This window comes from Floridaenema aerugineum BLCC-F46 (assembly GCF_041929345.1).
In the GTDB taxonomy this organism is placed as follows: domain Bacteria; phylum Cyanobacteriota; class Cyanobacteriia; order Cyanobacteriales; family Aerosakkonemataceae; genus Floridanema; species Floridanema aerugineum.
In genome coordinates, this window is the sequence record NZ_JBHFNQ010000257.1 from 1 (window position 1) to 57,124 (window position 57,124).

Here is a 57,124-nt window from a genome sequence, read left to right on the forward strand (position 1 = left end):
AATAGTTATCTATCAATGGGGCGGGGGACAATGCCCCACCCCCCCAAAAACAAAAAAAATTTTTGGGGGGGGGAATTACACCCCCAGTTGTTTATTTTTTATTTAAAAAAAAATATTTATAAAAAAAAATAAAAAAAATCCCTGTGGTTTTATCTCCACCCACCCATATTTTTTTTTTTTTTTGTGGGGGGTTTTTTCCCCCCCCCGCCCCATTGATAGATAACTATTTTCACTTTATTTATTTGCACCTACTTACTAGGCAAATTATTGGGATCGATACCCTGCGATCGCAAATAAGCAATCAGCCTTTCTTTTTCCTGGCGTTCCTGTTCGGCCCGTTGGCATTCTTGTTCAGCCCGTTGGCGTTCCTGTTCAATTTTTTCTACCGCCCAAGGTAACAAATTACCATCTTTATCCCACCACCTTAACCAATATCCTGTTCTTCCTTCTTTGGTTCCTTGCCAAGTTCCTAAAAATAACCCCATTGCTTCAACCCAATGACGACCATTTTCATCAGGTTGTTGTAATTCATAACGCCGATTTTCTAACCCATAATATTCTAATAAACCGCCGTCTGGATCAAATATTACGTAAATGGGAATTTGCAATATCTGTTCGTAAAAAAACCATTTTCCCGGAGGATAGGTGCGTTTAAAAGAATATTCGCTACCATCTTTATCTGATAAAAATTCGATAACTATGGCTGGTACTTCGCCTTCTAAATTGGGTGTATAACTTTTGCGTTCTGCTAAAATCTCTTTCACTGATGCTACATATACCCAATCTGGTGCTTTAGCGATAAATTGCTCGTTTATTGTGGCACAAAGAGCAAAGTTAGAGGCGATTAACATCTGTGGTTGAATGAAACCAATGAGTTCCAAACTTTCCCTTAAAGCTCCTGCTAAAAGTGGCTGTCCGGTATTATCCACTGGTTCATCCTCTAACTGAAAATCTTCCGGTAAAGGTTCCCAAGAAATTACTATTCCTGGGGGTGATTTGGTTTCGCCGAGTAGGGTTGCCATAAACGCTACTTTAGGTTAATTTGTTTTGATTTTATCAAAGTTTCTGGGTAAGTGCGTTGGCGAAGCCTGTTGCGAAGCAACGTATCGCAATAGACATCTCCAAAAAACATTGTAGAGACGTTGTATACAACGTCTCTACAATGGTTCTAGGAATATAACTAGCAACTTGCGTTAAGTAAAAAAGATGGCAGGTATCATACAACACTTTATCTTTGACTAACAGCCGCATAATTAGTCCGATAAACTGTTAGTTTTTCTTTGGCTTGAACCGAAACAAAAGTATTATTAGGAATCGCTTCTAACAAACTAATTGCTTCTTGCCATTTGGCTTTTGCTTGCTGCCAAACTTCTGCCGGATGAGGTGGATTTTGGGCAATAACAGCAGCTTCCATCGCCAATTTTTTAGCATTTTCTAGATTAGCTGATGCTTTTTCTTCAGCGATGAGTCTGTTACTGATAGCAGTGTAGTTAGTTCGATAAACATTTAGTTTTTCTTTAGCTTGAACAGAAATAGGCAAATTTTCGGGAATCGCTTCTAATAAATTAACAGCTTCCTGCCATTTAGCTTGGGATTTCTGCCAAATTTCCAGCGGATGAGGTGAGTTTTGAGTCATTACAGCAGCTTCCATTGCTAGTTTTTGGGCTGTTTCTAAATTTGCTGCTGCTTGTTGTTCGGGATTTGGTTTTTGGATAGCTTCCAAGTTTACCGATGTCTCTTGTTCAGAAATTGGTTTCTGGGAAGTTTCCAAATTTGTAGATGTCTGTACTTCAGGATTTTGTGTTTGTACAACTGCTAAGTTTACTGATGTTTGTTGTTCAGTATTAGGCTTTTGAGCAGTTTCTAAATTAGCAGATGTTTGTGGTTGAGAGTTGGGTTTTTGCTCATCTTTATTTTGCGAAAGGTGCAGGTTATTTAATAACTGCTGAATCTGTGGGGTTGCGATTCCACTTGTCCAACCTGCGTAACCTAAAGCGGCGACAGTTGATGCAACTAATAAAGCTTTTATGGGAAGGCGACTACTTTTAACTGGTGATTTTATTTGTTCGTTTTGATTTCTGGTTTTTGCTGTTTTTTTCTGTTTTTGTTCTTCGGCTTGGCGGCGTTTTTCTTCTTCTAGTTGCTTAATATATTCTTCTGCTTGTTTTCTTAAGCTATTGGCTTGTTCAAGTAAAGTATTAGATAATAGTTTGATAAAATCACAATCCTGCTCAAGAATAGATTTGAGTGTTTTTATTTGCCCTGCATACGCTATCAAAAGCTCACCGTCATTGTTATAGCCTACAATTGAAAAAACAGATTCTTCTAATAAATAGATTAGTTTTTTTATAATTTCAACTTCATTATCAGTTTCGGCTAAAGTTTGAGTTGATTTTTCTAAGTTTAACTGGATTTCCCTAATTTGGTCTTGAGATAACTTTATTTGCTGAAGCTGTTGCTTTAAGGCTTGTTCGTTATCAATTTTTAATGTGATTTTTAAACTTTCATCGAGTTGCTTTAGTTGCTCTTTTAGACTTGATTCTCTACCCCACTCTAATTCGATTAAGAAATCGTCATCAGTTAACAACTCTGAAGTTATTTCTTTAAGCCAATTCGCCTCGACAATAAGACTATCAATATCAATTTCATCTTTTAGTAAATCATCATAGTTGTTTTTAATTATCTGCAATTGCTCTTGTGCATTGACGAGCCAGAATTTTTGCCGCACTAGTCCCGGACAAGTATCAATAGTAAGACTTAGATTATCCTGATAGTTTTGTAGTTCTTTAACAAGGTTTTCTAACAATTCCATAACTTACTCCTTTGTAGGATGGGTATTGCCCACCCTACTTTCTTTAATTAATTGTTGAACTGAGAGACTAATAAATCAAAATGTCCATTCATGGTTTGGATCGTCAAGTGCTGCCTGGACAGATGCTAAGTTTGCTAATTCTTTGAAAGGGCTAGATTTCGCTAATTCTGTAATTGAATCTAGGGCTAATCCGAGTTGAGTGTTATTGTTAGTTGCCATTGCCCGATCGACTACATCGAATAGTTTACGAAAATTTTCTGCTCGTTCATCAAATGAGCGATCGAGGTATTCCATAACGAAATCGCGATAAGTATTAATCTTGGCTATGGTTGTTTTTTCCCACGCTTTGATTTCACGCCGCTTAGTCTTTTCTTGTTCGACAATTGTTTTGTATTCTAAGTATTGCGAAATAAGTTGCTGAAAACATTCAGTAGGATCAATAGATTCAGTTAATTTATTGAATCCATAAGCAGATTGTGCTATTTCGTGAATTGACATCTTGAATTCTCCTATACAGTTGAGTACTTAGCTTGAATAGTTGCAGTTGCCGGATTGAGGTTTCCTTCGCTGTCTAAAACAGGTGTTTTCATAATTTCTGCAAGTGCCTTAATCAACAGTCCTACCTGCTGAAACTTGGCAGCATCCCGTTGACGATTGAAAGGTTGGGATTCAAGTTCATTAAGATTTTGATTAGCAAGTTTCTCTAATTTATGCACCAATTTTCCCAACTCTCTAACTCTCTGTTCAACCCGTTGTAAAAAATCTCCAGCTGTTTTTAGTCTGCTGATTTCAACATTAACTTTGGCTTCATATTCGTGTGCTTTGGTTAAAGCCTGTTCCCCTTTACCTGCAAGCACAAAGCCACCTACTGCCAAAGCAGGGCCAACTGTAATACCTCCCAGGACAACTGTACCGAGAGCCATACCACCACCACCAGCTGCAAGCGAACCGCCTCCAAGCCATGCTAAGGTTGCGTTCCAAGCTGCGGCACCGCTCAATCCAGAGATAGCGGCTCCGGTACCTGCAACTCCCACAGAAGTTGCCAGAGAGGTTGCAGCTTGACCTGCTGCTGCACCAGCCAAGGCAGCCGTAGCACCACCTTTGGCAAAATGTTCTGCTTTCATTGCCTCGGCTTCGTACTCTTTAAGCTGCTGCACTGACAAGCCTTCTAGTCCAGCTAAAAACTGCATATCGCTTTGGGAAGCCTTCTGACCAGTGCGCTTGATGAAGTCAACAAATCGCCCAATTGTGAGTTGTCTAACTCGAATTTGGAGTTGCCCATAAACTTCTGCTAACCTGTTGGTCGCTTCCCACTCTACTTGCAATTCACTCTTAGCAAGGTCGTATCTTTCTTGAGCAAGTTCGCCAATTTCCTTGGCTTCATTCATTTTGCCCACGCCTTCAACACCTTTAACTGCACCGTAAGCGGCACTAGCCAAGGCAGCCGCACCCAAAATGATGGGTATTACAAAAATCATGAAATACTCCTAATTGTAATTGGAATTAGGTCAGGTATATTTAATTAAAAAAGTTACTTTGTTAATTGAATTTTTAATGATGAATATAAAAGTATTATAAAAAAAATACATATCACTACCCTCAGTATATGTACTGAAATGCAATGATGAGGTTTTCTTATATACTTAAAAATAGTGAAAAGTAGAGCTTTTTTTAAAAAAAATCTCAATTAACTGCCTAGAAAAGTTGGTTGAATCCCCAGAAGTATTGATCGGGAGTTGAGAAATAGTATTTTAGGTATTGAAAAATTTTTTTAATAGTTGTTAATTAGGCGATCGCTTTTTTGCCAGTGGTGAAAGTGCGATCGCAAAGCCAGCACCAAGGCTTTTTCCATAATATCTTCATCAAAGTACAGACGAATTTGACTCACGCGGGATCTCTTAACTAGAATGTTGTACTGATAAGCGATCGTATTCCCCTTCATCTGCTGTCAGAGGGGTTTTGACTCTATTTATCGTAAACAATAATTTACACTATAAAAAACATTCAAATTAAACGTTCATAAATTTAATCTTGCTAGTGATTGTTATTTGAGGAGAAGATGCGATCGCATTACACACCACGCGATACTTGCTACGCACACGCTACGCGATCGCGCATCCTAGAGACAACATAGCAAAATTGTAATTTTGCATTGTCATTTTATTTCTTCATTGGACAATAATCTGAGCAATTAACTGCTTCTGAAGTCAGAGCAATAGCAGGATTTACAGCGCATCGAAGATAAGGATTATTCGTAAAATAACGACAATTTTTACAAGGAACCTGATCCAGATTTTTCATTATGGAAATCTTATGTTTGGCGAATTTTAACAAATCCGTAGAGAGCATCAGGTACATCAACCAAAAGGTAAAAAAAGTAGTGGGAATTATATATAATGATGCTGCCGAAATATCGGGTAAATTCGGTCTATTTACATAAGGTTCCGAGTTAATTGATTGAATTGGTTTTACCTCAGTTATAGCTGACAGCATCGGTTCTGAATTAGAAAAATTAAGGGAGCTTTCAATTGACATTTTGTTTGCCTCTGTTACTAAAAGTTTACACAAAAATTTCCTTTAAGGATGATCCCAGGAATTATTTTATCCGACTCTTTTTTTGGAGAATGTTTAAACTCAGCACCTAGTAATGCCAAACTTAATCGAGTCTCCCCAAAAAATAATATTATTTTGAAACCATTATCTGTTTAACAAAAATTTTGGCTCTTTTTCACCTGTCTTAAGGATTAAGTAAGAAGTGTAGATTTGTTGTTCTCCGAATGTATTCTAAAAATAATGACTTATTCATACACAGCTATTGGCAGCAATAGTTTAGTCTGCATATAACCAGGTATACCTAATTTTATAGATTTAAAATATTGCATCTATCTTTGGTTAAATTCAGGGCAGGTAATTAGTTTTATTGATAAACTTATCAAATCTGCCCCAGCTTTGCAACTCTTTTGCTTCAGGAATTACTTCGCTCAAGCTATGTCAGTAGATTTTTGGCTGATTTAAACACTTAAATCCATTACCTGCAAGCGATCGCAGTTAATAGTATCTGCCAAAATTGTAGTTACCTTAGCACTGGTATGAACTTCTAGCATACCTTGGAGCGGTGCTTCAAATAACAAAGCTTCTCCGGGAAAAACCACTTTCTCAAAATACCAGTTAGGAACATTCCCTATTCGCAAAATTTGTAACTTGCTAGAGACATTTTTATAATGACATAAAGAAAGTTCTATTGAACTAAAGTTATCTTCTGTGAGACTGGATGAACTAACCATGAAAAAACACCTGAATTTAACAATCGTCTTTTAAAGTATCTAAATAAAAAATTATACTATATAAACATAAGGATTTTATAAAAATTTAATTTTGCTAGATTATTATAATAGCAGCCCGCTCTCTTAAATTTTTGCTTTGAGGGAATCAATGAATATGCAAGAAATTGTCAATAATGCGTTAACTTGGATCGAGCAACTTGGCCCTTGGGGAGCGATCGCATTTATCCTACTATACAATCTCGCCACCGTGCTATTTATCCCCGGTTCTCTTCTCACCTTGGGAGGAGGTGTCATCTTTGGTGTATTTTGGGGTTCCATTTATGTGTTTATTGCCGCAACTCTGGGAGCAACTTTTGCATTTCTCATTGGCAGATATTTAACTCGTGATTGGGTAGCCAAAAAAATTGCCGATAATTCTAAATTTCAAGCTATTGATAATGCCGTTGCCAAAGAAGGTTTCAAAATAGTCTTACTCACTCGACTTTCGCCAGTATTTCCCTTCACTCTTTTAAACTATGCCTTGGGGATTACAAAAGTTTCTTTAACCGACTATATACTAGGCTCAATTGGCATGATACCCGGAACAATTATGTATGTTTATCTTGGTTCCTTAGCAGGTAACATTGCCATGATTGGTGCCGGAAATGTCCCAACAAATCCGCAAGCAGAAACCGCTCAATGGATAATTCGGATAGTTGGTTTTATTGCCACAGTTGCCGTCACAATTTACATTACCCACCTTGCCAAAAAATCACTCCAAGAGAGTGTTCAATAAGGAGAAAATTCCATGTCTCAAACTGAAAAGTTAACTCTTTACCCAATGGATGTATATAATCAAAAATTAGTCTCTCAAGTGCATCCTGAAAATTGGGTAAATCCTCAACCAGCAGAGCGTTATAACTTAGTTGTCATTGGTGCGGGAACAGCGGGATTAGTAGTTGCTGCTGGTGCCGCAGGTTTAGGCGCAAAAGTAGCTTTAATTGAGAAAAATTTAATGGGGGGAGACTGTTTAAATGTGGGTTGTGTACCTTCAAAAACTATAATTCGTTCTTCTCGCGTCGTCGCTGATATTTCTCACTCCCAAAAATTCGGCGTTCATGTTCCTGATGGTACAGAAGTTGATTTTCCCGCAGTCATGGAACGGATGCGAAAAATCAGATCGGATATCAGTCATCATGATTCTGCACAACGATTTCAGAATCAATTAGGGGTTGATGTTTTTTTAGGTGAAGGACATTTTTCTAGTAGCAATACTATTGAAGTTGCTGGGAAAACTTTGCGATTTAAAAAAGCTGTAATTGCTACAGGTGCTAGAGCCGCCAATTTGAATATTCCAGGGTTAGAAGAAGCGGGTTATCTTACTAATGAAACTGTATTTAACCTCACCGAAAAACCGCAACGTTTAGCAGTAATTGGTGGAGGGCCAATTGGTTGTGAATTAGCACAAAGTTTTCAACGTTTGGGTTGTCAAGTAATTTTGTTGCATAACAATGAACATATTCTCGATCGCGAAGACGCAGAGGCAGCAGAAATCGTCCAAAAGGTATTTATCCAAGAAGGCATTAATTTAATTTTGAATTCAAAAGTTAATCGAGTGGAACAGCAGAATGGCGAAAAAGTTATTTACTACGAATATCAAGGTAAACAAAACTCTGTAACAGTAAATCAAATTCTGCTTGGTGTGGGAAGAAAACCAAACGTAGAAGGATTAAATTTAGAAACAGTTGGCGTTGAATATGATGCTAAAAAAGGCGTTTTTGTTAACGATAACTTACAAACAACAAATCCAAACATTTATGCCGCAGGTGATATTTGCATGAAATGGAAATTTACTCATGCTGCTGATGCTGCTGCCAGAATAGTCATTCAAAATGCTCTGTTTTTAGGTAGGAAGAAATTAAGTACACTCACTATGCCTTGGTGTACTTATACAGATCCAGAAATTGCTCATGTGGGAATGTATGAATCGGAAACAAAAGAACAAGGGATTAATGTAGATACATTTTTTATTCCTTTAAGTCAAGTCGATCGCGCAATTGCTGATGGTGAAGAAACCGGATTTGTCAAAATTCACGTCAAAAAAGGTAGCGATAAAATTTTAGGTGCAACCATTGTAGCGCCTCATGCCGGAGACATGATTAGTCAAATTACTTTAGCAATGGTTAACAACATTGGATTAGGAAAAATTGCTTCTGTAATTTATCCTTATCCTACCCAAGCAGAAGCAATTCGCAAAGCCGCAGACGCATATAATCGCACTCGTCTGACACCATTTGTTAAGCAGTTATTTACTACTTGGTTAGCTTGGACAAGATAAAATTCATAACTAATCTTTATAAGTATAGCAGTTCTCATAACGCTGAGGTATACATATTGTAGGGGCGGGTTTAGCTGAAATCCTTGCTGTGTCAAAGATCTATCAATCAAAACCCGCCCCCAAATGTACCGCATCCAAACGAGAAACGCTATAGATGCAACTAAATAAAGTGATAATAGTTATCTTTGGATGAGGCGGGCAGGATGCCCGCTCCACAAGAGTTACAGCTTTCTTGTGGGGCGGGCATCCTGCCTGCTTGGTTTTGACTTTATTTACATCTACCTACTTATAATTGGTAATTGAATAGTAAAAGTTGCGCCTTCACCGGGATTACTGCTAGCAGTAATAGTACCATTGTGTGCTTCGACAATGCGTTTGGCGATCGCTAAACCTAAACCTGTGCCATTACCAGAACGAGAGCGATCGGCTGTATAAAACTGTTCAAAAATATGTGGCATATCGTTGGTGCTAATACCTACTCCTTGGTCACTAATTTTAACTAAAATTTTGTTCTCTTCTATCTGTCCATTAATAGAAACTTCTGAGTTAGGAACTGAATACTTAATCGCATTATCTAAAATGTTTAAAAAAGCTTGTAAAAGTCTTTCTGGATCGCCACTCACTTTTACATCAGGTACATCTAACTTAATGCCCACATTACCAGATTGCAATCGTAGTTCTACGGCTCTGACAGCACGTTCAATTAAAGATTTTAAGCGAAAATCTTTCCTTTCTAATTGAGTTACACCTGCTTCTAATCTGCCTAAATCTAGTAAATCGTGAATTAACCGAGATAAACGTTTCACCTCTTCTTGTGCAGTGCTAATAAAGCGATCGCGTATTTCTGGTTCTTCATCTGCGCCACTTGCTAATGCTTCCAAAGTCACAAAAACATTACTTACCGGAGTTCGCAATTCATGAGAAACATTAGCTAAAAAAGATCGTCTTTCACTATCCAGCGAAGCCAATCTTTCACTCATCCGATTTAATTCAAAAGCTAATTTACCTATCTCATCATCTTGACGAATATTTAATTTATCCCCAAAATTACCACCTCCCATTCGCACCGCAAAATTACACATTGATTGGATCGGTCTAGCCATGCTCCGAGTTAAATATTCACTAATAACCGCACAAAGTAATACTGTAATAATTAATGTTAAGAAAACTGACAAAATTAATCTTTGAAACTGACGCTGGAACTGGTCAATAGTGATTGACATTCGCAACACGCCTAGTAACTGACCATTGCGAACTATAGGTTTAGCAGCATATAAGCGATCGTCATTAGATAAAACACCTCTGGCTCTACCTTGAACAGCTTTATTTTGCAACGCTTCTTTAACTCCAGGAACCTCCAACCAATTAGTTATGTTGTTGTCAATTTTAGGCGCAGAAGTTGTTAATAACCGACCTTTAGGATCAAAAATCCGTAGCGTAATTGAATCTGGCGAACCATAACGTTTTACAATTATGTCTACCCGTTCTACATTATTGTTCTCTAATGAGTCAGCTACGCTTTCACTAAGAGCAGAAGTCCAAGCATCTAAATCTGCTTGTCTAGTTCTCATAAAATAATCATGAAAAGACAACAAAATATAACTTGCTAAAACTGATGTACCTAAAGCAGTAAGTGCTAAATAAGTAGTAAATAACTTGGTGTGAATTGAATTCCATTTAATACGAATTAGCTATGCACCTCCTGGGTTTTGGTGACTAGGAACTGGGAACTGGGAAAGTTTTTAGCTTCGTTTGAGAGAGTTTTAAGTTAATGAGTTTTCCTGCTCCCCTGCTCCCCTGCTCCCCTGCTCCCCTGCCCGACGACGGAGAACAGCTTTAATTCTAGCTAATAGTTCGCGAGTGCTAAATGGTTTAGTGATGTAGTCATCTGCGCCAGCTTCTAAACCCCAAATTTTATCTATATCTTGGTCTTTAGCTGTGAGCATGACGATCGGAATATCAGAAAATGCTCTCAAGCGCCAGCATACTTCCATGCCATCTATTCCAGGCAACATTAAGTCTAATAAAATAATGTCTGGAACTTGTTTATGAAATTGCTTAATTGCGGTCATTCCATCACCCGCAGTCGTCACCATGTAACCTTCTTTTTGTAAGGTGTAAGTCAGACTTTCCCGCAAAGCCTCTTCATCATCAACTAATAAAATGTGTGGCATCCTTTACTATCTTGACTAAATGTACATCAAGCTGCTATGTCAATTAATTTTTTTGAGCAGCATTAAGAAATTTTGAAAAAGGTTAGCTTTTTATTTATTAATTTACAAATCAAACTGGGGCAAAACTTCTATCTAAAGAATGAAATTTATGCTTCAACTAACCCGATCGCTTAATTATTAAAACTTTTTACCTTATAAAAAAAACTGGGTGAATTATGCTACACCCAGCTTTTAATGGTTATGGCAAAGATATTGAAACATGGAGATTAATTTAGAGGCTAGTCAACCAACCGACGATACCATGTCCGGTAACTACTTCCATTATTAACAGAGAAGCAAAGCCAATCATTGCTAAACGACCATTTAATTTTTCTGCATATTCTGTAAAGCCAGTACGGGGAGTGCTGTCAACATAAACTTTTGGTTCAATAGCAAAGTTATTTAATCTGCCGCCTTCTTCTACGGTGTAACTACGTGAAGTCATTTTTTTATCTCCGTCTTTTTATTACCCTATGTTAAGAACTGTAACACATATCGTTAAGAAATGTAAAGTAAATTAAGTCTGTTGTAACGACTTCAATCGTTGCTGAGGTCAGGCAACAAAAAAACTCAGATCGCAGCACCAAGAGGCAGAGCCTCTGTTTCTCGTTCCCAGGTTGAACCTGGGAACGAGATCGAAGGAGGTTCTACCTCCAAAAGTGGAGCAAGATCTGAGAAAAAAACCGGATTTCAAACGAAATCCGGTTGATAAAGGTATTAATTTTGACTCAATAAATTCTAAGCATGGACAGGAGCTTGATCGACAGGTTGAACTTTACCGAGTAACTCGTGTAAATCATTACCTTCAATCACTTCTGTATCCAAAAGTTTCATGGAGATGGTTTCCAACAAGTCGCGATTTTCCTTGAGAATATGTAGAGCTTGCTGGTGGGCAGTTTCTACGATGTCTTTGACTTCTTGATCGATCGCTTGAGCAGTTTCATCAGAAACCATGCGCCGAGGATTCATCATATCAGCATTGCCCAAGAAAGATTGCTGATTTTTGTCGTAAGCCAAAGGCCCTAAAACCTTGCTCATCCCGTAGGATGTGACCATGCGTTCGGCTAAGTCTGTCGCCCGTTGTAAGTCATTGGAAGCGCCAGTGGTGATACTGCCAAAGATGATTTCTTCAGCGGCGCGTCCACCCAACAGGGTAGCGATTTCGCCCCGCAGTTCAGCTTCATCCATTAAGAAACGGTCTTCTGTAGGCAACTTGAGAGTGTAACCCAAAGCTGCCATACCACGAGGGACGATCGAGATTTTCTCCACCTTACCGCTACCGGGCATCAGATAACCGACTAAAGCGTGACCAACTTCGTGATAAGCGACAATTTTCTTTTCTTTATCGTTGAGGACACGGCTTTTCTTTTCTAAACCAGCAACGACCCGTTCGATCGCTTCGTTAAAATCCTCTTGCGCCACAGCATCCCGTTTATTCCGCGCCGCCAATAAAGCCGCTTCATTGACTAAGTTTGCCAAATCTGCGCCAGCAAAACCGGGGGTACGGGTGGCGATCGCCTTCAAGTTAACATCTGAGCCTAATTTTACCTTTTGGGCGTGGATATTAAGGATTTCTTGCCGACCGGACAGATCGGGACGATCGACTAACACTTGACGATCGAAACGTCCCGGACGTAACAAAGCTGGGTCTAAACTTTCTGGGCGGTTAGTTGCAGCTAAAACAATTACCGTTGCGTCACCTGCGGCAAAACCGTCCATTTCCGTAAGCAACTGGTTAAGAGTTTGTTCTCTTTCATCGTTACCGCCGTAGAAACCGCCACTGCTACGAGATTTCCCGATCGCATCCAACTCATCAATAAATACAATACAGGGAGCTTGCTTTTTCGCTTGCTCAAATAAATCTCTCACCCTTGCCGAACCTACGCCGACAAACAGTTCCACGAACTCGGAACCAGAAATGCTAAAGAATGGTACGCCTGCTTCGCCAGCCACAGCCTTAGCTAATAAAGTTTTACCAGTTCCCGGAGGGCCAACTAACAGCACACCTTTGGGAATTCTTGCCCCAATTTGGCGGAAACGACCGGGATTTTTCAGGAAATCGACAATTTCGACTAATTCAGTCTTGGCTTCTTCTACACCAGCGACATCAGCAAAAGTGATTTTAGCTGACTCACCTTCAACATAGACTTTAGCTTTACTTTTCCCGATCGAGAGCGCACCTTGAGGCCCACCGCCACTGCGACTGATGAAAAACTGCCAAATGGCAACAAAAATTAACGGGGGTATCACCCACCCTAACAGACTAGTAAACCAGCCATTTTTTGGTGGAGGGGCAGCAGCAAACTCAATTCCTTTTTCCTCCAAACGTTTCGGCAATTCTAGGTCAAAGATGGGAGTCGTCTGTAAAACCAAAACTTGTCCAGGTTGATCGGGGTCTGGTTTGAGCTGATAGCGAATTTCGTCTTGACCAACAGAAACTCGCGCCACTTTCCCATCTTGCACTTGATCGATAAACAAGCTATAAGGTACTCGTGGCACTGAAGGGCTAAACAAATTCGGTAAGAACAAGTTCACCAGGAGGAATAAGCCGGAAATTAGCAATAAAATATTCCCTATCTGGCGAGAACGAGGAGGTTGAGGCTGGTCTTTAATTGCCATTAATCTTGATACTCCTTTGATGCGAACTGTCGCATAACCTAATGTTTAGCAGCCAGCTACTCAAATTGAGTTAACGTGACTCAACTCTGGGGCTTATGCCCTGCAACTGAGCAAATTTTTCTCTAACTGTTACAAGCTTAACAGTTAGGTATATTTAGGGAAGGGTGTTCATCTTTGCGGAAAACCCCCATAATCATGGGCGGCTTTCTTACCCAATCTTCATTTCCCCTAGTTCTGATAATAGAGGAGTAGGGGAAAATCCTGATCGATGTTGTAACTCAGAGAATTTAGAAGACATATTCCTGTTGGATTGAGATTGAAGGTTGCAGTGGTGGGCTAAATTTGGTTCACTGTATTACTGTTTACTCGTACTAAAAGTTCCCTGATTTTTTTATGTCAAAGTACTGGACGATATTTAGCTGACGATCGTCATTAAAGGAGGCGACTGTTTGAGTTGGTAATCATGAAGACCCGCGATAAAATACTAAACGCTATCATTGAGCATCCCGGTTTGACGACAAGAGAGATTATGGCGATCGCCCAACTCTCCCGGACAAACACCCGCGAGCATCTGCAAAAGCTAGAAAGCATGGGCTTAATTTATTCGGAAGCAGATGACGAAAATGCGAATAAACACCGTTACTTTGCCGTCAAAGATAAGGTGGAGTTTTAAAGTCTCCCAGATCCCCGACTTCTTGAAGAAGTCGGGGATCTGGGAGATTAAGCGGTAACTGGAGTACCTGCTTCCTGTTGCTGTTTAGCAATTTCTAAGAGACGGCGAATCCGTTCTGCGGTAGGGGGATGGGTGCGGAAAAGTGACTGTAAACCTTCTCCTGAGAGAGGATTAATAATTAGAAGTGGAGACATGGCTGGATTACCGTTCATGGGAATCTGTTTGCCGATTTCTTCGAGTTTTTCTAAGGCGTGGGCAAGTGCTTGAGGATTCCCGGTAATTTGTGCCGCACCTAGATCCGCTGCGTATTCACGAGTACGGGAAATCGCCATTTGGATCAGGGCGGCTGACAAAGGAGCTAAGACTATCAAAAATAATATTGCTAAAGGATTTCCGCCTCGACGATCGTCACGAGTGGCAGGATAATACAAAGCGCCAAAAGTGAGAATTCTGCCTAAAAAAGTGATTGCACCTGCGATCGTTCCAGCCACAGCTTGAGTCAAGGTATCCCGATTCCGAACATGAGTCAGTTCGTGAGCAATCACACCTGCTAATTCTTCCTTGGAAAGCAGATCGACAATTCCCTGAGTAACTGCTACGGTTGCGTGTTCGGGATCTCTACCTGTGGCGAAAGCGTTAGGAGATTTAGTTGGCACAAAAAACAGCTTGGGCATGGGAATTTCTGCCTTAGCTGACAAAGAAGCCACCATATCGTAAAGTTCGGGAGCTTGTTCGCGGGCGAGAGGCTGGGCTTGATAAGCCATTAACGCAGCGCGATCGGAATAATACCAAGAACTAAAACTGGTAAATGCTGCAAAAGCTAACCCTAAATAAAGTCCCTGTTCATTACCGACAAGATAATAGCCAGCTAGAACTAATAACCCACTAAGTAATCCCAGCAAAGCTGCTGTTTTAATTTGATTGATTCCCCGCATAATCAAATTTGCTCTAGGTTTTATAATTTTTCTTCCAATTGTTATAAAGTTCTCAGATTTGCTCGGTACAATGTCTCTATCTGATGAATGAAAGCCCTCTATTCCTGCTGACAGATACTCCAAGAAAAAGAGATTTCCTGCTGTAGTATTTGTTTGAACATTGTAAATTTAATGCTATTTATCCCCAACTCCAGTTACCGATCCCCTGCATCTTCTTTCTCTTACCTTCGCGCTCTTTGCGTCTTCGCGGTTCAAAAAAAATAGTTTAGGTTAGCCATTATTTAGTATAATAATAAAAGCCAATAACAATAGATGTTTGAAGTGATAGCTCGCCAGAGGGAGATTAAATATGCCGCAATATACTTTAGCTGAAGATCCAACAGTGATTTTGACTGTTGCTGGTAAAAATGACACTAAGAAAAATCGGGAAGCAGCTATAGAACAATTACTAGAATTAATGGATTCGGGAGAATTAGACATAGACTTAAAAGATGGTTTTGGGCCAGATCAGTTAATTCTAATTAAAGATACCAAAGCTGAAGGAAATGTCAGTTTAAAAGAGAACACAGGTGAAGATTCAGGAGTAGTGCAAGCGGTGCAAGTTTTAACGCAATTTGCCACCTTACGCCAGCGAGTCGAGGAGTTACGTCCAGCGGCTCAAGAAGCGCGATCGCAAATTGATTTATTATTTGCTGGAGAAGTCACCGTCGAACAAATTCAACAAATCAAAGAAGGGTTAAAAGCGCTGAAAAATTTTGCTCAAGTTAACATTCAATTTCGCGAATCAATAGCCGAAGCCGAAGCCGCCAGAAAAACTTTAGATGAAGCACTAACAACCGCAGCATTGGAAAATGCCGCCCTGGAAAAAGCTGCGATCGAAAAAGCCACAGAAAAAGCCACAACAACCGAAAAACTGGACTTACCAACTTAACAAAATCTCATAACTAATTCCCAGTCCCTAATCCCCAGTCCCCAGTCCCCAACTGATCTATGACTAAAATATTTACTAATCTCGAATTACCTCCGCCTTTTCCCGATCGCACTCAATTACCGGAAGAAGATGGGACATTTGTAAAAAATTTTCAAGAACATCCCCAGAGCATTATTCTGACAGATTCATTTAGCGAAAGTCCTCTGTTATATGACTAAATATTTCGGATTCAACAGCTTTCAGTCCATTAAAATGGACTTGAGCTATTAGCCCGGAAATTGATTTCCGGGCTAATAGCTCGCAAGCGCAGGTGCAAGATCTCAGTTTACTCAAGGAAACATTCGGCTAAATGCAGCTAAACTAAGATCGCCATTAATTCGCACGCGATGTAAAGTCAACCAGCCTTGTTTAGCATTAGCATATCCCGGTTTAGTAGTCACTGCAAATTTGTAGCGGGCGGCTCCAGTAGCTTTCACAACTTCATAATTATATCGCCCGATCGGGTAAGCAAAAGCAATTACTGGTTTACCTGTATATTTAGTGATAATTTGTCTGGAGCCAAAGATTTCTCGATACATTTTTTCGCTAGGAACAGTCGTTAAATCGGGGTGAGTTTTGGTATGCGCTCCAATATCAATTAACCCAGAATTCATCATTTCTTTGATTTGTTTTTGGGAAAGATGATTAGCATCGCCGACAAAGTTAGAAATTACAAATATAGTTGCTTTAAATCTATACTTTTTCAAAATGGGATAAGCAATTGTATAATTATCTTTATAACCATCATCAAAGGTTAGCAAAATCGGTTTGGCTGGCAGAGGTTTTCCGAATTTCCAGTGATTTTCTAAGGTTTGAAAACAAATACTTTGATAACCAGCTTTGTGTAAATGTTTAATTTGGGCAGCAAATTTATCAGGTGCTACTAATAAATTGTTTCTCCGCTTTACACCAATTGAGTGATACATGAGAATTGGTACAGGTTGAGAAAATGGGTTGAGTAGAGGTTTTATAATTGGTGTTTTAGCTATAGCTTTTACAGATTTTTTGCCGAGCAGGTTAGATTTCTTTATATACTTTTTGGCAATTGAGGAAGAGATAGAGGGCTTTTTTGGAGGTGTGATATTTTTGGATTGAGGGTGAGATGCTGTTGATTTAATTGAGGAAGGCTGAGTTTTGTAATTTGTGTTGCATCCAACTAAAGACAATATAGTGATGATGATTGAGAGATTAGCGATCGCTTTATACATAAAACTTACCAACCTAAACCAAGACTTTCCCAGAATTTTTTAGAAGTTGGCTGTAGCTGTAGAGACGTTGTATACAACGTCTCTACAGCTACAGCCAACTTAGCTAGATAACAAGATGGTGACTATGGCACAAATATTTTTCCCCATTTAACCTCTACTACCCCATTAGGGAAAAAGACAACTTGTAACTCAGCTACAGGCTGAATTTCCTGATTAGACAGATTAGTTGCCTGCTGTGATAACACATTAGCTAAAGGAGTTGTTTTTAGCAAACTCCTTGAAAGTTCATCCAGACCTTCGGCGGAAATTACAGTTCCATTTTTATTCACCAACACTCGATAAACTAAATTATCAGTCAAACTTACTACTGTTTGATTGGCTTTAGAATTTACTAAGGTTTGCCAATTTTGGGCAGTTTTTTTTTGCAGTTGACCTTGTAATTGATCGAGGGTTTCTTTGTCGGTAATTGCTGGCAACATTAACGCTTTGGTAAAGTCTAAACTAGAGGGAACCTCGGAGAGAATATGCGGAGGTAAATTCTTCAGTAGTCGTGCTGGTTTGAGATTATTATTCTCAAGGTCAAGGGTGCTATCGAGTAACTTCCTAACAGGTTTTTGGTCAGATTGGGTGAATAAGTGATGCGGGAAGGGTTTATAATCATATTCTCTCGGAACCTTGCCTTCAATGACTGCGATCGCGTGCTTGGTTGCTTCATAACCTACATTGCTTGGCGATTGATCGACAATAGATTGTAAGGGTTCTTTAGGATTGAGTAGCTGATTGGCAAAATTGCGAGTTAAGGGAACAATCCCAAAGACGTTAACTTTTTCACTTAAACCCAATTCCTTAACAGCCCTAATAGCCAATGTTGTAGTTGTTTGATTGACTCCCCACAAGACATTAATATTTGGATTATTCCTCAGCATCGCCTTAACTTTTTCTAAATCTTCTGGACTTTTTGCATTGGTTGATGCGGTGTAATTCCAACGAATACCCGTATCTTTTATTCCTGCTAAAAAACCCTGCAAATAAGGAAAGTAGCGAGTCGAATCTGCACCATCCACAAATCCTATATTGACTACTTGCCCTGTCAACTCTTTTTTTGCCCAACTTCCCATATATTTACCAATGTCGTAACCCATCTTGGAAGAATCACTTTCATAACAAGCAAACACCACATTTTGTGCTTCTGGGGGTAAGCAATCACCGACATTAATTGTCACAACACCAGAGATATAAGCTGAAAAGATAGCAGTAGCAGATTTTTGAAGGTCTCGCGGTCTTAATACGATCGCATCAACATCTTGAGCTAGTAATTGCCGAATTCCTTCGGCTTCAGCTTGCGGACTATCTCCTGTTTTCAGGGGTATAACTTCAATATTTTGATGTTCTTTAGCATACTTCTCGATCCCTTGTTGATATAACTTATGACTTGAAGCATCATTAGGAATCAAGAATCCTATTTTATAAGTATCCATCCCTGGATTAGCAATTTTGGCTTCCCAGTTGCTGTCCTTTGTAGCTTTTTCCCAATTGTAGGCTCGTTCTAATTGATCTGCTGACCAAAACTTAGCTCGCTTGAGATCGGCATCTTCCAGTTCTGCACCGATCATTATAGTTCCATTCCGCAAATCCGCATAGCGAAGCAAAGCGCCTTCCAAATTTGCTTTGTAAAGAATAGCTCCTTGCAAATTCGATCGACTCAAGTTGGTGTGTTCCAGATTAACTTGAATCAATTTAGCACCTGCCAAATTTGACCAGAGCAAAACTGCATGAACGATCGAGGCTTTTGTTAAGTTAGCATCTCGAAGATTGATGCGACTCATAAAGCTACCATCGAGATTCGCTGACTCTAAATCTGCTTGCTCTAAGTGAGCAATTCGGAGATTTGCACCTTTGAGGTTTGCGCCCTTTAAATTCGCGCCTTTAAGGTTCACGCCTTCTAAATTTGCGCCTTCTAAGTTCGCGCCTTCTAAATTTGCGCCTTCTAAGTTCGCGCCTTTTAAATTCGCTCCTGCTAGATTGCTCTGGGAAAGATTAAATCCTTCATGCTTGAACAGCTGAGGCGGCCATTGGGCAAAAGTTTCTCGGCTTAATTGAAATTTATAGCACTTATTTAGCTGAATCCCTTGCAGATTTGCCTTAACCAGTTGTCCACCTAAGAGACTTTCGCACATATCATTAAGGCTCTGAATAGCATCAATTCTCGATTGCGAATACTCTACATCATTTTGTTCTCGAATTTCTTCCCTTGCTTCATTAATTGCTTGCTGTTGTCGCTGAGGAGCTTCCAGAAAATATGCTGCCATTGCTGCTAAAAGGGTAAATTGACCGATCACAGTTGCTAAACTGTAGATTGAGAGATTTTCACACCACTTGACTATATCTCCCAACCTGCGATCGAAAAATTTGATAGGTTTGAGCAAAGGAGAATTAAAAGTTCTCGCGGCTTTATTGCTCTGGTACGTTTCAAACATCCGCCGATAGCTTTCTAGAGGAATATCAAGTCTTTTAGCTTCCTTAATTAATTCGTACTCTTGTTCAACTGAATCTTCAAAGGCAGCTACAGTGCGAAAGCTATCCTCTAAAATTATTAAAACATTTTCTATTTCGGTTATGTCGCCTTTTTCATGAAGAAACTCTTTGATTTCTGCTGCAGGTTCGGTTTCTCTTGGTGTTTTATTTCTACCCACGCTTAAGCTCCTACAAAATTGCCAAGAATGGCTCGTTTGTCAATTGCTATCTCAAGAATACTCAATTAAGCAAATTGATGGTCTTTGGGGACGTTCGCGTAGCCTGTCCCTACCCAAAACTCGAGCCGTATTGATTGCCATCTTTATTCGCAGATGACCCGGAAGAATTATATCACTTCTTTGATAAATTTTACATACCCATTATTTCCGAGTACACTAGGGTTTGAGCCTAGTTTGAACGGGACTACTAAAGGGAAGCGATAAACTAAAGAGCATCTAAATTGTATATTTTTGGTGCTAGGCAAAAACTGTCAATCCCTCTCCCATCTCCCCATCCCCCTTCTCTCCATCAACCTAAATATTAAATTTAAATACGTAGCAGTTTATTAAGAGGCTTTGATCGGAATCTCAATAATAAACTCTGCTCCTTTTCCTTTTAGTGACTTACAGGTGAGTTTACCTTGGTGTTTTTCCACTACAACAGCATAGCTAATTGCCAATCCAATGCCTGTACCTTTCCCCACCATTTTAGTAGTAAAAAATGGGTCAAACAAGCGGCTTTGCATTTCTTCAGCAATACCGCAGCCATTATCTTTAATGCGAATACTTACATAATTATGATCGACTACTGCGGTGCGAATTTCGATCGTAGGTGATGAATATTGAGAATCTTCTTTTTTCCAATTTACTAATGAAGGGTTTTCCATTCCCTCTTCTAGTGCGTCAATGGCATTAGCTAAAATATTCATAAATACCTGATTGAGTTGACCAGCATAACACTCTACTTTCGGTAATTTACCATAGGCTTTAATTACCTCAATTCCAGTACGATTAGGATTACATTTTAAGCGATTACTCAAGATTAACAGAGTGCTATCTATTCCGTCATGAATATCAACAAATTTCATTTCACTTTCATCAAGCCGAGAGAAGTTCCGCAGTGCTAACACAATTTCTCGAATGCGTTCTGCTCCCAGTTTCATAGAAGCCAAAAGTTTTGGCAAGTCTTCCACCAAAAAATCTAATTCTACCTGTTCTGCCTTTTCTGTAATTTCCTCTCCAGGTTCAGGGAAATATTTTTGATATAAATTCAACAGGTCTAGCAAGTCTTGTGTATATTCATCAGCATGACTTAAATTACCATAAATAAAGTTAATTGGGTTGTTAATTTCGTGGGCAATACCAGCTACCATTTGCCCCAAAGCTGACATTTTTTCGCTTTGCACTAACTGAGTTTGGGTACGCTGAAGTTCTTTAAGCGCTTGTTCTAATTGAGCGGCTTTTTCTCTTTCTCTGGCTTCCGATTCTTGCAAAGCTGCATTTAATTTAGCCAGTTCATCTGCTTGACGCAGGACAATTTTAATAATGGCATTTCTCAGTTCATGTACGGCTTCTATTTCACATGGTTTCCAAGGTAAGGATTTAAATTTAACGATTTCTTTCCACAATTCAAAGGATTTACGAGGCGAAAGACGTAAGCTGCCATCTTCCATGATTTTAGTGATTTCTGCTGGTTCATAAGGATTACCTGCCCAATTCACTGTTTGCACAACTTCAGGTCGAAAACATAAAACATAATGATTCTGTGTTTGGGACAAGGAAATTCCAATTAAGCCACTAGCTACATCCTTATATTTTTCTGCTTCTGGATAAAGTTTTGCCAAGGAATCTGTATAAAAAACATCTTGTTTAAAGTTATTACCTATCCACTCAATTAAGTTCTTAATTTCGCTTATTGAGGGAGTTTTACCAATGATTCTACATTCTTGATCTAAACAAACTGCGGCTCCTTCTGCGCTGACTAATTCTAATAAATTAGGATAGTGTTTGAGTAATCCGTCTATCACATTTTTTTCCCTGGACATATATTCAATAAATCTAGAAATCAGGGATTTTAGTTTAATTTGATAATCGTAATTTTCGCTATCAGCTTTTGAGGAAAGTTCCACGGACATTACTTGTCCTAAAAATTTGCAAGCTGTGCGAGCTTCATAACTAATATATTTTGGTGAATAATGATGACAGGCGACAAGCCCCCAAAGTTTTTGCTCTTTCATTAAAGATATAGACATTGAAGCACCAACACCCATATTTTGCAGATATTCTATATGTAATGGGGAGACACTTCTTAACCCGGAAAAACTCAAATCTATGGGATTACCAGTGACAGGATTATTAAGAGGTGTAATCGCAACTGGTTGATAGTTAACATCGGCAATTAATCTAATCCAATTTAAGGCATATAGTTTTCTTGCTTGTTTAGGAATATCTGTAGCTGGGTAGTTTAATCCTAAATAACTGGTTAAATCTTCTCGTTTATCTTCAGCAATTACTTCTCCATGACCTTCGGGGCTAAATCTGTATACCATGACTCTATCAAAACCAGAAAGATGCCGCACTTCTGTAGCTATATTTTGGCATAGTTGCTGTAAATTAAGTGATTCCTGAATTTTAGAAGCGGCTGTTCTAATATAATGATAAAAACTAAAAAAAGGCATATATTCTATAGAGGCTGCCACCTCTAATTCTAGGATTAATAATCCATTTATCCGATGGATTATTCCATCGAAACAAACAGACCCTTGGCTAGTTTTTATAGATAATTTAATGGGATTAAACGATTGTATTTCTTCAGAAAATAAACATTCTTTGAGGCGCTGAATCTGTAATTTATCAACTAACAAACTCAAGTTATTACTAATCAAAGCTTCAGCTTTAATTCCCAAAAATTCCAGAGTGTTTTCACTGGATTGTAAGATGGTAAGATCGGGTTCTTGTAATACTAATAGAACCCCATGAGGCTGAATTGAACCAGGAATGTGAATTGGTTCGCTCTCACAGTTAGTTAGACCAGCTTCTTCAGCTGTAATAATTTTGCTCGTCGTCATGTTAGTAATTTTCCTTTTAAATAGAAAAAAACACTGATACTAGGATGAGATTAAGTATAGATCTTTCTTCTTAATGTTGCTGATGATTATGGCGATCGCACCGGAGCGCCGCTGTTATTTCTGAAAAACTACTCCTGTCCTTTAAAGTATTTAACTAACTGATACTAAGATGCCCAGAAAAATTATTGATTATTCAAATTTTGCAGATAATTAATAATTTTTAATAATTTCACTAAAATACTTTTAAGAAATATAACTTATTAACAATTTTAAGCGGATCTACCACTTTCGCCCTGTATTATAGCGGCACCAATTAAATGTGCAAGGCGCAGCGCTTCTGGAACATTACCGCAGTCTGTCAATCTTTGCAGTACCGCACTGATAACTTCTGGTGTTTCGCCACAAACTTGAAAATAAAAAGGTGGAAAGGCATGAATTGTACCTGCACGTTGCAGTATTTTTAAGCGTTTTTCTGGTTGAGGAAGACGGCGCAAAGCAGTTTCCATTGCGCTAAGGTTTGGGAGATGGCGCATGACGGAAACACAAGGAAGTTCTAGTTGCTGGGAAAGTAGCGGCAGGTCTATGATATTGAAGCCACCAAAGGCGATGCCATCCAGTAGCAAAATGTGTAATTGTGGTAAAAATTTGCTGCCAATAAGTAACTTACAAATTGTATCTGTAGCGTTCCAGCCATCTTGTCGGACATACCCCCAAACCATGCCTTCAAAACGGGTATTGGCACAGACAATTCCAGATATGGCGACACGACTTCCCCGGCGACGTTGAAAAGGTGCATCATCAAAACCGATGACACGAATTGTGCGGTTTAATCTCAGTAGAGATGCCAGATTCATGAGTGATTATTTACCATAAGATATGTACTGATTAGAATATTGATAATTTCCGTTTATTCATAGTCGCGATCGCTAATTTACCACTAAATTCTCTCTTTAACTCATTAGTCTAACCACACAAACATATCTTTACGATTGAAATTACTGAACGGCATATTTTCATCAATATCCGGGTGTCTCTTTTCGGTTTTTGGTTGAGTTTTTGGTTGAGTTTTAGGTTGAGCTTTTGGTTGTTGGTAAAAGTTGCTACCGTTTTTCTGAATAGAGGAAGATGGCGGATTTTGCAGGTCAGGATTGGTTGGGGAAGAGAGGGAAACGGAAGTGTAAGTATGTGAACGTAAATGCTGATGAGCTTCGTTGATTTCTTGCAACTTTTTATGAGCTTTTTGTTGCAGTCGTGGATGATTGGGAAAACGGTCTGGATGCCATACCATTGCCAAATCTTTGTACCCCTGGTGAATTTCTTCTAAGGAGGCTCCAGGCTCTAGTTCAAGTACTTTGTAGTATTCTTCTAGTTTACTCATTGATGACTCCCTACGGTCATTCCAAAAATAGCGATCGACCCACGTATTTTTAGTTTGAAGTGAGTTGACAATAAAGTGGTATTTTTGAAGACATAGTTTCAAAAAAATATGTTCGGATATTTTCCTTAACTTAAATTAATCTTTAGTAAAGTAACTACTCTATTTCCATACATTATTAATTTGAGCTAGAAAATCAGTTAAATAAGTTACATTATTACCTACCAATCTCGTCCTTTAATTTCAAAATTTGTTAAGCCTTGAGGTGGTTCGTATTCAATAGCGACGTTTTTCACCTCAGCTGCACGGCTTCCTTGATGACACCAACTAACTATTTGCTCAACCTCTGCTTTTTTCCCTTCAAAAACAGCCTCTACACGACCGTCGGGTAAGTTGCGTACCCAACCTTTAACACCTAACTGCTTTGCTTGATTGTAGGTAGAGTAGCGATAACCTACTCCTTGAACAAGTCCAGTAACAATAACATGAACGCGAATTAAGTCTGTTTGTGATTCTTTTGTCATAATTCTTTAACTTATAACTCTTCGATTCAAAAGTTCGGCTACATGAGTATGAATTACTTCGTTTTCCCAATAATTAGGATAATTATAGTAATTATTACTCATTTCAATGGCAATATCCTCAATTGCTGGATGACCACCAAATAGAGAACTAATGGGAAATGCTGATAGATCGTTTATATCATAAAAAACTTTCCAAATAATTTCTTGGGTTTGTTCGGGAATGCCAATTTCATCAATGGATAAAGTGTCTTGATTTGCCAAGGTATTAACTACCCGTTGGGAACTTAGTAATAAAAGTGGAAGTTGGGATGCCATAGTAACGATCGATCCGATTTCTAAATGTTTTTTCTGAGTAGCGGTACGCCAAAATAAATAGCGTTCTACTGTTTCTCGCTTTTCCTCTGCCAAAATAGGACTGTTAGCAATTGTTGGTTCTTTGTCTAATTCCGGGTTATGGTTGCTCTGGTTTCCAGTTTGGTAAAATAAACCATGTAAGAAATCGTTAACTATATTTGTACCTAAACCGCTGCTAATGGCGTGTAATCTAATTTTGATTGTGGCTTCTTTTTTAGCTAAATTTCTCTCTATTTGATGACGATACTTTTCTAAAAGGTCTAAAATTTGACTGTAAACTGCTAGTTGTAGGGCAATTTTTCCCTCAATTCCGCTATAGTAAATAGCTGCACCGATTCCCTGTGACCAAATTAGGTTTTGTAGGGGGTGAAGTAGCGATCGCCACCAAGGTTGTAAGCTATTATTAGTAATCTTTTGTGATTGAGCTTTTAAATTTAGTTGGTTAGCAATAAACTCTTCTGCTTTATGCAACTTTTCATCTAATCTATCTTCCTCTGTATCTGCCAAATAATGACCCCAATTTACTGAGATAATATCATCAATCCGTTCCGATAGTTTATGCTGTTTCTTAACTGGTTCCCAAAGTAAATCATATAGTTTCGTTTCGGAAAACTTAGAATTTAGGGGAATTACACCATGTACAAATAAGAGGATATTAATAGTTTTAACTTTAACGTCTTTCGGCTCATTTTTAATACTAAGTTCGCTAGGTCGCCTGATAATAAAATCCTTCAATCCCTGTAGTTTTTCATATTCGACTGTCACAGTTTTGACTACTGCATCAGGACTCCCTCGGTAACACCAACGAATGATTGCTTCGACAAGTTCTTTGTTTCCTTCAAACACAGCTTCTACCCGTCCATCGGGTATTTCTTCCACCCAACCCCCGATTCCCCATTGATTTGCTTTGTCCCAAGTAGCTAGGCGATAACCAACTCCATGAACAGTTCCAGTAATGAAAACGTGCGCTCTAACTCTTTCTGACGATGATTGTTTTTCCATAAAATTTATATTAAATAACTACTGTCGATCGATTTTTATTTCTCACTTTACCACTAGGAGATTAGTTTCATGTTTTCTTTAGATTTATTAAATCTTTTTCATAAGCTCGCTTGGCGAATTAATACGGCTTTTTCCACATTCCCAACAATTAAAGCTTGGTTAATTGCGATCGTATTATTACTCATACTAACTCTCTTTTGCTTGCCTATAGGTTTGTGGTGCAATTTCTTGAAAATTGAAAATATGAGAGCGTCAAAGACAATAATTTTTAGTATTATAGCAGGTTCTCTGCTATTTCCGGCTATTTCGGAAGAGCTATTTTTTCGAGTTTTATTACTTCCTCATCCCCAAGAAAATGTGACGACAGCAACAGTCTGGTTTTGGGGAAGTCTGAGTTTAGTACTTTTTATTATTTATCATCCACTGAATGCAGTTACTTTCTTTCCTGCAGGACGTAAAACATTTTTTAATCCGATTTTTTTGTTACTTGCGGCAGTTTTAGGAATAGTTTGTAGTGTAGTTTATTTACAAAGTGGTTCTCTGTGGTTGCCAGTCATCATTCATTGGTTAGTTGTAGTAGTTTGGTTAGTATTTTTGGGAGGATATAAGCAATTGCATGGTGAAGTTTAATCAGCTAAAATCAGAATCATATAATTTCCAGTAAACCAATTAGATTTTCAATGTTATTGCTATGATGACTACTACTTTGAACAAAAGTGCTAACCGAGTTGTGCTAGAGAACATTAGCTGGCAAACATATCAAGATTTGTTGCTAGATTGTGCAGAACAACCAGGAATTCGCTTGACTTACGATCGAGGTAAATTAGAAATTATGACACCGTTAGATCCACATGAAAGTAACTCGGAAGTGATTGGTCGTTTTGTGACAGCAATAACAGAAGAACTGAATATAGAAATTCGGAGTTTAGGTTCAAGAACTTGTCAACGTGAAGATTTGGCACGCGGACTTGAATCTGATAAGTGTTTTTATATTCAAAATGAAGCTATTGTCCGCAGTTTAGAGCAAATCGATCTGAATGAATATCCGCCACCAGATTTAGCCATTGAAATTGATATTACCAGTAGTTCAATGAATAGATTAGGCATTTACTCAGCTTTAGGAGTTCCTGAAATTTGGCGTTATGATAATGGACGGTTGGTGATTTTGCGGTTAGAAGATGGGGAGTATAGGGAGTGCGATCGATCTCCCAGTTTACCTCTGTTAACTCCATCAGAAATAATGCGGTTTTTGGAATTACGAAAAACGATGGGGGAAACGAGTTTAATTCGCTTGTTTCGGGAATGGGTGAGGAGTCAGGTGAAGGCACAAGAGTGAAAAAACCAATTATCAAACACCCGTTAAATTTAAATAGTCGCTGGAAATAGGACTACTTACAAATTCTTTACCAAACCCTAAAACAACTTTTTCAAAAGCTAATTCACCAATGAATACAGATAACCTTTGTAAATACCTCGCTGAACAATACCCAAATGAATTCATCAGTTGGCTATTTCCATCAGAAAGTTCAAATGTTCAGGTACTCAAAACGGAACTCAGCCAAGAACCAATTCGTGCTGATTTTCTCACTTTATTACAATCTCCAAAGTTAATTTTTCACCTAGAATTTCAAACTTTACCAGCATCAGATCCGCCTTTGCCATTTCGGATGTTGGATTACTGGGTGAGACTGTATCGACAATATCGTTGTGAAGTTGAGCAAGTGGTAATTTTTTTGAAAGCTACCACCTCAGAAGCGGCTTTTACTAACGAGTTTAATGCTGCTAATACTTCGCATCGTTATCGAATTATCCGAATGTGGGAGCAAGATCCTGCGCCACTTTTGGCAAATCCTGCTCTTTTACCACTGGCGACGCTAGCACGAACTGATTCACCTCAAAGTTTACTTGCTCAAGTTGCCGATCGAGTAGCTAATATTGAAGAAACCCAGCAACGGCAAAATCTAGCAGCTTGTGTATATGTCCTTGCAGGTTTGCGCTTTGACAAAAGTTTAATTCGTCAACTATTCAGAGAGGAAATTATGCTGGAATCTGTCACTTATCAAGATATCCTAGAACAAGGACAACGACGAGAAGCAATATCAATGATTATGCGGTTGCTTACTCGTCGAATTGGTTTGATCACTCCTGAAATTCAAGCGAGAATTCAAAGTTTATCGATCGCACAATTAGAAGACTTAGGAGAAGCATTATTATATTTCTCTCAACCAACTGATTTAACTACTTGGTTAGATTCTCATCAATCATAAACGAAGCTATAAGTCCGCTAGTGCGGACTTTTTTATCTCAAATTTTACTTGCTCAAGTTGCCGATCGAGTAGCTAATATTGAAGAAACCCAGAAACGGCAAAATCTAGCAGCTTGTGTATATGTCCTTGCAGGTTTGCGCTTTGACAAAAGTTTAATTCGTCAACTATTCAGAGAGGAAATTATGCTGGAATCTGTCACTTATCAAGATATCTTACAACGCGGAGAGATAGCGGTAATTATGCGTCAGCTTAACCGTCGAATTGGGTTGCTTACTCCCGAAATTAAAGCGAGAATTCAAAGTTTATTGATCGCACAATTAGAAGACTTAGGAGAAGCACTATTAGATTTCTCTCAACCAACTGATTTAACCAATTGGTTAGATTCTCATCAATCATAAACAAAAATCTAAGTCCGCGCAGGCGGACTTAGTTTGTGTAGCCGCAGATTTCTAATCTGCGGGAATATTCAGGAGAAGCAACTTATGAATTTAACAGAAAGATTGCAAGAACATCTAACTCAAATTGTACGCGATCGCGATCCCTACCTCTCCTCAGCAGGTCATTTTTTTGTCCAGCAATATATCCGCGAACAATTCCAACAATGGGGAAAACTGGAAACTCATGAATTTGCTGTTAGAGGTCAAACACATCAAAATTTGATTTTAAATTTACCACCTTTAAATAACAAGCAAGAAAAATCTCCACCTATTTTAATTGGCGCACATTATGATGCTGTCCCAAATTGTCCGGGTGCAGATGATAATGCTACTGGTGTGGCTGTATTGCTTGAATTAGCTAAAGCTTTTGCTGCTAAACCTTTAAAATATCCCGTGCGGTTAGTTGCTTTTGATATGGAAGAATATGGTTTACTTGGTAGTCAGGAATATGCGGCTAAATTAAAACAAGAAAATCAACGTTTACGCCTGATGATTTCCTTGGAAATGTTGGGTTATTGTAATGACGCGCCTAACTCTCAACGTTACCCTGCGGGATTAGAAAAGTTTTACCCAAATACAGGTAATTTTCTGGCTTTAATTGGCAATTTAACCACTATTCCTGATTTAATTAAACTGAGTCGAAATATCCGCAAAAGCGGTGTTCCTGCGGAATGGTTGCCAGTGCCAAATCAAGGTAAACTGGTACGACAAACTCGGTTGAGCGATCATGCTCCTTTTTGGGATAATGGTTATCGATCGATGATGATTACAGATACAGCTTTTCTGCGAAATCCTCATTATCATCAAGTTAGCGATCGCATTGAAACTCTCGACCTAAATTTCCTTACCGGAGTTTGTCTTGGTTTAGAAATTGGCTTAAGAAAATTATGATTGATTTGGTTCTGATTTTTTCTCCATCTCCTCCCGATATTTTTCTAGATATAGCCGGATGCGATACAAACTTGTGCCTTTAGCTAACACATTTTTCCAAATGTCTAGAGCTTTTTTATCAGCGTTGCGACCTAACACTTCTTGATACATTTGATTAATCGCTGCTTCGGCTTCCCGACTATAGGCAATGTCCCGGCGAATATCGCAAATAGTCCGATACCGTTCTAATTCTTTTGTCCAAGTTATTATCCCTTGGAAATCAACTTCTCTCCCCAATACTTCAATGTAAATTTCATTAATTTGTTCAATGTCAGAAAGTTTTCCTAAATGACCCTGACGTTGCCGTTCTGGGTTTCCTCTCAATATAGGAGAAAAAATTTCTTGCCAACCACAGTCAAGTGCTTGCACTGGGTTGGCTAAATTAATTATTAACGAAAAAATGGAAGTAGATATTAAGAAATGGCTAAAAGTCTGAGCTTTCATGAATAATTTTGCCTGTTTAATCTCTTCTGTTTCTGGCTTCTGGACTGCGTGCGATCGATCGCTCAACTTCCCGCAAGCTTTTACCTCTAGCTAATTCTGATTGCCAAGTCCTTAAACCATTTCGGTCTACATTTCTCCCTAACACTCGCCGATAAATATCATTAATTCTAGCTTCGGCTTCTCGACTGTAGGCAAGTTCGCGGCGAATATCACTCATTGACCTACCTCTTTGTAACTGTCTTGACCAAGTTCTTATTCCTTCAGAATCGGCATTCCGCCCTAAAACTTGGCGATAAAGTCTGTTAATCTCATCATAGTACTGGGAACGCGACCCCCGATCGTACCAATCCCGATCATATCTATCTCGATCGTACCTGTCCCGATCGTAATCATATCTTTGTTTATTTCTTAACTCTGAATTACTACTCTTGTAGTCATGCAAACTAAGAAAATTTTTTTCTTTCTTAACAATCTCTTGAGCATTAACTGATTCTGCTAAACTAAAATATGTTAGTGCGATCGTAGTTGCTAGTACCGCTTTAGCGACCAACGCTAATCTCATATCCCTATCCTTTTGAAGTAAAAATTATCTAATTTGAGTTTAATTTATTTGTGTAAATCAGAATATTTTCTTTTAAATTCTTATCAGCAACTAACCAATGCGGCTGAAATTGGGTTTTTGCTTGACTTTAGCTTAAATCTATCATATACTTACATTAAGCACGCTAAGTAATTCTTAGGAGGCTAAATGCCTACTCCATCTGTGGAACAGAAGTTATCAAGGGGGTGGCAAGAGGTTTTGGCACCGCACGGTATGGGCTACCGGATTAAATTGCTATCTCAACTGCTAGCACGTAAATTTCAAGAGCGACTTGAGCCTTACGGTTTAACGCCTTTTCACTGGGTTGTGTTGTGTTGCTTATGGCAGGAGGACGGCTTAGCGACTTCTAGCATAGGCGAAAAATTGCAACAGGTGGGAGGGACTTTGACGGGAGTGCTCGATCGCATGGAACAGCGGGGACTAGTGCGCCGAGAACGGGATACCAGAGATCGTCGAGTTTGGCGAATTTGGTTAACCGATGCCGGAAAAGAGTTAAAGTTCGTCTTACCTCCCATTGCTGAGGAGTTACGGGAAGAAGCTTTTCAAGGCATCTCCGACACCCAGCGCCAACAACTTTCGGAAATGCTAGATTTGGCGATCGCCAATCTTTCCTAACTTTCGGAAGATGGGCTGATATCACCCCCGGATGACGCTCTTGTTGTTTAATTTTTCTTCAATAGTACGCATACTAAATAAAATTATTCCTAGCTAAAGCTTATAACGCTAAATATTCAAGATTACTTAACAAATTCCCAAGAGACTGAAGAGACTGAATTATGACAAAGGTTGTACAACGCATTCCTGTCAAGGTAGTTTTTGATTCTGAAAGTATCAAAGGTTATGAGTCGCGCATTTCTCCAGGGATGTCAGCTGTGGTGACTGTGGATGTGAAGTAAGGGGACTGGGAAAGTTTTGAGTTTTGAGTTTTGAGTTTTGAGTTAGGAAGAAAGTTATAAGTTTTAAATTATCCCCCCTGCTCCTCTGCTCCCCTGCCCCTCTGCTTTCTTCTTTCTGCTAGCCTCTAATAAGTAGCGATTTCTAGAACTATGAAATACCATCAATTGGGCAAGAGTTCTTTAAATGTTTCCAGCATCGGATTAGGGTGTATGGGAATGTCGGAATTTTATGTGGGTGGCGATGAACAAGAGTCAATTGCTACCATCCATCGCGCCCTAGATTTAGGTGTGAATTTCCTCGATACTGCTGATATGTATGGTGTAGGAAAAAATGAAGAATTGGTGGGAAGGGCGATTAAAAATCGGCGGGATGAAGTGATTTTGGCTACTAAGTTTGGCAATGTGCGATCGCCTAATGGTGAGTTTTTAGGTGTGAATGGAACACCGGAATATGTCCGCCAAGCTTGTGATGCTAGTCTGCAACGTTTGGGAATAGATGCGATCGATCTTTATTATCAACATCGAGTCGATCCTAATGTGCCAATTGAAGAAACTGTCGGCGCAATGGCAGAGTTAGTGCAAGCGGGAAAGGTACGTTTTTTAGGACTTTCGGAAGCTGCGCCAGGAACAATTCGACGGGCAAATGCAGTTCATCAAATTACAGCTTTACAAACAGAATATTCCCTTTGGACTCGCGATCCTGAAGATGAAATTTTACCAACTTGTCGGGAGTTAGGGATTAGTTTTGTTGCATACAGTCCTTTAGGTAGAGGTTTTTTAACCGGACAATTTAAGAGTATTGATGACTTAGCGCCGGATGATTGGCGACGCTATTCACCTCGCTTTCAAGGAGAGAATTTTTCCAAGAATTTGGATTTAGTAAAAAAGATGGAAGAATTAGCGAAAGAAAAGGGTTGTCAACCTTCGCAATTAGCTTTAGCTTGGCTGTTAGCTCAAGGGGAAGATATTGTGCCAATTCCAGGTACAAAAAGAATCAAATATTTAGAAGAAAATGTGGCAGCATCGGAAGAAATTGCTTTAACTTTAGGTGAATTGGAGATGATCGATCGCATTGCTCCCAAAAATGTTGCGTCAGGAGAACGTTACCCCGAACATTCCATGAAAGCTGTTAACCTCTAACCTAAGATATAACATCATGTCTAGTTGGTTAGACATAATGTAGAGACGTTATATATAACGTCTCTACAATTTTTTGTTCATTCTAACTTAAGTTATAAACTTTCTGAATATCTGCTCCCCGAAATCGCTTTTTAAGTAATAATTGAAGAAATGTTAATTAACTAACAAAGATGGCTATTAGCGCAAAAAAGTTGATTCCTAGTATACCAGCATTTCGCTCGAGAAATTATCGTCTTTTCTTTGCTGGACAAGGATTGTCATTAATCGGCAGTTGGATGACTCAAGTCGCTTCAATTTGGCTAGTTTATAAACTATCCACATCACCTTGGTTATTAGGAATAGTGGGATTTGCTAGCCAAATACCTAGCGTAGTATTTCTTCCAATTGCTGGCGTATTTGTAGAACGCTGGAATCGCCATCGAGTGATTATTGCCACGCAAATATTATCCATGATTCAATCATTAGCTTTAGCTATTTTAACTTTAACGGGAGTGATTGATATTTGGCATTTGATATTACTCAGTTTATTTCAGGGGACAATTAATGCTTTTGATGCACCAGCACGTCAAGCTTTTGTTCCCGAAATTGTGGAAAGAAGAGAAGATTTAGCAAATGCGATCGCCCTCAATTCTGCTATGTTTAATGGAGCCAGATTAATTGGTCCGGCTATTGCCGGAATCGTTCTCGCTACCGTAGGAGCAGGTTATTGTTTTCTCATCGATGGACTTAGTTACATTGCAGTAATTTGTGCTTTATTAGCAATGAAACTTAAGCCTCATGTTTTAGCCTTAAATACTAAAGGAAATTCCTTGCAAAGGTTAAAAGAAGGATTTGTTTATACTTTCAGTTTTCCCCCGATTCGTGCGATTATCTTACTACTAGCATTAGTTAGTTTCATGGGAATGCAATATACAGTTTTAGTTCCAATCTTTGCCACTAAAATTTTAAATGGTGGCGCAGACGCTTTAGGATTTTTAATGGCAGCTTCAGGAGTTGGCGCATTAATAGGTGCAGTGTATCTCAGTATGCGAAAAAGTGTGGTGGGATTAGGTAAAATCATTGCTTATGCTCCAGCAATTATGGGAACTGGTTTAGTTGCTTTTGGCTTATCCCGTGTATTATGGTTTTCCCTACTCATGATGTTTGTAATTGGGTTAGGTTTTATTTTACAATTTGCCTCCAGTAACACCTTATTGCAAACTATTGTTGAAGATGATAAAAGAGCCAGAGTACTCAGTATTTACACATTGGCATTTTTCGGAGTTATCCCCTTTGGTAACTTATTTGCTGGTGGATTAGCGAATTACATTGGTGCGCCCAATACAATCATAATCGGCGGAACATTTTGCATTTTAGGTTCCTTAATTTTCGCCCAACAACTCCCTCGACTCAAGCCATTTATACACCCTATCTATGCCAGAATGGGCATTATTACTGAAAACAAAAATTAAAAAATCTGTGTGAAAATCCATGACAAATTAAAAGCCTGCCTATAATTTTTGAGATAGAACTTTGTTGTCTACTGAGAGCTTGCACAACTAGGAGGTTCCACCTCCTTTGATCCTCGTTCCCAGGTTCAACCTGGGAACGAAAAAAAGAGGCTCTCCCTCTTGGTGCAAGATCTTAATCTACCTCACTTATAGGCAGTTCTATGAAACATAAGCGCGTAGTAATTACTCGTCACGGTGGTTCGCAAGTTTTGCAAGTAATTGAAGAGGAAATTCCCGAACCAAAATCTAACGAAGTGCGTGTAAAAGTTTTAGCCACAAGTGCAGCTTTTACTGATGTTTTAGTCCGGGAAGGCTTATACCCCGGAACACCCCCAGTACCCTTTTCACCAGGCTACGATATTGTTGGTATTGTTGATAAATTAGGCGCAGAAGTCAGCAATTTAGAATTAGGGCAAATGGTAGTCGCCATGACAATTTTTGGCGGCTACACTGAGTTTATTTGTTTACCTGCAACCGAATTAATTCCGGTTCCTTCAGACATTAATCCATTGGAGGCTGTTTGCTTACCATTAACATATATCACCGCCTATCAAATGTTACATCGAATTGCCAAACTTGAGCATGGTGAAAGGATTTTAGTTCATGGTGCTGCTGGTGCTGTGGGAATGGCTTTGCTGCAACTTGGAAAACTGGCAGAATTGCAAATGTATGGTACTGCTTCTTCAGGAAAACATGAATTTGTTTCTAGTTTAGGCGCAATACCAATTGATTATAAAAAAGAGGATTTTGGTAAAAAGATTCGGGAACTGACAGGCGATGGTGTAGATGTAGTTTTCGATGGGATTGGTGGTAATTATTTACAACGTTCTTATCAAATTATCCGCCCAGGTGGACGCTTAATTAATTATGGTTTTTCTTCGGCTTTGACAGCCAAAAAAGGCAGAATGTTTAAACTAGTATCTGGTTTAGTGATATTATCTGTGTTGGGTTGGATTCCCGATCGCAAAAAAGCAACCTTTTATTCTATTTCTGATTATAATAAAAAACATCCTGGCTGGTTTAAAGAAGATTTGGGTAAACTCTTAGAACTACTCAAAGAGAATAAAATTAAACCCAACATTGCTGAAATAATTCCTTTGATAGAAGCGCAACGCGCCCATGAATTGTTAGAAAAGTCAGCAGTTACGGGAAAAATCGTCTTAATCTGCAATCAATTATAAAAAATATGGCTGAAATATCAAATGGAAAAGTGCCGCAAACTGCGCCATCAAACCAAGTACCTTTAAAAGTTTGGATAGGGGTTTTTGGCGCAATGATCGGCGCATTCATGGCAGTTTTAGATATCCAAATTACTAACGCTTCTTTGCGGGAAATTCAAGCAGCTTTAGGCGCAACCTTAGAAGAAGGTTCTTGGATTTCCACTTCTTATTTAGTAGCAGAAATAGTCGTAATTCCTCTGACTGCATGGCTATCACAAGTATTTTCTATTCGTTGGTATTTGTTAGGAAATTCTGCCCTATTTATCTTATTTTCAATGGCTTGTGCTTGGGCTTGGGATTTAAATTCAATGATTTTATTCCGGGCTTTACAAGGCTTTACTGGTGGTGTTTTAATTCCGATGGCCTTTACTACTATTTTAACCTCACTTCCGCCAGCAAAACAGCCAATTGGAATTGCCATGTTTGGTTTAACAGCTACTTTTGCTCCTTCAATTGGGCCAAGTTTAGGCGGGTGGTTAACGGAAAGTTTTGGTTGGCAATATAACTTTTATCTTAATTTAATTCCTGGTCTTTTTATGCTCGGTGCAATTTGGTACGGAATTGCCCCGCAAAAATTAAAATTGGATCTATTAAAAGGTGGTGATTGGTGGGGAATTCTTTCTATGGCAGTTGGCTTAGGTTCTCTACAAGTTGTGTTGGAAGAAGGAACCCGCAAAGATTGGTTCAGTTCTGATTTTATCATTCGTTTTAGCATAATTGCAGCAATATTTTTCCCACTTTTCCTATTTATTGAATTTACCCGGAGACGACCTTTTATTAATCTTAGATTATTGGGAAGGCGTAATTTTGGATTATCAGCGATCGTTAATGTTACTTTAGGTGCAGCAATGTATGGATCGCTGTATCTTTTACCCTTATATTTAGGGCAAATTCAAAACTATAATGCTATGCAAACAGGGGAAGTTTTAATGTGGGCAGGAATTCCCCAATTATTCATTATTCCCCTACTCCCTAAATTGCAGCAAAAAATAGATTTGCGCGTCATGGTAGGAGTAGGAATCAGTGTCTTTGCTATTAGTGCTTTTATGAATTCTAACTTAACCAATTTAACTGGATATGAGCAATTAAGAACATCGCAAATTGTTCGGGCGATGGGACAACCTTTGATTATGCTTCCTTTAACTTCGATCGCTACATCTGGCATTGAAAAAGAACAAGCTGGTTCTGCTTCTGGTTTGTTTAATATGATGCGAAATTTAGGTGGTTCTATAGGAATTGCGGTATTAGGAACTTTACTCACCAGAAGGGAACAATTTCATTCTAATCGCTTGGGAGATGCGGTTTCAATTTATAGCCCAGAAACTCAAGAAAGAATTAATCAATTAACTCAATTTTTTGTCAGTAAAGGTGCAGATTTAGTCACAGCACAAAATCAAGCATTAGCAGCTATTAGTAATGTTGTGCGTCGAGAAGCTTACATCATGGCTTTTAATGATTGTTTCTATTTAGTTGGTTGTGCTTTATTACTAAGTGGTATTGCTGTGTTATTCTTTAAAAAAGTTAAGGGAGGTGGGGGTGTGGCTGCTCACTAAATATGATGCAATAACTGAGTTTCGGAATGCGATCGCACAGCTATAAAACGAAGCGCGATCGCACTTCTCTATCCACATCTAAAATATAATAATTAATATTTGAATGACAAATTTAAGCCATGACTCAAACACCACGAAAAATTCCCCGTCGTCGAGGCAGACTGTTTCCAGAATTCACAATACCCCCAGAAGAACTAGCCAGACGCAAAGCGGAAAAAGATGCACGTTGTCAGCGTTATCGTCAAGTTTTTTCACAAGTCAGCCCTGAATTGATCGGAAATCATTACAACTGGTTTATAGTTATTGAAGCAAACAGTGGTGATTATTTTATCGATCCCGATGAAGAAGTAGCGGTTCAAAAAGCTCGCCAAAAGTATTCTACTGGAATGGTTGGCATTATGCGCCTTAATGAAACAGGAACTTGTGGAATGATATGATTTCAGGCAAGTTCGGTGAGATTGGGGAGCTAATTTTTGAAATTGATTTAATCGCTGCTGATGGAGAAAGGTTTACTATCGATGCGCTTCTAGATACAGGATTTACAATAGGCTGGCTTGCACTTGATACCCAAGATATTCTTAGTCTGGGGTGGGCTATGATTGAAAGTGAACGAGCTATGCAGATTGCACGGGGAGAGGCATTTTTTGACGTATATGAGGGGAGAGTTGTACTGGATGGACAAGAGTACGTAATTCCCGTTTTAGCTGGGGATGGAATTCCCGAATCTTTATTAGGTTTACAATGGTTGAAAATGCTACCGCTAACGGTGAATTTTGCGACTGGATTGTTGACTTTGGGGTAAATAAAAACAACGATCGCACTTTGGGCAAAAAAATGCGATCGCTATCCAATACTATCAATTACCACTAGGAAGTTGATTAATAAATTCCTCCAAACTCCGACTAGTTACAGACTGACGTAATAACTGCTGCAATTGTTCAGTAGTCAAAAAATTTAGTCTTTCGGCTACCTCTGATGGTACAGCACCAAATCTTACTTCCAAAGCATCTAAAATAGATGACTTAATTCCCTGTTGTACTCCCTGTTGTACTCCCTGTTGTAAACCTTCTTGCAAGATATCCTGATAAATTACTGATTCTCGCATTACAGCCTCCCGAAATAATCGTTGAATTAAGCTTTTATTAAACCGTAAACCTGCTAGTAGCTGAGTGCAACCAGAGATTTGCGATCGCTCTGCTGCTGTTTCAATTTTACCTACTTCTTCAGCTACTTGATTTAACAACTGTTCTGGCGCAGCACTACGGCACAAAGCAGCCAAGGGTAAAAGCGCCTTGTTTTGTAAAAATATATCCGGTTCTTGTTCCCACATTCGGATTATTTGATACTTATGCCTTGTATTTTCCAGGCGAAAAGTATCTTTTAATCGATTTGATGTAGATGATTCTTTGAGCAGAATTAACGCTTGAGTAACAGGTACTCTATAACGTCTGTAAAGCCGCACCCAGTAATCTACATTCTCAGGGGTAGTGGTGGCTCTCCCTCCACATCTACCTCAAATTCTAAATGTAAAATCCGCTCTCCAGTACGTAAAAATGTAACATAATCAGCGCGAATTGGTTCGATACTTAATTCAGTTTTCAAAACTTGCACTGATGTGGGAACTTTTCCTAATAGCCAACTAGCAAACTCGGTAGGATAAGTTTCCGATAAATATTTACAAGCATTATCAAATGGCATTTTAAATTAAGCTATATAATTTTTGTGACCGCTTAGTACCCAACTACACCCTTTTTTTCGGGATGATAAGCAGTAATAGCTACTTTTTGATCCGGTGTATAAATAGCTTCCACTTTTGTCCATTTGTAGTGATACCAATCTACCTTGATTCTGGCACCTTCAGCTGGCTGGCTACTGATGCGTCGGTAGCCAGCTTGCTGCATGATCTCTTCAAATTTATGGGTAGGTAAAGTTTTACTAGTAATCTTACCTATGCCGTCAATTTGATGTTTATCGAGGGTCATAGTCTCCCTGATAGGTGCTGTATATCCGGTATCCCGGTAATACTAGCGCCAAACCAGCGAAACTATGTATTGTGCCGGGATAGCTTTTTTCTGCTTTGCTACCACCGATGCGAAAATTCCACGATCCAAACCAAGCATATATCCCTGGAACTAGAGCGTCCATACTGTATGCGATCGCTTTTTTTTTCTCCCCTGAAATTGGTTCTGCTTCTTTAAATGAACGCTTATGATCTTTGTAGTAATATGCGCTATTTAAAGCCAGCATTCTCAGTCCCTCTTTGTTCATTAATAATAATTTCTTAACCTTCGTAGATTTAGAGAACGTAGTTGTCTGTTTCAGTCGTTTACCTTTTCAACATAACACACTGTTACACCCGATTAAATAAATATTTGCAATGATTATGAAAAGTTCCTACTCTTGACATAATTAGCTGTGAAGGTTATGTGAGTTTAGCAAAAAATTCAGGAAATAATCCGATCGTGCATAATCAGAGAAAAATGCACGACCTTAATTTTTCATCTAGTTTAGGAGTCAAAAATGACGAGTGCCATCTGGCATTGTGGCTCCTGTTAAAATAGCCTCTTGCAATTGATTTTCTGTAGCTTGCATGAATGCACCGCGCAAACTAGCACCCCGCAAATCTACTTTACTCATTTGTGCTACACAAAGGTTAGCTCCCCATAAGTAAGCATCCCGCAAACAAGCTTCAGTTAAATCAGCATCGCTCAAATTAGCCATATTTAAATTCGCGCCTGTTAAGTCAGCTTTGCTCAAATTGGATTGACTCAAATCAGCTTTACTTAAATTAACTGCACACAAATCAGCTTTAGTTAAATTGGCGGCAGTTAAATTAGCTGCATGAAGATTTGCTCTAGTTAACATGGAAACACGCAATTGAGTATTACTTAAATTACTAGCTAATAAATTAGCTCCGCTTAAGTTAGCACCACTTAGTTTTGACTGACTTAAATTAACCCCTTCTAAATCTACACTATTGAGATCTACACCATTTAACCAAGCATTACTTAATTTTACTCCGTTGAGTAATGCTCCCCGCATGATTGCGCCACTGAATTTGGCTCCGGTAAGATTAGCCCAACTAAAGTTAACATCTACTAAGTTGGCGGAACGAAAGTTAATTTCTCGTAAATCTGCGCCACAAAAATTTACGCCTTCTAAGTTGGCTAAACGGAAGTTAACTCCGCTGAGGATTGCGCCGCTTAATTTGGCTCCTTTGAGTACAGATTTAACTAAATAAGCTCCTTGAAGGTTGGCTTTTGTTAAGTCAGCATTTGTTAATAATGTTTCATTAATTTTGGCAAAGGTTAAGTTGGCTCTGTGGAGGAAAGCATTAGTTAAATTGCAGCCGTTTAAATGCGAGCGCTTGAAGTTGGCTGCTGCTAAGTATGCCCCAGAAAGGTTGATTCCTGTTAAATTGGCTCCTTCTAAGTTAGCACCAATTAAATTAACTTCTGTAAAATCTCTTTCCCCGGCTGCATAGCGTTTTAGTAATTCGTTGGCTTCCATTATGATTCATCTCCATATATGGCTAAAAATAGTCTCTACTTATAGCTTGCCCAATATATACTAAAAAAAATATTAACTTTTTTGTTGTAAGTCATAATTTTACTTGCTGCAACGTGAAGAATTTTTACTTTTTTTATTAATACTGGCGAAAGTGGAATGGTGCGTTACGTTGGCACTAAGCACCCTACATTAAGACTTTTTGGAGACTTTACCTGACATAGTGAAATGGTGCGTTACGTTGGCACTAACGCACCCTACATTAAGGCAAATTTTATTAGGCTTGCATATATTCAACGTTACCAGCTAGTTGCTCTAATTCTGGTTTAGATAAGGGAGCAATTAGGACATAGAAAAAACGTCGATCTTCCCAAATTAAAATTGCTGGACTATCTTTATGTCCGATGTAAAGACGCTCTCCGTTTAGCTGCGGAACCGACATATTATCTGCTCGTTTGATTTGATAGAGGGACACCATTTGTCCTCCTTTTAGTTTGTAGGTAAAGCGAATTCCTTGAGTTTCGCCAAAGTCGCAAAAACTACCTCCCATTAGCTTGGCTTCGTTGGTGCTGACGTAGGGAACATCAGAGGTAAAAGTTAACTGATTTTGGAAATTTTTCACAATCTTCATGGGATTAGAAGAGGAAAAATCTACAGGGCCTTGTTTTTGCGAAACTGAGCGGAGATGATCCTGAAAAATTTTATCAATGCCCTGCCAATTTTTTCGTAAAAAGGCTTCGGAAGCCATGACAAGTTTTGTCGAATTGGGCGAAGAATCGGTTTCTTGGAGTTTGGCGATTACCTCTTTTTGTTGGGTTAATTGAGTTTGGGCGGTGTTTAATTGTTGGCGTAAATATAGGTTATTTAAACCGAAGGCGATCGCTAACAATGCCGCCATCCCGGTGACTAGATTATTCCGGCGAAGAACCGAAATTTTTAATTGTTTAATTTTAGATTTATCAGCAGTTTGAGCCGCTGCTAAAACTTTAGTTCGTAGATGCGGTGGTGGTGCAACTTCTGGTAGATAAGCCATCATTTCTCGCACTTCCCGAAGGCTATCAACTTCTGTGGCGAGTTCGGGATATTGTGCTAGTAGTTGCTGAAATTCTTGGGCTTCTTCTGAGGAAAGATCGCCTAGAACATATCCGGCTGCTAACTCTTGAATGCGCTCTGAAGGAAAAGATTTAGACATAGTAGGTCTTGATTATTCGATTAATTCTTTAAGGTTTTGTCTGAGGGTGAGTAAGCCTTTTCTTGCCCAAGTTTTGACTGTACCTAATGGGGTATTTAATTGTTGAGCAATTTCTGAATGAGAGTGTCCTTCATAGTAAGCTAATTCTAGAACTTGACGCTGTTTTAGCGGGAGTTTTTCTAATGCTTGGCGGACAAATTCTCGACGTTCGCTTAAAGAAATTTGTTCAAAAGGCGCGTCAGAATCAGTTCCAATGGTCATAGTTTGTTGCGATCGCTGAAGGAATTTTTGTTTGCTGCTACGCGATCGCAGTCGATCAAGGGCACGCGATCGGGTAAGCACTGACAAAAAGCTACTCAAAGACCCCCGATTCGGATTATAGGTATTGTTACGCCAAAGCAACAAAAATATTTCTTGGGTGAGATCTTCGGCTTCTTGAGCATTAGTTAAGATTCTCAAAGATAAACCGTAAACTAGGCTGGAATAGCGATCGTAAAGAACAGCTAATGCAGAAGTTTCTCCCGCCTTTAAAGCGTGAAATAATGCTGCATCCGTTTCTTGTGCTAGATTTTTCGAGAATCCATCTTTGGGATTATAGTCAGTATTTTTCACGAGGTAGTTGCTAACAGAGAGCTTTAACGGTAATTCAGCTTTACATTTCACAGCGTCTTGATTAAAGAATAGCAGAGTGTTATGTATATTACGAAGCAGAAAGCTATTTGGATGTTGGATTAATATATGAATTCTTTCAAGCAATACTGTCTTTGTCTTTTCGATCAAGAGTTAATGCCAACAGCTGTAAAAGTCGCGGCTGTAGTTGGGACAATTTTATTTCTCATAAATCATGGCTCTGCTGTAATTAAAGGAGAAATGAATCGCGATCGCTGGATTTCTGCTGGATTAACTTACATAATTCCTTACTGCGTCAATATTCACGGACAATATGTAAGCCGGACGCGGAGGCGCTAAAAAGATTTGCGCCTCTTAATTTCTCACTAAAAAAACCAGCGTGTTCCTTCAATTAAGTAATAAAGTCCAGCAATTATTAAAGCAATACTACCAACTCGCACAATTAATTCCGAATAATTTAGTAATACCCTGGTTTGTTTTGCTAAACCAGTCAATACACTGGCGAGAAAGATAATCATGGTGTAACCTAAACCATAGCTAATCATTGTAATTGTTGCCAAAATTTGTGAACCAGTTGCGGCACTTGCGGCTAACACAGCAAACAATACGGGACTAGCACAGGGAGAACTTACTAAAGCAAAGGTTACGCCTACTCCTAAAGGGCCTAAATTAGAAGCATTAACATTTATTTGTGGTAGAGGTAAACGAATAATTCCGATTAAGCTCAACCCCATAATTAGGATAATAAATCCGACAATTATGTTGATATAACCGCGATACTCAACCATTACTGCACCAGCAAAAGAAGAAGCTAAACCAAATAAACTGAGAATGCTTACAACTCCTAAAACAAATAAACTTGCTTTGCTCAAAGCGTCGCGGCGAGAAGTAATGTTACGAGTGCCAATGTAGCTGAGATTAATCGGTAAAAGTGCCAAAATACAAGGGGAAATACTAGCAAGTAATCCGCCAACAAATGCTAAAGGAACTAAGACAAATGGATTAGCGGTATTTTGATTTTTTAACCATTGTTGGTAACTGTTTTCTACTACTGCTACTAGCCGATCGATTTGATGGGAAACAGGGCCAGTAATCATCATTGCTATGATGAAACCTAGTAGCGCTAAACCGCCAAAAATTAACCAAGTTTGGGGAATTTTGAAGCTGTTAGTTTTAGGGGGAGTTGATTGGCGATCGAATTTTTCAATTTGTGACATGGTAATCTCTCGAAAATTGACAAAAAAATTCCTGTATAGGCGCAAGTTCTTGATAAACTAGCTCCCTCAATAAGCAGTAATATTTGGTTCGTAGTAAGGACTTTAGTCCTTTTCTTTGGCAAATCAACGACTAAAGTCGTCACTACGAACTGAATAATTTTAGTCTGCTAATTTCTGGCAATGGCAGAATTCAGGACAGAGGTATAAGCAGCTTTATCGGGATTTTTGCTGTGTTGGGCTAAGATGTTTCCTGTAGCTGGATCGATAATGGCAACTGTTGCAGTTTTGGACTTATTAGCAGCAAAAAATTTATCGAGTCCTAGCTGTCTAGCTCTAGTTTCCGATCGCGTAGTTTTAGCTTTATCAGTAACATCAAACACTACAAAATTGGCTTTTCCAGCATATTCTCGGCGCAGCTGAGATAAGGTAGGTTCAAGAGTTTTGCAAGCGGGACACCAAGTAGCATAAATATCTACAACTACGGGTTTTCCTTGCAGTTCTTTAGCTAATGGGCCACCGACATTTTTTAATTTACTAGCGCAAGGATTAGGTTTAGCGGCGCAGGGATTTGCTTGGGCGATCGCACTATCATTTCTAACAGCTGTTCTAGCTGAAGTTGTACTTATTAAAGAAGCACTGAAAACCAAGCTGCTGATACATAGACCGAGTAATAATGCTGAAGATTTACGCATAGTTAACCTCTGAGTTTTAGTAATGTTTTGGAGTGGAAGGACGCTATTAACTCAAGTTGCTAGTTACATAGATTGTCGGTTAGATCCCCCCTTACCCCCCATACATTGGGGGGATTCAAAGTGTCCTTTGTAAGGTGTTGCCATAGGCTTTTTTCTTATTCAAAGTCCCCCAATGTATGGGGGATTTAGGGGGATCGAAAGGTCTAAGCTTATAACTAGCAACTTACGCTATTACAGTCAGCAAGCCTTTTGAATGGCTCAATTCTGTACTAACTACTCTTAATACGAAGCAACTGGGAAATTGGATTTAAATAAATCCAAAATTGGATGAGAAACGTATATAAGGTAGGGGCGAAGCATTCAGATCAGAGTTTCTTACCTAACACCAAGATTGTCTGCCTGAATGCTTCGCCCCTACAAAAGCTCTTTGGGTTGTTAGGACGGGCAAGATCTCCATTTCACAAGATATTTGGGTTTTGTGTAATGGCTATCTTCTCCGCCCATTTGTTGGCTGCAAATCTGTAAACTATCGAGAAAATCAAGATGATGAATCGAGATTGGTTTGTTAGAAATGATGGGCAATTTGAAGCTAGGGAAATTTTAGATGATGCTGTAGATTTTAGTTCTCCCTATCGCCTCTATCGGTTTTTAACGGATGTAGAAGATATAGTGGAAAATATTGCTGATGACTATCAACGACTTCAGGCAATTCATCCTTTGGTGCGTCGTTTGTTGATTAGTTCTTCTTGGTTACAAGGTGAATATTTGGAACCCGATCCAGATACGGGTTGGGCAGTGCAAATGCTTTATGATGAGCCAGATTTTCCTTTAACAATACAAACTGTTACTTGGTTGCCGGGAAAGGTTTCCCCAATTCATAATCATGGAACTTGGGGAGTTGTGGCGCTGATTAGTGGGGAGGAGAAAAATACTTTTTGGCGATGTTCTCATGATGAAAAATTGCCTAATTTTATAAGTAAAACTGGTGAGTGTATTTTGTCAGCAGGAGATATTATTTGTTTAATGCCAGAGGCAATTCATCATGTAGAAGCGATCGCCAATACACCCACAATCAGCTTTAATTTATACGGTGAAACCAATTACCAACAAAGGTTTGAGTACGATCCTTTAAGCTGTTTAGTTAAAAATTTCTAAGCAAATAATCCCTAATTAAAGCTAATTAATCATGCAAACTACCATCTGGCATTGTCGCACCAGTTAAAATTGCCTGTCGCCAGTCTGCACCATACAAATATGCACCTCTGAGACTGGCTCCTCTTAAGTCTGCTCCGCGCAATTCTGCTACATTTAAGTTAGCTCCCCACAGGTAAGCTTTCCGCAAACTGGCATTGGATAAATTAGCTTCACTTAAATTAGCCATGTTTAGTTTTGCTCCGGTTAAATCGGCTTCATTTAAACTAGCAACACTTAAATCGGCTTTGCTCAAATCTGCTTCACATAAATCGGCTTTAGAAAGTACCGCTCCTGTTAAATTTGCTGCGTGCAAATTGGATCTACTTAATAGTGAAACTCGCAATTGGCATTTACTTAAATTAGTAGCAGATAAGTTAGTTGCTGTTAAGTTAGCACCACTTAATTTCGATTCACTAAAGTTAACTCCTTCTAATTCCATGCCACTCAAATCTACACCGTTGAGTAAAGCTTGAGATAACTTTATTCCCGTAAGCGATGCTCCTTGGAGTAATGCACCACTTAATCTAGCTCCGGTGAGATTAGCCCAATTTAAGTTAGCATTGCTAAGATTGGCAGAACGTAAATTAACTCCGCGTAAATCTGCGCCACATAAATTTATGCCCTCTAAGTTAGCTAAACGCAAGTTGACTGCGATTAATCTAGCTCCGCTTAGTTTGGTTCCTTTAAGTATTGATTTAATTAAAGATGCTCCCTGCAAATTAGCCTTTGTTAAGTCGGCATTTGTTAACACTGCTTCGTTAAGTTTAGCAAAGCTTAAGTTCGTCCGATGTAGGAAAGCACCTGCAAAATTTACTCCTGTTAATTGCGCCCGACTTAGGTTAGTTGCTGCCAAATATGCTCCTGAAAAGTTGGCTTTTGCCAGGTTAGCTCTTTCTAAGTTAACACCGATGAGATTGACCCCACTAAAATTTCTTTCTCCGAGTGCGTAACGTTCGATTAATTCATTAGCGTCCATTTCTTTGCTCCCTATTGAAGCCTATATTAATCAGTCTAGATTTATTTTTGCTTAAGAAGCACAGTAAACCTACGTGAAATAAATTTTTCACCAAGTTTCAATATAGTTTCTTTGCAAAATATAAATAATTTTTAACTCTCGATCGAGAAGGGTATGATTGAAATGAAGGTTGCAATTATTACTAGTGTGAATAAAGTTACTTTTGCTGCTACGATAATTTATGGTACTAGATTTTCGCTATTTCTTGTATTGATGAATGCTTCTGCGATCGCTCCTGTTCAATTTCTCCAACGTCAAGCGGCTTCTCTATTGCTGTACCAATCTGTTTTGGATGATGCCCCAGGTGTGGCTTTCCTCAACTTACTCCAAGCTTTGAGGCATCGCGATGCAGATGGACTCAGTTACTTACAAGCTTATGGGCAATGGGTAAAGGCTTTAGCTAGTGAAAATCAAAGTTGGCAAGAACATTTATTAAGCAAAATTCTCCGGGATGAAAATCCTTTTAGCCAACAAGCACAGGATCACAAATTAGCAGATTTACCACCAGCTTTGGTAGCTGCTGCCAGTCAAGATTTACAAGCATTACAAAGTCTTTATGAATGTAGCGGCGCTGATATTAGTTATTGGATTCAAGAAGCGGCTCAATTACCTTTAGCTCCGGTTGTTTGGTATTGGGAATCTGAGCCAAAAATTCCTCGATCGCCTGAAGAAATAAAGTTAATCGCTACTTGGCAAGAATTAGAAGATTGGACAGATATTTTAGAAAATTTAGCGAATTATTATCATGAGTTTGGCACTGGAATATTTGCTGAGTATCAAGCTTTTCGCTGGCAAGGGGGAGAATTAGTTGGGATTTTATATCCCGATCCAATTAATTTAAAAGAGTTAGTTGGTTATGAGTCACAGCGAGAGGCGTTAATTAAAAATACTGAGTTTTTATTAGCGGGTTATCCAGCGCTTCATGTGTTACTTTATGGGAGTCGAGGGACGGGAAAATCTTCTTTAGTTAAGAGTTTGTTGAATGAATATGGCGATCGCAATCTCCGCCTCATAGAAGTCGGCAAAACTGAACTCAAAGATTTACCATCAATTGTCGAAAAGTTGCGAAATTTACCCCAGAAATTTATTATCTTTGTCGATGACCTTTCCTTTGAAGAAGACGACGATGCTTTCAAAGCTTTAAAGGTAGTTTTGGAAGGAAATTTAACCGCTAGACCGCAAAATGTGGTGGTTTATGCTACTTCTAATCGACGGCATTTAATTCGAGAATTTTTTGCCGATCGACCTCGACCAAGTGATAATGAAGAAGTCCATGCTTGGGATACAATGCAGGAAAAACTTTCTTTTAGCGATCGCTTTGGATTAACCTTAACTTTTGAACCAGCAGATCAGAAAACTTATTTAACAATTGTGCAACATTTAGCCAATCAAGCTGCCATAAAATTACCGCCTGAAGAGATAGAACAAAGGGCATTACAATGGGCGACTCGTCATAATGGTCGATCGGGACGTACTGCACGCCAATTTGTAGATTTCTTAAGAGCAGAATTGGCAATTTCCGGTTAATTTTTTTTACAAAATTAGCAAGAGAAGTAATGTAAAAGCAATACTGTAGTAAGCTTTTTTAACAAGGAAACTACAATGGGCTTATTTGATAAAATTAAAGGCAGTCGTAAGCAAAGCGACACCCAATTAGGGCCAGCAGAAGCATTTGCCGCGATCGCATTAATTGCTGTAGCAGCAGATGGTTACATTACAGATTCAGAAGCCCAAGCAATTGGTACTACTCTATCAAGAATGCAGTTATTTAGAAGCTATCCCAGCGACGTAATGAGAAAAATGATCGATCGCCTCTTAAGTATTCTGCAAAGACAAGGAGTAGATGCGTTATTTAATTCAGCAATTGCTAGTCTTCCCCACGAATTAAGAGAAACATCCTTTGCCGTAGCAACTGATATTGTTTTAGCAGATGGAGAAGTTACAGAAGAAGAGGAAAATTTGTTAAACGATCTTTGCCGGATCTTAGAGATTGAAGAAGAAACAGCGGTTAAAATTATTGATGTGATGATGATTAAAAATAAAGGCTAAGTAATTTGACTAATTTTAGATTTTAGATTTTTCGTTCTAGGACTAATGCTAAATGAAAAATCTAAAATCTCTTGCCGAGAACTCCAAAAAGGGCTCTGTCGAAGACATCATTTCCAGTTAACACAGAAAAAATCTCTATCCCAGGTTAGTGTTAAAAACTTGTCAACTCATGTAAATTATTATAGTTTCAACCAGCGTGAGCTAGATTTGCCTTGAGGAAAGGTTCCATTCTAAAAACAAGCTACGAAAAATACCATCGTTACTTTGTGGCTATCGTTACTAATACGATCGTCCTAATTTTGACCTGGTTTTTGAAACCTATACTTACGCCAACGCTTTTTGCCCTATTTTATGCCTCAATTACCCTAGCTTCCCTTTATGGTGGAAGAGGTCCAGGGATACTAGCTACAGTATTAGGAGGAATTACTTACAACTTTTTTTTCGTTTCGCCAATCTACTCTTTAAGTATTTATTCAGCCAAAGAAGTATTTCGGTTAGTTATACTTTTGTCAGTGGCTTTGTTGTTGGTATTTATCAGTGCGGGCTTACGAAATGCAAAGTTACGAGTAGAAAAGAATTTACAACAACTGCGAGAAACTCAGCAGTTGTTTGAAAGTTTTATGAATCATAGCCCGACAACGGCATATATTAAGGACGAAACTGGACGTTATATTTATGTGAATCCGACAGTTGAACGCACATTCGATCGCAAGTTTAAAGATTTTATTGGAAAAACTGACTTTGACTTTTTACCACCTGATTTAGCACAGCAATGGCGTGAAAATGATTTAGCTGCTTTAGCATCAAAACATGGCATAGAATTTATTGAAACTGCCTTACAACCAGATGGAGAACATATTTATACTGCCTTCAAATTTCCCCTTCCCGATGCTCAAGGTAGAAAGTTATTGGCAGGTATATCATTAGATATTACTGAATCCCAACGCATTAAAGAAGCATTACATGAAAGTAACGAACGCTATCGCATTTTAGCCGAAGGGTTGCCTCAATTTGTGTGGATTTCCGCTCCTGATGGTCAACTAGAATACTGCAATCAATGTTGGTACGAATACACAGGTTTAAATAGAGAACAAACTATTAATTCCGGTTGGGCTACAGTTATTTATCCTGATGATGTAGAAGGGTTAATTCAGCGATGGAATGAAGCCGTAATAGCTAAGGAAAGCTACGAAATAGAATACCGAGTTCGCAAAAATAATGGAGAGTATCGCTGGTTTTTAGGCTCTAATGCTCCGATTCATGATTCTCGCGGCAATGTGATTAAATGGGTAGGAAGTGCGATCGATATTCACGATCGCAAACAAGCAGAAGCAGAACGGACGCAACTTTTAGCCGCCGAACAAACAGCACGTCAAGAAGCAGAACAAGCAAGAACACAAGCAGAGATAGAACGTTCCAGACTGCAAGAATTTTTCCGTAAAGCACCAGCATTAATTGCTGTTACTAAAGGACGGGATCATGTTTATGAATTTGTGAATACTGCTCATCAAGAAGTTGTAGGTCGTTCGGAAACTGAATTAATTGGTAAACCAATCAAAGAAGTGTTTCCCGAATTGCAGGGACAGGGTTTTTTTGAAGCCTTGGATGAAGTTTATCAGACTGGAATTCCTTTTGTGGCAGATGAAATGCCTGCTGTTTACGATCGCTATCATAACGGCACATTTTATCAAGCTTTTTTCAATTGTGTTTACCAACCTTTATGGAATACTGCTGGCGAAGTTGAAGGTGTATTGCTTCATGGTATAGAGGTGACAGAACAAGTATTAGCCAGACAAAGAACTGAGGAATTACTGAAACAATTAGAGTCAGAAAGAGGACTTTTAGAAGCAGTTTTACAACAAATGCCGGGAGGAGTAATTATTGCTGAAGCTCCTTCCGGTAAGTTAATTTTAGGTAACAAACAAGTAGAAGAAATTTGGCGAACACCGTTTATTCCTTCTGATAATGTTGAACAATACTGTCAGTATCTCGGCTTTCATCTTGATGGTAAATTATATCAACCAGAAGAATGGCCTCTAGCTCGTTCTCTGACTACAGGTGAAATTGTTACAGGCGAAGAGATTAAGATTTTGCGGGGTGATGATAGTTATGGTTTTATTGAGGTGAGTTCAGCACCAATTTGCGATGGCACTGGCAAAATTGTTGCAGGTGTGGTAACTTTCCACGATATTACCGATCGGAAACTGGCGGAAAAAGAGCGAGAACAACTGTTAGCGCGAGAGCAAGCTGCTAGAGAACAATCAGAAGCCGCTAACCGAACAAAAGATGAGTTTTTAGCAGTACTTTCTCATGAATTGCGATCGCCTTTAAATCCGATTTTAGGCTGGGCAAAATTATTAAGAACGCGGCAATTAGATCAGACGAAAACTGCTCAAGCATTAGAAACAATTGAGCGCAATGCTAAACTACAAGCTCAGTTAGTCGAAGATTTATTAGATGTTTCCCGAATTTTGCGCGGCAAGCTCAGTTTAAATATAAGTCCTGTAAATTTAGCTAATGTAATTGAAGCCGCGATAGAAACAGTTCGTTTAGCAGCAGTTGCTAAATCTATCCAGATTGAAACAATTTTTTCAAATGATGTTGGCTTAGTTACAGGTGATGCTAACCGACTGCAACAAGTAATTTGGAATTTGCTTTCAAATGCAGTCAAATTTACCCAAATTGGCGGCGAAGTAGAAGTAAGATTAGCAAAAGTTAATCATCAAGCGCAAATCCAAGTAATTGATAATGGTAAAGGAATTAAACCTGATTTTCTCCCATTCGTTTTTGATTATTTCCGCCAAGCTGACAGCACTACAACTCGGAAATTTGGCGGTTTAGGTTTGGGATTAGCGATCGTCCGTCAAGTAGTAGAATTACATGGCGGAACTGTATTTGCCGCAAGTGAAGGAGAAGGTAAAGGCGCAACTTTTACTGTTAAATTGCCCCTATTGAATCGGGGAAATAAAATCATAGAAGTGAAAAACGATAGCGATTCATCAATTAATGTTAATGCTTCACCTTTGGCAGGCGTAAAAATTTTATTAGTAGATGATGAAGCAGATGTCAGACAATTAATTAGTTTTGTTTTAGAAGAATATGGCGCAACAATAACAGTAGCATCATCAGCAAAAGAAGCGTTAACAGCATTTAATGAATCGGTTCCCGATATTTTAGTTAGTGATATTGGAATGCCGGAAATGGATGGTTATATGTTAATGGAAAAATTGCGCTCTTTACCAGCAGAAAAAGGTGGAGAAGTTCCCGCGATCGCACTTACCGCCTACGCCGGAGAAGTGAACGAACAAAAAGCACTCTCTAGCGGCTTTCAAAAACACATTGCTAAACCCGTAGAACCCGAAGTATTAATGCAAGCAATTTCCAGTTTGGTTAAACCTACTCATCTGGGCCAACATATCCTTTAAAAAGGTACGTTGTTGCGCTTTAGCGCTACTGGGATAAGAGCGAAGACAGCGCAACAACGTACCTAGAAAATTTACTAAGTATTATTGCTTGTCAGTTATTTTCGGGATTCCTCTGGAAAAATAACGGCTCGAATTGGTGCAAAAGTTGTTCCGAAGTGCTACAATGACAGAAGAGAATTAAATATCGGTTGCAGCATTTGTTTTTAGCATTAACTAGTTTCCAAGTTTTTCCATTGACAGACTTCTCTCCGAAATTTCACTCTCCCCATTCCTTAAATTTTGGAGAAAATCTATGTCAATCTATGTAGGCAATCTGTCATATAACGTTACAGAAGCCGATCTAACATCTGTATTTACAGAATATGGATCAGTAAAGCGAGTTCAGCTACCCACCGATCGCGAAACAGGTCGGGTTCGTGGCTTCGGTTTCGTGGAAATGAGTGCCGATGCTGAAGAAGCCGCTGCCATTGAAGCACTTGATGGCGCAGAGTGGATGGGTCGTGATTTAAAGGTTAATAAAGCAAAACCTCGTGAAGAACGCAGTGGTTCATTTGGTGGTGGACGTAGAAATAATCGCTACTAAATTAGGACTTACGCAAAGCCTCTATAAGTAGGGTGCGAAGCGACACTAGAGATAGACCAGTATAAATTTAAAAGGTTCAGGCATTTCTGTCTGACCCTTTTTTTACTAGCAACTTACAACAACTGTATCAGGACTTACGGAGCGACGCTAAATATGGTGGAATGGTGCGTTACACGCTTAGTTAACGCACCCTACGGAATTAGGCTTTGCGTAAGTCCTGTGTGTAAAAGATGTTGAATTATTTAGTTTAACCGGGAACCATTTGCACAATTAATGACCCTTTATCCAAGGATTGAACTTTACCCGCTTGAGATAGGTCTGTAACTATTCTTTCTAGCAAATCTAGGGCGCGATCGCGATTTTGATGTTCCCGTCCACGTAAACGTATCTGAAATTTGACGGAATCACCTTTTCCCAACCATTCGATCGCTCTAGTAATACGCAAGGTGTAATCCGATTCACCAATATTAGGACGCAACCTAACTTCTTTAACGGTAGTTCTTGCACTAGAATGCTGACGTTTTTTCTGCTGGTATTGATGTTTACCGAAGTTCAAAATCTTTGCTACTGGGATCTCTTTCCCCTCAGAGACTATCACCAGATCAAGATCTACACTTTCAGCAAGTTTTAGGGCTTCACGGGTGTCTGTTAAACCAAGGTTGTTATTCTCATGGTCAATCAGAAGAACCTGAGCGGATTTAATTTGCCGATTAATCAGTTGTTTTGTAGCGATAATAATTTCCTCTAAAATTCGCCTAACAATACTAGGGTAACATTTTTCTGGTGATATGTATTAATTATATGTACAAAAATTTCTTTTAATAAATTCCAATTCCGCTTGCAATGCTGGAATATCTATAAACATTAATGCAAGCAATTACCAGTTTAGTTAAGCTTGTAATATCTCAATAGCTGTTTGTGCAGCTTGGCGAACATCGGGATGAGGATCTTTTACTAAAGGATTTAAGTAATCAATAGCTTCTGTTATCTCCAATTCTCCAAGTTCATCAGCCGCATTTTCGCGCACTATAAAATCGGGATCTTTTAATGCTTCTACAAGTAAATTAAAAGCAATTTCTGGATACCAACGCCGCAGAAAACGCAGCACACTCGCCCTTACATAAGGCGAAGAATGTTCGCGTAAAGCTAATATATAATCTAAAGTATCTTTTGCTCCTAATCTGCTTAAAGCGTCAATAGCTTCCATCACAATTATCGAGCGATGATCTTGAAGATAGGAGAGTAGCAAAGTTTTTAAATCTCCATCTTTTTGTTGAGAGTTACTTAAAGCAAATAAAATACCTTGCAACTGTGAAGTATTTGCCGTTTTGATGGCATTTTTCAGAAAATCTATGGCTTCTTCGCCTCTTTCCTGAATTAATTGCCCTATCTCTTGATAATAAACAGTAGCATATTCTTCTCCTTCCGGTGGAGAAGCGTAGAAGCGTTGCTTTAAGTCTTCGACATTAAGTTGATCGAATTCTGTATAAAAGCTCATACCTTATAATATCATTCTTCATAGGATCTAATTTCATCAAGCGTTAACTCACGAAATTCCCCAGGAAACTCTTCATGCAGACGCGCCGGAAGATTAGTAATCTTAATTAATCCACTATCGCGCAAAAGGTTGAGTTCGGCAATTTTTTGGGATGATAGTCGCAACTCAAATTTATTCGCTAAACGTTCATACTGGGTCAGAATCTTAATAGCTTTTTTCTGCTGTGGTGTCATTTGTACCTCTGGGTGAATTTATCTTATTACCCAGACTGGAAATTGACTTCGTAAGTAGTGATACTTCGCAACAACTCCAAGATAACCACAGCTTTTTCCAACTATATGCTGAAGCTGGTATTCTTGCCACCATATCAACGTACCATTCTCGATGTTTGAAAATGATATGCGAATTGAACTAATAGTTACTTATAGGTAACTGTTAGTATGATATGGAGTTGAGCAGTAACTCTACCTAACTAAATTTCTCAGTCTAGGCAAGTTTTGCTGTATACCACGACTTCAGCACTTCCACAATTTGGCCTCACTTCCTCTCTTCAGCCTGTAATCTTTATGATGTGTGCTTCTTCGTTGTCCTATGCTGTGCGAAGAGAGGCGTGAAGCTATTATAGCGCACTTGTGACGTATTGGGGTAAGTAACAAAAAGGTTAAGAATTTTTACAGGGTATTGTAAGAAGCTTGCTTGGTTAACAATTTTCTAATTCCTTCAGACATTGATTTACCTGTACCACCACGCCGCACTAAAATTAATTCGGCACAAATACTAACAGCTATTTCTTCGGGCGTTAAAGCACCAATTTCTAAACCTATCGGCGCATAAATATTTTTTAGTAACTGGGGAGATATACCCGCTTCCTGCAAGTTTTGATAAACCAGTTTTACTCGCTTTTCACTGCCAATCATACCAATATATTTACAGGGAATAGCACGATTTAAGAGAATTTGCAAAGCTTCCAAATCATAAACATATCCTCGCGTCACCAAAGCGACGTATAATTGAGAAAAAGCAGCAAAATCATCAATAATTAAGCTAATTGGCTGGTTGATAATCTGATTAGCTTGAGGAAATTTTTCTGCATTAGCAAATTCTGTTCTGTCATCTTGAATGGCAATTTCAAAACCAATCAAATGAGCAAACTTTGCTAATTGCTCTCCTACATGACCTGCACCTATAATTAGTAAAGTCGGTGGTGGGTTGATTTGTTCAATAAAGGCATTTTCTAATTGCGGGATTGGTGCATTATTATCTAGGAAATATGGCTGCTGGTGAGGAGTTAAGGGAGTAACTAAAGTGACAGATTGACCAGCTTTAAGTAATTGTAGGATGTTTTGGGAGAGAGCGATCGCACTTTCCCCATCCCAACGTTCCAACCAAACTTGCATCCTCCCCCCACAAACACCTTGAGTTTCCCGTTGCGGCGCACCAGATAAATCAATTTCCACAAACTGTTTTTCGCCAGTTTCTAACACCTGCAACGCCTGACGAATCACCTTAGCTTCTCCCGCACCTCCGCCAATAGTATTAATAATTGAACCATCAGCGCAGACAATCATTTTTGCACCTACTTCTCTAGGAACCGAACCTTTAATATTAGTCACAGTAGCTAAAACTGCTGCACCTTTTGTTAGTAAATGCGCTAATTGCTGATAGAGTTCAAAGCTCATTATCTGAAATTCCCCTTCAGAAAATTACTCCCAAAAAGTCCGTTGTTCCCGCGCTCAGTGGGAATAGCGCCCAAGCGCAACAACGTACTAAAAATTGGACTTCAGAAAAAACTCCAAAGTCCAATTTAAAAATAAGCTTAGAAAAATGTAGTAAATGAATTACATTTGACCAGTCGCTTCTTCCTTAGTCAAGCTACCATCGCTATCTTTATCGAGTTGCTTGAACTTTTTCTGGGCATCTTCCTTGCTGAGTTTGTCAGCAGAAACCGCTTTCTCAGTGTAGAAAGCGACAAACTCTTCAGTAGTAATTTTACCTGCCTTGTTAACATCAATTTCTGTAAAAGTTGCCACAGGAATTAATTCAGATGCACCAGTTGCCGCCGTTGTAGAATCAGCACTTCCAGCCGGAGATTCAGTAGTGCTAGCTGTTGTAGAATCAGCAGTTCCAGCCGGAGAAGCAGCGGTAGTGGTATCTGTGGTAGAAGCAGCAGGAGTTTCAGTGCTAGCAGTTGTAGCATCAGCAGATGGAGTAGAAGCGGAAGCTGCTACAGTAGGTGTGGCGTTGCTAGCAGTGGACTCAGCGGCGGTAGGCGCGGTGTTAACCGAAGAGTCGGCTACGGGAGAAGCAGCGCTGGGAGTTGTAGAACCTGCTACAGGAGATACAGCGCTAGGATTGGGAGAATTTGCTGCAGGAGAAGAGGGGGTTTCGGTTTTCTGACCACAGCTTGATAATAAAGCAGCGGAAGCAACCAAACCAAACAATGCTGTACCGACAAAAGAAACTTTACGCATCATATAATCAGCTTTTTTTCGCCTGGAATATTCTTGTTGAAAAACTTTAAGGCTTGAGAATACCCACAAGCATTTTTTTGCCTCAAAGTCCAATATTGAATTAAAACATAACTTAACATAATTTATCAAATGTATATATTTTCCCGAAGCATTTTTACATTTATATAAATAAATCCTATAGCTTTCCGGGTAATCGGGTAGGGTTGGCAGCGGAAAGCCATCTTTCCCAGATTTTCTCCCTTTATTTAATTGACGTTTTTCTTGCTATATGCTAATTCGCCAGCAATGTAAGTTGCCCGAATCGTTCTATCATCACCAAGTATCATCATAGTGAATGCTTTTTCGGCAATTTCCGCTTTAGTTTTCGCGGGGGGAGTTTGGGAATTTCGTAATGCCATTAAAGGAGTTGCTTGCAAATCCAAAACGATAAAATCAGCCTCTTTTCCTACATCAAAATTGCCGATTTTATCTTCTAAACATAATGATTTAGCACCGCCCAAAGTTGCCAAAAATAAGGCTTTAAATGATGAGAGTTTTTCACCTTGTAACTGTATTATTTTATAAGCCTCATTTGTGGTTTGTAACATCGAAAAACTCGTGCCGCCGCCGACATCTGTACCTAATCCAACTTTCACTGGATTTTCTATAGATTTAGCTTGAAAAAGTTTAAACAGTCCACTACCTAAAAATAGGTTAGAAGTAGGACAAAAAGAAATAGCCGACTTTGCCTCAGATAACCTTTGAAATTCATCATCTCGCAGTTGTAATCCGTGAGCAAAAATTGATTTTTCTTTAACTAACCCCGC

Annotated in this window: 58 protein-coding genes and 2 pseudogenes (1 of these 60 cut by a window edge); 24 read left to right on the forward strand and 36 right to left on the reverse strand. The window is 39.0% G+C overall.

The window, feature by feature from the left end; all coding sequences use genetic code 11:
• Positions 1-248 precede the first annotated feature (248 nt).
• The 6 genes from ACE1CC_RS34905 to ACE1CC_RS34930 all read right to left on the reverse strand — a co-directional run bounded on the left by ACE1CC_RS34905 (position 249) and on the right by ACE1CC_RS34930 (position 6,096).
• Complete coding sequence (locus ACE1CC_RS34905; RefSeq protein ID WP_413275032.1) at positions 249-1,022, reverse strand: Uma2 family endonuclease; 774 nt, start codon at positions 1,020-1,022, stop codon at positions 249-251.
• A gap of 206 nt (positions 1,023-1,228) precedes the next feature.
• Positions 1,229-2,812 carry a hypothetical protein gene (locus ACE1CC_RS34910; protein ID WP_413275033.1) on the reverse strand — a complete coding sequence of 528 codons (1,584 nt, stop codon included), beginning with the start codon at positions 2,810-2,812 and terminating at the stop codon, positions 1,229-1,231.
• 75 nt (positions 2,813-2,887) lie between these two features.
• Positions 2,888-3,310 carry a hypothetical protein gene (locus ACE1CC_RS34915; RefSeq protein WP_413275034.1) on the reverse strand — a complete coding sequence of 141 codons (423 nt, stop codon included), beginning with the start codon at positions 3,308-3,310 and terminating at the stop codon, positions 2,888-2,890.
• Positions 3,311-3,321: 11 nt separating this feature from the next.
• Entirely contained in the window at positions 3,322-4,290 is a 969-nt protein-coding gene (locus ACE1CC_RS34920) for a hypothetical protein (protein ID WP_413275035.1), read from the reverse strand.
• 682 nt (positions 4,291-4,972) lie between these two features.
• Positions 4,973-5,347, reverse strand: a complete 375-nt coding sequence (locus ACE1CC_RS34925; protein WP_413275036.1) for a hypothetical protein — start codon at positions 5,345-5,347, stop codon at positions 4,973-4,975.
• 476 nt (positions 5,348-5,823) lie between these two features.
• Positions 5,824-6,096: a DUF1830 domain-containing protein gene (locus ACE1CC_RS34930; protein ID WP_413275037.1), complete on the reverse strand. Its 273-nt coding sequence runs from the start codon at positions 6,094-6,096 to the stop codon at positions 5,824-5,826.
• A gap of 148 nt (positions 6,097-6,244) precedes the next feature.
• Here ACE1CC_RS34930 and ACE1CC_RS34935 point away from each other — a divergent pair, with 148 nt between their 5' ends.
• Together ACE1CC_RS34935 and ACE1CC_RS34940 are read left to right on the forward strand one after the other, a co-directional pair.
• Positions 6,245-6,871 (forward strand): TVP38/TMEM64 family protein, encoded by a 627-nt coding sequence (locus tag ACE1CC_RS34935; RefSeq protein ID WP_413275038.1) that lies wholly within the window; start codon positions 6,245-6,247, stop codon positions 6,869-6,871.
• A 12-nt stretch (positions 6,872-6,883) separates the two neighbouring features.
• Entirely contained in the window at positions 6,884-8,413 is a 1,530-nt protein-coding gene (locus ACE1CC_RS34940; RefSeq protein ID WP_413275039.1) for a mercuric reductase, read from the forward strand.
• Positions 8,414-8,691: 278 nt separating this feature from the next.
• On the opposite strand, the gene ACE1CC_RS34945 is transcribed toward ACE1CC_RS34940, so the two are convergent.
• The 4 genes from ACE1CC_RS34945 to ftsH4 form a co-directional block, all read right to left on the reverse strand.
• Entirely contained in the window at positions 8,692-9,984 is a 1,293-nt protein-coding gene (locus tag ACE1CC_RS34945) for a sensor histidine kinase (protein ID WP_413275040.1), read from the reverse strand.
• A 192-nt stretch (positions 9,985-10,176) separates the two neighbouring features.
• Positions 10,177-10,587, reverse strand: coding sequence for a response regulator transcription factor (locus ACE1CC_RS34950; protein WP_413275041.1), 411 nt, complete (start codon positions 10,585-10,587; stop codon positions 10,177-10,179).
• Positions 10,588-10,858: 271 nt separating this feature from the next.
• Positions 10,859-11,071, reverse strand: coding sequence for a high light inducible protein (locus ACE1CC_RS34955; protein WP_413275042.1), 213 nt, complete (start codon positions 11,069-11,071; stop codon positions 10,859-10,861).
• Between the two features lie 293 nt (positions 11,072-11,364).
• Positions 11,365-13,245 carry an ATP-dependent zinc metalloprotease FtsH4 gene (gene ftsH4 / locus ACE1CC_RS34960; RefSeq protein ID WP_413275043.1) on the reverse strand — a complete coding sequence of 627 codons (1,881 nt, stop codon included), beginning with the start codon at positions 13,243-13,245 and terminating at the stop codon, positions 11,365-11,367.
• 463 nt (positions 13,246-13,708) lie between these two features.
• On the opposite strand from ftsH4, the gene ACE1CC_RS34965 reads away from it, so the two are divergent.
• Entirely contained in the window at positions 13,709-13,918 is a 210-nt protein-coding gene (locus ACE1CC_RS34965) for a winged helix-turn-helix transcriptional regulator (protein WP_413275044.1), read from the forward strand.
• A 47-nt stretch (positions 13,919-13,965) separates the two neighbouring features.
• Here ACE1CC_RS34965 and ACE1CC_RS34970 read toward each other — a convergent pair whose 3' ends face one another.
• Positions 13,966-14,853, reverse strand: coding sequence for a M48 family metalloprotease (locus tag ACE1CC_RS34970; RefSeq protein WP_413275045.1), 888 nt, complete (start codon positions 14,851-14,853; stop codon positions 13,966-13,968).
• Positions 14,854-15,202: 349 nt separating this feature from the next.
• On the opposite strand from ACE1CC_RS34970, the gene ACE1CC_RS34975 reads away from it, so the two are divergent.
• Together ACE1CC_RS34975 and ACE1CC_RS34980 are read left to right on the forward strand one after the other, a co-directional pair.
• On the forward strand, positions 15,203-15,784 hold the full coding sequence (locus tag ACE1CC_RS34975) for a hypothetical protein (protein ID WP_413275046.1): 582 nt from the start codon (positions 15,203-15,205) through the stop codon (positions 15,782-15,784).
• 59 nt (positions 15,785-15,843) lie between these two features.
• Positions 15,844-15,981 (forward strand): annotated as a pseudogene (locus tag ACE1CC_RS34980) (Uma2 family endonuclease); the annotation flags it as partial.
• A 132-nt stretch (positions 15,982-16,113) separates the two neighbouring features.
• Here ACE1CC_RS34980 and ACE1CC_RS34985 read toward each other — a convergent pair.
• From ACE1CC_RS34985 to ACE1CC_RS35015, 7 genes are all read right to left on the reverse strand, one after another.
• A complete protein-coding gene (locus ACE1CC_RS34985; RefSeq protein WP_413275047.1) occupies positions 16,114-17,031 on the reverse strand; it encodes a polysaccharide deacetylase family protein in 918 nt (305 codons plus the stop codon).
• Positions 17,032-17,153: 122 nt separating this feature from the next.
• Positions 17,154-19,724, reverse strand: coding sequence for a pentapeptide repeat-containing protein (locus ACE1CC_RS34990; protein WP_413275048.1), 2,571 nt, complete (start codon positions 19,722-19,724; stop codon positions 17,154-17,156).
• A gap of 386 nt (positions 19,725-20,110) precedes the next feature.
• A complete protein-coding gene (locus tag ACE1CC_RS34995) occupies positions 20,111-22,612 on the reverse strand; it encodes an ATP-binding protein (RefSeq protein WP_413275049.1) in 2,502 nt (833 codons plus the stop codon).
• Positions 22,613-22,881: 269 nt separating this feature from the next.
• On the reverse strand, positions 22,882-23,466 hold the full coding sequence (locus tag ACE1CC_RS35000) for an endonuclease dU (protein ID WP_413275050.1): 585 nt from the start codon (positions 23,464-23,466) through the stop codon (positions 22,882-22,884).
• Positions 23,467-23,570: 104 nt separating this feature from the next.
• Positions 23,571-23,990 carry a DnaJ domain-containing protein gene (locus tag ACE1CC_RS35005; RefSeq protein WP_413275051.1) on the reverse strand — a complete coding sequence of 140 codons (420 nt, stop codon included), beginning with the start codon at positions 23,988-23,990 and terminating at the stop codon, positions 23,571-23,573.
• A gap of 218 nt (positions 23,991-24,208) precedes the next feature.
• Positions 24,209-24,511, reverse strand: coding sequence for an acylphosphatase (locus tag ACE1CC_RS35010; protein WP_413275052.1), 303 nt, complete (start codon positions 24,509-24,511; stop codon positions 24,209-24,211).
• A 6-nt stretch (positions 24,512-24,517) separates the two neighbouring features.
• Positions 24,518-25,867 (reverse strand): acylphosphatase, encoded by a 1,350-nt coding sequence (locus ACE1CC_RS35015; RefSeq protein WP_413275053.1) that lies wholly within the window; start codon positions 25,865-25,867, stop codon positions 24,518-24,520.
• A gap of 69 nt (positions 25,868-25,936) precedes the next feature.
• On the opposite strand from ACE1CC_RS35015, the gene ACE1CC_RS35020 reads away from it, so the two are divergent.
• The 5 genes from ACE1CC_RS35020 (at position 25,937) to ACE1CC_RS35040 (ending at position 29,462) form a co-directional block, all read left to right on the forward strand.
• Complete coding sequence (locus ACE1CC_RS35020; protein WP_413275054.1) at positions 25,937-26,497, forward strand: CPBP family glutamic-type intramembrane protease; 561 nt, start codon at positions 25,937-25,939, stop codon at positions 26,495-26,497.
• Positions 26,498-26,558: 61 nt separating this feature from the next.
• Positions 26,559-27,203, forward strand: coding sequence for a Uma2 family endonuclease (locus ACE1CC_RS35025; protein WP_413275055.1), 645 nt, complete (start codon positions 26,559-26,561; stop codon positions 27,201-27,203).
• Positions 27,204-27,312: 109 nt separating this feature from the next.
• The gene (locus ACE1CC_RS35030) at positions 27,313-28,134 is read left to right on the forward strand and encodes an Rpn family recombination-promoting nuclease/putative transposase (RefSeq protein ID WP_413275056.1); all 822 of its coding nucleotides are present in this window, start codon (positions 27,313-27,315) and stop codon (positions 28,132-28,134) included.
• Positions 28,135-28,154: 20 nt separating this feature from the next.
• A complete protein-coding gene (locus ACE1CC_RS35035) occupies positions 28,155-28,532 on the forward strand; it encodes a DUF4351 domain-containing protein (RefSeq protein WP_413275057.1) in 378 nt (125 codons plus the stop codon).
• A gap of 84 nt (positions 28,533-28,616) precedes the next feature.
• Positions 28,617-29,462 carry a M20/M25/M40 family metallo-hydrolase gene (locus ACE1CC_RS35040; protein WP_413275058.1) on the forward strand — a complete coding sequence of 282 codons (846 nt, stop codon included), beginning with the start codon at positions 28,617-28,619 and terminating at the stop codon, positions 29,460-29,462.
• On the opposite strand, the gene ACE1CC_RS35045 is transcribed toward ACE1CC_RS35040, so the two are convergent.
• Both ACE1CC_RS35045 and ACE1CC_RS35050 read right to left on the reverse strand, forming a co-directional pair.
• Entirely contained in the window at positions 29,457-29,945 is a 489-nt protein-coding gene (locus ACE1CC_RS35045) for a DUF4214 domain-containing protein (RefSeq protein WP_413275059.1), read from the reverse strand. The two genes, ACE1CC_RS35040 and ACE1CC_RS35045, sit on opposite strands and share 6 nt — an antisense overlap.
• A 16-nt stretch (positions 29,946-29,961) precedes the next feature.
• Positions 29,962-30,507 (reverse strand): DUF4214 domain-containing protein, encoded by a 546-nt coding sequence (locus tag ACE1CC_RS35050; protein WP_413275060.1) that lies wholly within the window; start codon positions 30,505-30,507, stop codon positions 29,962-29,964.
• A 186-nt stretch (positions 30,508-30,693) separates the two neighbouring features.
• Between ACE1CC_RS35050 and ACE1CC_RS35055 the strand changes: the two genes are divergently transcribed.
• From ACE1CC_RS35055 to ACE1CC_RS35085, 7 genes are all read left to right on the forward strand, one after another.
• Entirely contained in the window at positions 30,694-31,161 is a 468-nt protein-coding gene (locus ACE1CC_RS35055; RefSeq protein ID WP_413275061.1) for a MarR family winged helix-turn-helix transcriptional regulator, read from the forward strand.
• Between the two features lie 431 nt (positions 31,162-31,592).
• Positions 31,593-32,582 (forward strand): aldo/keto reductase, encoded by a 990-nt coding sequence (locus ACE1CC_RS35060; protein ID WP_413275062.1) that lies wholly within the window; start codon positions 31,593-31,595, stop codon positions 32,580-32,582.
• Positions 32,583-32,752: 170 nt separating this feature from the next.
• Entirely contained in the window at positions 32,753-34,033 is a 1,281-nt protein-coding gene (locus tag ACE1CC_RS35065) for an MFS transporter (RefSeq protein WP_413275063.1), read from the forward strand.
• A gap of 200 nt (positions 34,034-34,233) precedes the next feature.
• A complete protein-coding gene (locus ACE1CC_RS35070; protein WP_413275064.1) occupies positions 34,234-35,253 on the forward strand; it encodes a medium chain dehydrogenase/reductase family protein in 1,020 nt (339 codons plus the stop codon).
• 5 nt (positions 35,254-35,258) lie between these two features.
• Complete coding sequence (locus ACE1CC_RS35075) at positions 35,259-36,845, forward strand: DHA2 family efflux MFS transporter permease subunit (RefSeq protein ID WP_413275065.1); 1,587 nt, start codon at positions 35,259-35,261, stop codon at positions 36,843-36,845.
• 119 nt (positions 36,846-36,964) lie between these two features.
• A complete protein-coding gene (locus tag ACE1CC_RS35080; protein WP_413275066.1) occupies positions 36,965-37,282 on the forward strand; it encodes a hypothetical protein in 318 nt (105 codons plus the stop codon).
• Positions 37,279-37,647, forward strand: a complete 369-nt coding sequence (locus ACE1CC_RS35085) for an aspartyl protease (RefSeq protein ID WP_413275067.1) — start codon at positions 37,279-37,281, stop codon at positions 37,645-37,647. The genes ACE1CC_RS35080 and ACE1CC_RS35085 overlap by 4 nt, the downstream gene beginning before the upstream one ends.
• A 54-nt stretch (positions 37,648-37,701) precedes the next feature.
• Here ACE1CC_RS35085 and ACE1CC_RS35090 read toward each other — a convergent pair whose 3' ends face one another.
• The 7 genes from ACE1CC_RS35090 to ACE1CC_RS35120 form a co-directional block, all read right to left on the reverse strand.
• Positions 37,702-38,307: an RpnC/YadD family protein gene (locus ACE1CC_RS35090; protein WP_413275068.1), complete on the reverse strand. Its 606-nt coding sequence runs from the start codon at positions 38,305-38,307 to the stop codon at positions 37,702-37,704.
• Positions 38,308-38,315: 8 nt separating this feature from the next.
• Positions 38,316-38,543, reverse strand: a complete 228-nt coding sequence (locus ACE1CC_RS35095; protein WP_413275069.1) for an RpnC/YadD family protein — start codon at positions 38,541-38,543, stop codon at positions 38,316-38,318.
• Between the two features lie 32 nt (positions 38,544-38,575).
• Entirely contained in the window at positions 38,576-38,827 is a 252-nt protein-coding gene (locus tag ACE1CC_RS35100) for a hypothetical protein (RefSeq protein ID WP_413275070.1), read from the reverse strand.
• On the reverse strand, positions 38,814-39,113 hold the full coding sequence (locus ACE1CC_RS35105; protein ID WP_413275071.1) for a hypothetical protein: 300 nt from the start codon (positions 39,111-39,113) through the stop codon (positions 38,814-38,816). Before ACE1CC_RS35105 ends, ACE1CC_RS35100 begins: the two co-directional genes overlap by 14 nt.
• Positions 39,114-39,359: 246 nt before the next feature.
• Positions 39,360-40,355, reverse strand: coding sequence for a pentapeptide repeat-containing protein (locus tag ACE1CC_RS35110; RefSeq protein ID WP_413275072.1), 996 nt, complete (start codon positions 40,353-40,355; stop codon positions 39,360-39,362).
• A gap of 274 nt (positions 40,356-40,629) precedes the next feature.
• The gene (locus ACE1CC_RS35115; protein WP_413275073.1) at positions 40,630-41,544 is read right to left on the reverse strand and encodes a hypothetical protein; all 915 of its coding nucleotides are present in this window, start codon (positions 41,542-41,544) and stop codon (positions 40,630-40,632) included.
• Positions 41,545-41,556: 12 nt separating this feature from the next.
• Positions 41,557-42,156 (reverse strand): sigma-70 family RNA polymerase sigma factor, encoded by a 600-nt coding sequence (locus ACE1CC_RS35120; protein WP_413275074.1) that lies wholly within the window; start codon positions 42,154-42,156, stop codon positions 41,557-41,559.
• 126 nt (positions 42,157-42,282) lie between these two features.
• Here ACE1CC_RS35120 and nrtS point away from each other — a divergent pair, with 126 nt between their 5' ends.
• On the forward strand, positions 42,283-42,513 hold the full coding sequence (gene nrtS, locus ACE1CC_RS35125) for a nitrate/nitrite transporter NrtS (protein WP_413275075.1): 231 nt from the start codon (positions 42,283-42,285) through the stop codon (positions 42,511-42,513).
• Positions 42,514-42,539: 26 nt separating this feature from the next.
• Here nrtS and ACE1CC_RS35130 read toward each other — a convergent pair whose 3' ends face one another.
• Positions 42,540-43,391, reverse strand: coding sequence for a cytochrome c biogenesis protein CcdA (locus ACE1CC_RS35130; RefSeq protein WP_413275076.1), 852 nt, complete (start codon positions 43,389-43,391; stop codon positions 42,540-42,542).
• Between the two features lie 167 nt (positions 43,392-43,558).
• Complete coding sequence (locus tag ACE1CC_RS35135) at positions 43,559-44,083, reverse strand: thioredoxin domain-containing protein (protein ID WP_413275077.1); 525 nt, start codon at positions 44,081-44,083, stop codon at positions 43,559-43,561.
• A gap of 543 nt (positions 44,084-44,626) precedes the next feature.
• On the opposite strand from ACE1CC_RS35135, the gene ACE1CC_RS35140 reads away from it, so the two are divergent.
• A complete protein-coding gene (locus tag ACE1CC_RS35140; protein ID WP_413275078.1) occupies positions 44,627-45,238 on the forward strand; it encodes a cysteine dioxygenase family protein in 612 nt (203 codons plus the stop codon).
• 25 nt (positions 45,239-45,263) lie between these two features.
• On the opposite strand, the gene ACE1CC_RS35145 is transcribed toward ACE1CC_RS35140, so the two are convergent.
• A complete protein-coding gene (locus tag ACE1CC_RS35145; protein WP_413275079.1) occupies positions 45,264-46,253 on the reverse strand; it encodes a pentapeptide repeat-containing protein in 990 nt (329 codons plus the stop codon).
• A gap of 252 nt (positions 46,254-46,505) precedes the next feature.
• Between ACE1CC_RS35145 and ACE1CC_RS35150 the strand changes: the two genes are divergently transcribed.
• The 5 genes and pseudogenes from ACE1CC_RS35150 to ACE1CC_RS35165 all read left to right on the forward strand — a co-directional run bounded on the left by ACE1CC_RS35150 (position 46,506) and on the right by ACE1CC_RS35165 (position 52,349).
• Positions 46,506-47,819: an ATP-binding protein gene (locus tag ACE1CC_RS35150; protein ID WP_413275098.1), complete on the forward strand. Its 1,314-nt coding sequence runs from the start codon at positions 46,506-46,508 to the stop codon at positions 47,817-47,819.
• A gap of 75 nt (positions 47,820-47,894) precedes the next feature.
• Positions 47,895-48,341, forward strand: coding sequence for a tellurite resistance TerB family protein (locus tag ACE1CC_RS35155; RefSeq protein WP_413275080.1), 447 nt, complete (start codon positions 47,895-47,897; stop codon positions 48,339-48,341).
• Between the two features lie 266 nt (positions 48,342-48,607).
• Positions 48,608-49,666 (forward strand): annotated as a pseudogene (locus ACE1CC_RS37055) (PAS domain-containing protein); the annotation flags it as partial.
• A gap of 96 nt (positions 49,667-49,762) precedes the next feature.
• Entirely contained in the window at positions 49,763-51,766 is a 2,004-nt protein-coding gene (locus ACE1CC_RS37060) for a PAS domain-containing hybrid sensor histidine kinase/response regulator (RefSeq protein ID WP_459563957.1), read from the forward strand.
• Between the two features lie 292 nt (positions 51,767-52,058).
• Entirely contained in the window at positions 52,059-52,349 is a 291-nt protein-coding gene (locus ACE1CC_RS35165) for an RNA recognition motif domain-containing protein (protein ID WP_413275082.1), read from the forward strand.
• A 247-nt stretch (positions 52,350-52,596) separates the two neighbouring features.
• Here the strand turns inward: ACE1CC_RS35165 and infC are convergent, their stop codons facing one another.
• From infC to guaD, 6 genes are all read right to left on the reverse strand, one after another.
• On the reverse strand, positions 52,597-53,139 hold the full coding sequence (gene infC, locus ACE1CC_RS35170; RefSeq protein ID WP_413275099.1) for a translation initiation factor IF-3: 543 nt from the start codon (positions 53,137-53,139) through the stop codon (positions 52,597-52,599).
• 99 nt (positions 53,140-53,238) lie between these two features.
• Positions 53,239-53,847, reverse strand: a complete 609-nt coding sequence (locus ACE1CC_RS35175; protein WP_413275083.1) for a HEAT repeat domain-containing protein — start codon at positions 53,845-53,847, stop codon at positions 53,239-53,241.
• 11 nt (positions 53,848-53,858) lie between these two features.
• Complete coding sequence (locus ACE1CC_RS35180) at positions 53,859-54,080, reverse strand: hypothetical protein (protein ID WP_413275084.1); 222 nt, start codon at positions 54,078-54,080, stop codon at positions 53,859-53,861.
• A gap of 438 nt (positions 54,081-54,518) precedes the next feature.
• The gene (locus ACE1CC_RS35185; protein WP_413275085.1) at positions 54,519-55,526 is read right to left on the reverse strand and encodes an XdhC family protein; all 1,008 of its coding nucleotides are present in this window, start codon (positions 55,524-55,526) and stop codon (positions 54,519-54,521) included.
• 159 nt (positions 55,527-55,685) lie between these two features.
• Positions 55,686-56,321 carry an EF-hand domain-containing protein gene (locus ACE1CC_RS35190; protein WP_413275086.1) on the reverse strand — a complete coding sequence of 212 codons (636 nt, stop codon included), beginning with the start codon at positions 56,319-56,321 and terminating at the stop codon, positions 55,686-55,688.
• A 242-nt stretch (positions 56,322-56,563) separates the two neighbouring features.
• On the reverse strand, positions 56,564-57,124 hold the 3' portion of the coding sequence (guaD, locus tag ACE1CC_RS35195) for a guanine deaminase (RefSeq protein ID WP_413275087.1). It continues 810 nt past the right edge of the window; the window shows 561 of its 1,371 coding nt (coding positions 811-1,371); the start codon falls outside the window, past its right edge — the gene reads right to left on this strand; its stop codon occupies positions 56,564-56,566.

Coding starts and splice junctions, on each gene's coding strand:
- ACE1CC_RS34905 (WP_413275032.1), bottom strand. CDS start 1,022: ATGGCAACCCTACTCGGCGAAACCAAATCACCCCCAGGAATAGTAATT.
- ACE1CC_RS34910 (WP_413275033.1), bottom strand. CDS start 2,812: ATGGAATTGTTAGAAAACCTTGTTAAAGAACTACAAAACTATCAGGAT.
- ACE1CC_RS34915 (WP_413275034.1), bottom strand. CDS start 3,310: ATGTCAATTCACGAAATAGCACAATCTGCTTATGGATTCAATAAATTA.
- ACE1CC_RS34920 (WP_413275035.1), bottom strand. CDS start 4,290: ATGATTTTTGTAATACCCATCATTTTGGGTGCGGCTGCCTTGGCTAGT.
- ACE1CC_RS34925 (WP_413275036.1), bottom strand. CDS start 5,347: ATGTCAATTGAAAGCTCCCTTAATTTTTCTAATTCAGAACCGATGCTG.
- ACE1CC_RS34930 (WP_413275037.1), bottom strand. CDS start 6,096: ATGGTTAGTTCATCCAGTCTCACAGAAGATAACTTTAGTTCAATAGAA.
- ACE1CC_RS34935 (WP_413275038.1), top strand. CDS start 6,245: ATGAATATGCAAGAAATTGTCAATAATGCGTTAACTTGGATCGAGCAA.
- ACE1CC_RS34940 (WP_413275039.1), top strand. CDS start 6,884: ATGTCTCAAACTGAAAAGTTAACTCTTTACCCAATGGATGTATATAAT.
- ACE1CC_RS34945 (WP_413275040.1), bottom strand. CDS start 9,984: ATGAGAACTAGACAAGCAGATTTAGATGCTTGGACTTCTGCTCTTAGT.
- ACE1CC_RS34950 (WP_413275041.1), bottom strand. CDS start 10,587: ATGCCACACATTTTATTAGTTGATGATGAAGAGGCTTTGCGGGAAAGT.
- ACE1CC_RS34955 (WP_413275042.1), bottom strand. CDS start 11,071: ATGACTTCACGTAGTTACACCGTAGAAGAAGGCGGCAGATTAAATAAC.
- ftsH4 (WP_413275043.1), bottom strand. CDS start 13,245: ATGGCAATTAAAGACCAGCCTCAACCTCCTCGTTCTCGCCAGATAGGG.
- ACE1CC_RS34965 (WP_413275044.1), top strand. CDS start 13,709: ATGAAGACCCGCGATAAAATACTAAACGCTATCATTGAGCATCCCGGT.
- ACE1CC_RS34970 (WP_413275045.1), bottom strand. CDS start 14,853: ATGCGGGGAATCAATCAAATTAAAACAGCAGCTTTGCTGGGATTACTT.
- ACE1CC_RS34975 (WP_413275046.1), top strand. CDS start 15,203: ATGCCGCAATATACTTTAGCTGAAGATCCAACAGTGATTTTGACTGTT.
- ACE1CC_RS34985 (WP_413275047.1), bottom strand. CDS start 17,031: ATGTATAAAGCGATCGCTAATCTCTCAATCATCATCACTATATTGTCT.
- ACE1CC_RS34995 (WP_413275049.1), bottom strand. CDS start 22,612: ATGACGACGAGCAAAATTATTACAGCTGAAGAAGCTGGTCTAACTAAC.
- ACE1CC_RS35000 (WP_413275050.1), bottom strand. CDS start 23,466: ATGAATCTGGCATCTCTACTGAGATTAAACCGCACAATTCGTGTCATC.
- ACE1CC_RS35005 (WP_413275051.1), bottom strand. CDS start 23,990: ATGAGTAAACTAGAAGAATACTACAAAGTACTTGAACTAGAGCCTGGA.
- ACE1CC_RS35010 (WP_413275052.1), bottom strand. CDS start 24,511: ATGACAAAAGAATCACAAACAGACTTAATTCGCGTTCATGTTATTGTT.
- ACE1CC_RS35015 (WP_413275053.1), bottom strand. CDS start 25,867: ATGGAAAAACAATCATCGTCAGAAAGAGTTAGAGCGCACGTTTTCATT.
- ACE1CC_RS35020 (WP_413275054.1), top strand. CDS start 25,937: ATGTTTTCTTTAGATTTATTAAATCTTTTTCATAAGCTCGCTTGGCGA.
- ACE1CC_RS35025 (WP_413275055.1), top strand. CDS start 26,559: ATGATGACTACTACTTTGAACAAAAGTGCTAACCGAGTTGTGCTAGAG.
- ACE1CC_RS35030 (WP_413275056.1), top strand. CDS start 27,313: ATGAATACAGATAACCTTTGTAAATACCTCGCTGAACAATACCCAAAT.
- ACE1CC_RS35040 (WP_413275058.1), top strand. CDS start 28,617: ATGAATTTAACAGAAAGATTGCAAGAACATCTAACTCAAATTGTACGC.
- ACE1CC_RS35045 (WP_413275059.1), bottom strand. CDS start 29,945: ATGAAAGCTCAGACTTTTAGCCATTTCTTAATATCTACTTCCATTTTT.
- ACE1CC_RS35050 (WP_413275060.1), bottom strand. CDS start 30,507: ATGAGATTAGCGTTGGTCGCTAAAGCGGTACTAGCAACTACGATCGCA.
- ACE1CC_RS35055 (WP_413275061.1), top strand. CDS start 30,694: ATGCCTACTCCATCTGTGGAACAGAAGTTATCAAGGGGGTGGCAAGAG.
- ACE1CC_RS35060 (WP_413275062.1), top strand. CDS start 31,593: ATGAAATACCATCAATTGGGCAAGAGTTCTTTAAATGTTTCCAGCATC.
- ACE1CC_RS35065 (WP_413275063.1), top strand. CDS start 32,753: ATGGCTATTAGCGCAAAAAAGTTGATTCCTAGTATACCAGCATTTCGC.
- ACE1CC_RS35070 (WP_413275064.1), top strand. CDS start 34,234: ATGAAACATAAGCGCGTAGTAATTACTCGTCACGGTGGTTCGCAAGTT.
- ACE1CC_RS35075 (WP_413275065.1), top strand. CDS start 35,259: ATGGCTGAAATATCAAATGGAAAAGTGCCGCAAACTGCGCCATCAAAC.
- ACE1CC_RS35080 (WP_413275066.1), top strand. CDS start 36,965: ATGACTCAAACACCACGAAAAATTCCCCGTCGTCGAGGCAGACTGTTT.
- ACE1CC_RS35085 (WP_413275067.1), top strand. CDS start 37,279: ATGATTTCAGGCAAGTTCGGTGAGATTGGGGAGCTAATTTTTGAAATT.
- ACE1CC_RS35095 (WP_413275069.1), bottom strand. CDS start 38,543: ATGCCATTTGATAATGCTTGTAAATATTTATCGGAAACTTATCCTACC.
- ACE1CC_RS35100 (WP_413275070.1), bottom strand. CDS start 38,827: ATGACCCTCGATAAACATCAAATTGACGGCATAGGTAAGATTACTAGT.
- ACE1CC_RS35105 (WP_413275071.1), bottom strand. CDS start 39,113: ATGAACAAAGAGGGACTGAGAATGCTGGCTTTAAATAGCGCATATTAC.
- ACE1CC_RS35110 (WP_413275072.1), bottom strand. CDS start 40,355: ATGGAAGCCAACGAATTACTAAAACGCTATGCAGCCGGGGAAAGAGAT.
- ACE1CC_RS35115 (WP_413275073.1), bottom strand. CDS start 41,544: ATGTCTAAATCTTTTCCTTCAGAGCGCATTCAAGAGTTAGCAGCCGGA.
- nrtS (WP_413275075.1), top strand. CDS start 42,283: ATGAATTCTTTCAAGCAATACTGTCTTTGTCTTTTCGATCAAGAGTTA.
- ACE1CC_RS35130 (WP_413275076.1), bottom strand. CDS start 43,391: ATGTCACAAATTGAAAAATTCGATCGCCAATCAACTCCCCCTAAAACT.
- ACE1CC_RS35135 (WP_413275077.1), bottom strand. CDS start 44,083: ATGCGTAAATCTTCAGCATTATTACTCGGTCTATGTATCAGCAGCTTG.
- ACE1CC_RS35140 (WP_413275078.1), top strand. CDS start 44,627: ATGATGAATCGAGATTGGTTTGTTAGAAATGATGGGCAATTTGAAGCT.
- ACE1CC_RS35145 (WP_413275079.1), bottom strand. CDS start 46,253: ATGGACGCTAATGAATTAATCGAACGTTACGCACTCGGAGAAAGAAAT.
- ACE1CC_RS35150 (WP_413275098.1), top strand. CDS start 46,506: ATGAATGCTTCTGCGATCGCTCCTGTTCAATTTCTCCAACGTCAAGCG.
- ACE1CC_RS35155 (WP_413275080.1), top strand. CDS start 47,895: ATGGGCTTATTTGATAAAATTAAAGGCAGTCGTAAGCAAAGCGACACC.
- ACE1CC_RS35165 (WP_413275082.1), top strand. CDS start 52,059: ATGTCAATCTATGTAGGCAATCTGTCATATAACGTTACAGAAGCCGAT.
- ACE1CC_RS35175 (WP_413275083.1), bottom strand. CDS start 53,847: ATGAGCTTTTATACAGAATTCGATCAACTTAATGTCGAAGACTTAAAG.
- ACE1CC_RS35180 (WP_413275084.1), bottom strand. CDS start 54,080: ATGACACCACAGCAGAAAAAAGCTATTAAGATTCTGACCCAGTATGAA.
- ACE1CC_RS35185 (WP_413275085.1), bottom strand. CDS start 55,526: ATGAGCTTTGAACTCTATCAGCAATTAGCGCATTTACTAACAAAAGGT.
- ACE1CC_RS35190 (WP_413275086.1), bottom strand. CDS start 56,321: ATGATGCGTAAAGTTTCTTTTGTCGGTACAGCATTGTTTGGTTTGGTT.